The organism is Streptomyces sp. JLBG701 (assembly GCF_058544905.1).
Genome location: NZ_CM178588.1, coordinates 3,847,448 through 3,904,874, shown reverse-complemented (window position 1 = coordinate 3,904,874; position 57,427 = coordinate 3,847,448). Strand labels below are relative to the sequence as shown.

The 57,427-nt window shown below is 69.7% G+C and carries 53 protein-coding genes (2 of these 53 cut by a window edge); 34 read left to right on the top strand and 19 right to left on the bottom strand.

Annotated features, from left to right (window positions below; translation table 11 throughout):
• The 5 genes from AC5DRG_RS17925 to AC5DRG_RS17905 all read left to right on the top strand — a co-directional run.
• A protein-coding gene (locus AC5DRG_RS17925; protein WP_491811544.1) for a hypothetical protein crosses the window boundary here: on the top strand, positions 1–248 show its end. Its footprint begins 328 nt before the window's first position; the window shows 248 of its 576 coding nt (coding positions 329–576); its start codon lies off the left edge, out of view; the stop codon is at positions 246–248.
• A 16-nt stretch (positions 249–264) separates the two neighbouring features.
• On the top strand, positions 265–3,477 hold the full coding sequence (locus tag AC5DRG_RS17920; protein WP_491811543.1) for a S41 family peptidase: 3,213 nt from the start codon (positions 265–267) through the stop codon (positions 3,475–3,477).
• 90 nt (positions 3,478–3,567) lie between these two features.
• Positions 3,568–3,921, top strand: a complete 354-nt coding sequence (locus tag AC5DRG_RS17915) for a histidine triad nucleotide-binding protein (protein ID WP_491811542.1) — start codon at positions 3,568–3,570, stop codon at positions 3,919–3,921.
• A gap of 6 nt (positions 3,922–3,927) precedes the next feature.
• Positions 3,928–4,836, top strand: a complete 909-nt coding sequence (locus AC5DRG_RS17910) for a ribonuclease Z (protein WP_491811541.1) — start codon at positions 3,928–3,930, stop codon at positions 4,834–4,836.
• Positions 4,837–4,856: 20 nt separating this feature from the next.
• Positions 4,857–5,846 carry an adenosine deaminase gene (locus AC5DRG_RS17905; protein WP_491811540.1) on the top strand — a complete coding sequence of 330 codons (990 nt, stop codon included), beginning with the start codon at positions 4,857–4,859 and terminating at the stop codon, positions 5,844–5,846.
• Between the two features lie 120 nt (positions 5,847–5,966).
• On the opposite strand, the gene AC5DRG_RS17900 is transcribed toward AC5DRG_RS17905, so the two are convergent.
• A complete protein-coding gene (locus tag AC5DRG_RS17900) occupies positions 5,967–7,157 on the bottom strand; it encodes an MFS transporter (protein WP_491811539.1) in 1,191 nt (396 codons plus the stop codon).
• 391 nt (positions 7,158–7,548) lie between these two features.
• On the opposite strand from AC5DRG_RS17900, the gene AC5DRG_RS17895 reads away from it, so the two are divergent.
• From AC5DRG_RS17895 to AC5DRG_RS17850, 10 genes are all read left to right on the top strand, one after another.
• Positions 7,549–8,844, top strand: a complete 1,296-nt coding sequence (locus tag AC5DRG_RS17895; RefSeq protein ID WP_491811538.1) for a glucarate dehydratase family protein — start codon at positions 7,549–7,551, stop codon at positions 8,842–8,844.
• A 248-nt stretch (positions 8,845–9,092) separates the two neighbouring features.
• On the top strand, positions 9,093–10,214 hold the full coding sequence (locus AC5DRG_RS17890) for a carbohydrate kinase family protein (protein WP_491811537.1): 1,122 nt from the start codon (positions 9,093–9,095) through the stop codon (positions 10,212–10,214).
• Positions 10,215–10,343: 129 nt separating this feature from the next.
• The gene (locus AC5DRG_RS17885) at positions 10,344–11,399 is read left to right on the top strand and encodes a PhoH family protein (RefSeq protein WP_491811536.1); all 1,056 of its coding nucleotides are present in this window, start codon (positions 10,344–10,346) and stop codon (positions 11,397–11,399) included.
• Between the two features lie 12 nt (positions 11,400–11,411).
• Entirely contained in the window at positions 11,412–11,909 is a 498-nt protein-coding gene (gene ybeY / locus AC5DRG_RS17880; protein WP_491811535.1) for an rRNA maturation RNase YbeY, read from the top strand.
• On the top strand, positions 11,906–13,219 hold the full coding sequence (locus AC5DRG_RS17875; RefSeq protein ID WP_491811534.1) for a hemolysin family protein: 1,314 nt from the start codon (positions 11,906–11,908) through the stop codon (positions 13,217–13,219). The genes ybeY and AC5DRG_RS17875 overlap by 4 nt, the downstream gene beginning before the upstream one ends.
• Positions 13,216–13,575, top strand: a complete 360-nt coding sequence (locus AC5DRG_RS17870) for an MmcQ/YjbR family DNA-binding protein (RefSeq protein ID WP_491811533.1) — start codon at positions 13,216–13,218, stop codon at positions 13,573–13,575. The genes AC5DRG_RS17875 and AC5DRG_RS17870 overlap by 4 nt, the downstream gene beginning before the upstream one ends.
• 20 nt (positions 13,576–13,595) lie before the next feature.
• Positions 13,596–13,949, top strand: coding sequence for a cytidine deaminase (locus AC5DRG_RS17865; protein WP_491811532.1), 354 nt, complete (start codon positions 13,596–13,598; stop codon positions 13,947–13,949).
• 321 nt (positions 13,950–14,270) lie between these two features.
• Positions 14,271–14,747 (top strand): hypothetical protein, encoded by a 477-nt coding sequence (locus tag AC5DRG_RS17860; RefSeq protein WP_491811531.1) that lies wholly within the window; start codon positions 14,271–14,273, stop codon positions 14,745–14,747.
• A gap of 201 nt (positions 14,748–14,948) precedes the next feature.
• Entirely contained in the window at positions 14,949–16,265 is a 1,317-nt protein-coding gene (locus AC5DRG_RS17855; protein WP_491811530.1) for a beta-xylosidase, read from the top strand.
• A gap of 1 nt (position 16,266) precedes the next feature.
• The gene (locus AC5DRG_RS17850) at positions 16,267–17,235 is read left to right on the top strand and encodes a WxL protein peptidoglycan domain-containing protein (RefSeq protein WP_491811529.1); all 969 of its coding nucleotides are present in this window, start codon (positions 16,267–16,269) and stop codon (positions 17,233–17,235) included.
• Here the strand turns inward: AC5DRG_RS17850 and AC5DRG_RS17845 are convergent, their stop codons facing one another.
• Positions 17,236–17,595 (bottom strand): hypothetical protein, encoded by a 360-nt coding sequence (locus AC5DRG_RS17845; RefSeq protein WP_491811528.1) that lies wholly within the window; start codon positions 17,593–17,595, stop codon positions 17,236–17,238.
• Between the two features lie 13 nt (positions 17,596–17,608).
• Positions 17,609–17,947 (bottom strand): P-II family nitrogen regulator, encoded by a 339-nt coding sequence (locus AC5DRG_RS17840; protein WP_491811527.1) that lies wholly within the window; start codon positions 17,945–17,947, stop codon positions 17,609–17,611.
• A gap of 194 nt (positions 17,948–18,141) precedes the next feature.
• On the opposite strand from AC5DRG_RS17840, the gene era reads away from it, so the two are divergent.
• Positions 18,142–19,101, top strand: a complete 960-nt coding sequence (gene era, locus AC5DRG_RS17835) for a GTPase Era (RefSeq protein ID WP_491811526.1) — start codon at positions 18,142–18,144, stop codon at positions 19,099–19,101.
• 106 nt (positions 19,102–19,207) lie between these two features.
• Here era and AC5DRG_RS17830 read toward each other — a convergent pair whose 3' ends face one another.
• Entirely contained in the window at positions 19,208–20,056 is an 849-nt protein-coding gene (locus AC5DRG_RS17830) for a helix-turn-helix transcriptional regulator (RefSeq protein WP_491813067.1), read from the bottom strand.
• 124 nt (positions 20,057–20,180) lie between these two features.
• Here AC5DRG_RS17830 and AC5DRG_RS17825 point away from each other — a divergent pair, with 124 nt between their 5' ends.
• A complete protein-coding gene (locus AC5DRG_RS17825) occupies positions 20,181–21,035 on the top strand; it encodes an NAD-dependent epimerase/dehydratase family protein (protein ID WP_491811525.1) in 855 nt (284 codons plus the stop codon).
• 18 nt (positions 21,036–21,053) lie between these two features.
• Here AC5DRG_RS17825 and AC5DRG_RS17820 read toward each other — a convergent pair whose 3' ends face one another.
• From AC5DRG_RS17820 to AC5DRG_RS17805, 4 genes are read right to left on the bottom strand one after another with little or no spacing between them, the layout of a single operon-like run.
• The gene (locus AC5DRG_RS17820) at positions 21,054–22,307 is read right to left on the bottom strand and encodes an MFS transporter (protein ID WP_491811524.1); all 1,254 of its coding nucleotides are present in this window, start codon (positions 22,305–22,307) and stop codon (positions 21,054–21,056) included.
• On the bottom strand, positions 22,304–23,632 hold the full coding sequence (locus tag AC5DRG_RS17815) for a GH1 family beta-glucosidase (RefSeq protein WP_491811523.1): 1,329 nt from the start codon (positions 23,630–23,632) through the stop codon (positions 22,304–22,306). Before AC5DRG_RS17815 ends, AC5DRG_RS17820 begins: the two co-directional genes overlap by 4 nt.
• A 46-nt stretch (positions 23,633–23,678) precedes the next feature.
• On the bottom strand, positions 23,679–23,945 hold the full coding sequence (locus tag AC5DRG_RS17810; protein ID WP_491811522.1) for a protealysin inhibitor emfourin: 267 nt from the start codon (positions 23,943–23,945) through the stop codon (positions 23,679–23,681).
• A gap of 21 nt (positions 23,946–23,966) precedes the next feature.
• Positions 23,967–25,037, bottom strand: a complete 1,071-nt coding sequence (locus AC5DRG_RS17805) for a M4 family metallopeptidase (RefSeq protein ID WP_491811521.1) — start codon at positions 25,035–25,037, stop codon at positions 23,967–23,969.
• Between the two features lie 360 nt (positions 25,038–25,397).
• Here AC5DRG_RS17805 and leuA point away from each other — a divergent pair, with 360 nt between their 5' ends.
• From leuA to AC5DRG_RS17770, 7 genes are all read left to right on the top strand, one after another.
• Positions 25,398–27,128 carry a 2-isopropylmalate synthase gene (gene leuA, locus AC5DRG_RS17800; protein ID WP_491811520.1) on the top strand — a complete coding sequence of 577 codons (1,731 nt, stop codon included), beginning with the start codon at positions 25,398–25,400 and terminating at the stop codon, positions 27,126–27,128.
• 276 nt (positions 27,129–27,404) lie between these two features.
• On the top strand, positions 27,405–28,100 hold the full coding sequence (locus AC5DRG_RS17795) for a TerB family tellurite resistance protein (RefSeq protein WP_491811519.1): 696 nt from the start codon (positions 27,405–27,407) through the stop codon (positions 28,098–28,100).
• A gap of 85 nt (positions 28,101–28,185) precedes the next feature.
• A complete protein-coding gene (locus tag AC5DRG_RS17790) occupies positions 28,186–32,154 on the top strand; it encodes a tetratricopeptide repeat protein (RefSeq protein WP_491811518.1) in 3,969 nt (1,322 codons plus the stop codon).
• A gap of 123 nt (positions 32,155–32,277) precedes the next feature.
• Positions 32,278–34,356, top strand: a complete 2,079-nt coding sequence (locus AC5DRG_RS17785; protein WP_491811517.1) for an MMPL family transporter — start codon at positions 32,278–32,280, stop codon at positions 34,354–34,356.
• A 68-nt stretch (positions 34,357–34,424) separates the two neighbouring features.
• Complete coding sequence (locus tag AC5DRG_RS17780; protein WP_491811516.1) at positions 34,425–35,678, top strand: sensor histidine kinase; 1,254 nt, start codon at positions 34,425–34,427, stop codon at positions 35,676–35,678.
• Complete coding sequence (locus AC5DRG_RS17775) at positions 35,675–36,343, top strand: response regulator transcription factor (protein ID WP_491811515.1); 669 nt, start codon at positions 35,675–35,677, stop codon at positions 36,341–36,343. Before AC5DRG_RS17780 ends, AC5DRG_RS17775 begins: the two co-directional genes overlap by 4 nt.
• A gap of 62 nt (positions 36,344–36,405) precedes the next feature.
• Positions 36,406–37,602 (top strand): sialidase family protein, encoded by a 1,197-nt coding sequence (locus AC5DRG_RS17770; RefSeq protein ID WP_491811514.1) that lies wholly within the window; start codon positions 36,406–36,408, stop codon positions 37,600–37,602.
• Between the two features lie 32 nt (positions 37,603–37,634).
• Here AC5DRG_RS17770 and AC5DRG_RS17765 read toward each other — a convergent pair whose 3' ends face one another.
• From AC5DRG_RS17765 to AC5DRG_RS17735, 7 genes are all read right to left on the bottom strand, one after another.
• Positions 37,635–38,570 (bottom strand): dihydrodipicolinate synthase family protein, encoded by a 936-nt coding sequence (locus tag AC5DRG_RS17765; protein WP_491811513.1) that lies wholly within the window; start codon positions 38,568–38,570, stop codon positions 37,635–37,637.
• Complete coding sequence (locus tag AC5DRG_RS17760; RefSeq protein ID WP_491811512.1) at positions 38,567–39,586, bottom strand: oligopeptide/dipeptide ABC transporter ATP-binding protein; 1,020 nt, start codon at positions 39,584–39,586, stop codon at positions 38,567–38,569. Before AC5DRG_RS17760 ends, AC5DRG_RS17765 begins: the two co-directional genes overlap by 4 nt.
• Positions 39,583–41,577, bottom strand: a complete 1,995-nt coding sequence (locus AC5DRG_RS17755; protein ID WP_491811511.1) for a dipeptide/oligopeptide/nickel ABC transporter permease/ATP-binding protein — start codon at positions 41,575–41,577, stop codon at positions 39,583–39,585. Before AC5DRG_RS17755 ends, AC5DRG_RS17760 begins: the two co-directional genes overlap by 4 nt.
• Positions 41,577–42,536, bottom strand: a complete 960-nt coding sequence (locus AC5DRG_RS17750) for an ABC transporter permease (protein ID WP_491811510.1) — start codon at positions 42,534–42,536, stop codon at positions 41,577–41,579. Before AC5DRG_RS17750 ends, AC5DRG_RS17755 begins: the two co-directional genes overlap by 1 nt.
• Before the next feature lie 28 nt (positions 42,537–42,564).
• Positions 42,565–44,190: an ABC transporter substrate-binding protein gene (locus tag AC5DRG_RS17745; RefSeq protein ID WP_491811509.1), complete on the bottom strand. Its 1,626-nt coding sequence runs from the start codon at positions 44,188–44,190 to the stop codon at positions 42,565–42,567.
• Between the two features lie 243 nt (positions 44,191–44,433).
• The gene (locus AC5DRG_RS17740; RefSeq protein WP_491811508.1) at positions 44,434–45,369 is read right to left on the bottom strand and encodes a hypothetical protein; all 936 of its coding nucleotides are present in this window, start codon (positions 45,367–45,369) and stop codon (positions 44,434–44,436) included.
• A complete protein-coding gene (locus AC5DRG_RS17735; RefSeq protein ID WP_491811507.1) occupies positions 45,366–45,914 on the bottom strand; it encodes a SigE family RNA polymerase sigma factor in 549 nt (182 codons plus the stop codon). The genes AC5DRG_RS17740 and AC5DRG_RS17735 overlap by 4 nt, the downstream gene beginning before the upstream one ends.
• Positions 45,915–45,993: 79 nt before the next feature.
• On the opposite strand from AC5DRG_RS17735, the gene AC5DRG_RS17730 reads away from it, so the two are divergent.
• Positions 45,994–46,443, top strand: a complete 450-nt coding sequence (locus tag AC5DRG_RS17730) for a protein-tyrosine phosphatase family protein (protein ID WP_491811506.1) — start codon at positions 45,994–45,996, stop codon at positions 46,441–46,443.
• Between the two features lie 7 nt (positions 46,444–46,450).
• On the opposite strand, the gene AC5DRG_RS17725 is transcribed toward AC5DRG_RS17730, so the two are convergent.
• Entirely contained in the window at positions 46,451–46,978 is a 528-nt protein-coding gene (locus AC5DRG_RS17725; protein WP_491811505.1) for a GNAT family N-acetyltransferase, read from the bottom strand.
• A gap of 275 nt (positions 46,979–47,253) precedes the next feature.
• On the opposite strand from AC5DRG_RS17725, the gene AC5DRG_RS17720 reads away from it, so the two are divergent.
• From AC5DRG_RS17720 to AC5DRG_RS17695, 6 genes are all read left to right on the top strand, one after another.
• Positions 47,254–48,048, top strand: a complete 795-nt coding sequence (locus tag AC5DRG_RS17720; protein WP_491811504.1) for an SCO2525 family SAM-dependent methyltransferase — start codon at positions 47,254–47,256, stop codon at positions 48,046–48,048.
• A 73-nt stretch (positions 48,049–48,121) separates the two neighbouring features.
• Positions 48,122–49,969, top strand: coding sequence for an SCO2524 family protein (locus AC5DRG_RS17715; protein ID WP_491811503.1), 1,848 nt, complete (start codon positions 48,122–48,124; stop codon positions 49,967–49,969).
• 4 nt (positions 49,970–49,973) lie between these two features.
• Complete coding sequence (locus AC5DRG_RS17710; protein WP_491811502.1) at positions 49,974–50,891, top strand: SCO2523 family variant P-loop protein; 918 nt, start codon at positions 49,974–49,976, stop codon at positions 50,889–50,891.
• A complete protein-coding gene (locus tag AC5DRG_RS17705) occupies positions 50,888–51,904 on the top strand; it encodes an SCO2522 family protein (RefSeq protein WP_491811501.1) in 1,017 nt (338 codons plus the stop codon). The genes AC5DRG_RS17710 and AC5DRG_RS17705 overlap by 4 nt, the downstream gene beginning before the upstream one ends.
• 1 nt (position 51,905) lies before the next feature.
• Positions 51,906–52,874, top strand: a complete 969-nt coding sequence (locus AC5DRG_RS17700; protein WP_491811500.1) for an SCO2521 family protein — start codon at positions 51,906–51,908, stop codon at positions 52,872–52,874.
• 162 nt (positions 52,875–53,036) lie between these two features.
• Entirely contained in the window at positions 53,037–53,963 is a 927-nt protein-coding gene (locus AC5DRG_RS17695; RefSeq protein WP_491811499.1) for a DUF6879 family protein, read from the top strand.
• Between the two features lie 55 nt (positions 53,964–54,018).
• Here the strand turns inward: AC5DRG_RS17695 and AC5DRG_RS17690 are convergent, their stop codons facing one another.
• A complete protein-coding gene (locus AC5DRG_RS17690; RefSeq protein ID WP_491811497.1) occupies positions 54,019–54,705 on the bottom strand; it encodes a TetR/AcrR family transcriptional regulator in 687 nt (228 codons plus the stop codon).
• Between the two features lie 125 nt (positions 54,706–54,830).
• Here AC5DRG_RS17690 and AC5DRG_RS17685 point away from each other — a divergent pair, with 125 nt between their 5' ends.
• The gene (locus AC5DRG_RS17685) at positions 54,831–55,694 is read left to right on the top strand and encodes an NmrA family NAD(P)-binding protein (RefSeq protein WP_491811495.1); all 864 of its coding nucleotides are present in this window, start codon (positions 54,831–54,833) and stop codon (positions 55,692–55,694) included.
• A gap of 138 nt (positions 55,695–55,832) precedes the next feature.
• On the opposite strand, the gene AC5DRG_RS17680 is transcribed toward AC5DRG_RS17685, so the two are convergent.
• Both AC5DRG_RS17680 and AC5DRG_RS17675 read right to left on the bottom strand, forming a co-directional pair.
• On the bottom strand, positions 55,833–56,039 hold the full coding sequence (locus tag AC5DRG_RS17680; protein ID WP_491811493.1) for a DUF397 domain-containing protein: 207 nt from the start codon (positions 56,037–56,039) through the stop codon (positions 55,833–55,835).
• Positions 56,021–56,704 (bottom strand): DUF5753 domain-containing protein, encoded by a 684-nt coding sequence (locus tag AC5DRG_RS17675; RefSeq protein WP_491813066.1) that lies wholly within the window; start codon positions 56,702–56,704, stop codon positions 56,021–56,023. The genes AC5DRG_RS17680 and AC5DRG_RS17675 overlap by 19 nt, the downstream gene beginning before the upstream one ends.
• A gap of 359 nt (positions 56,705–57,063) precedes the next feature.
• On the opposite strand from AC5DRG_RS17675, the gene AC5DRG_RS17670 reads away from it, so the two are divergent.
• Together AC5DRG_RS17670 and recO are read left to right on the top strand one after the other, a co-directional pair.
• Positions 57,064–57,279, top strand: coding sequence for a hypothetical protein (locus AC5DRG_RS17670; RefSeq protein ID WP_491811491.1), 216 nt, complete (start codon positions 57,064–57,066; stop codon positions 57,277–57,279).
• A gap of 63 nt (positions 57,280–57,342) precedes the next feature.
• A protein-coding gene (gene recO, locus AC5DRG_RS17665; RefSeq protein WP_491811489.1) for a DNA repair protein RecO crosses the window boundary here: on the top strand, positions 57,343–57,427 show its 5' end (the start). 665 nt of this gene lie beyond the right edge of the window; 85 of the gene's 750 nt are visible here — the first part of the coding sequence; the start codon lies at positions 57,343–57,345; its stop codon lies off the right edge, out of view.

Here is a 57,427-nt window from a genome sequence, read left to right as displayed (position 1 = left end):
CCGGTAAGGTCACGCGCGCTGTCAACGGGGCCTGTGTGCGAGGGGACTTGACCGCCAAGGTCGACGGCAAGCAGTGGTTCCACGTGGACGGGCTGGGCAACTGCAACGCGACGACCAATCCGCCGGTGATCTCCACGACCAACGGCCAGCAGCCGGGCAACGGTCAGCAGCCCGGGCCCACGGTCACCGTCACCAAGACCATCTGGTGCCAGGGGGATCCGAAGTGCTGGCCCGTCGAGGGCAAGTGAGTCATAGGGTGACCGGGTGACTCAACCCGCGGCGTCCGCGTATCTCCGGTTTCCCCATCTGCGCGGTGAGTTGGTCGCCTTCACCGCCGAGGACGACGTGTGGCTCGCCCCGCTCGACGGCGGACGGGCCTGGCGGGTCAGTGCCGACAACGTGCCGGTGACCATGCCGCGTATCTCGCCCGACGGGACGACGGTCGCCTGGACCTCCACCCGCGACGGCGCCCCCGAGGTGCACATCGCCTCCGTGGAGGGCGGACCCGCCAAACGCCTGACGCACTGGGGCAGTTGGAAGACCCAGGTGCGCGGCTGGACCCCCGACGGCCAGGTCCTCGCGGTCAGCGCACAGGGCCAGGCGAGCCTGCGCCGCACCTGGGCCCGTACCGTCCCGCTCGACGGGGGACCGGCCGGCACCCTGCCGTACGGGCCCGTCGGCGACGTCGCGTACGGGCCGGGCACGGTGCTGCTCTCCGCGCCGATGAGCCGCGAGGCCGCCTGGTGGAAGCGGTACCGGGGCGGTACGGCGGGCAAGTTGTGGATCGACAGTGACGTCCGCGACGGGGAAGGGGCGGGGGAGTTCGTACGGCTGCATGCCGACCTCGACGGGAACATCGAGTGCCCCGTGTGGGCGGGGGAGCGGATCGCCTTCCTCTCCGATCACGAAGGCGTCGGCGCGCTCTACTCCTCCCTCGCCGACGGGTCCGACCTGCGCAGGCACACCCCGCTCGACGGCTTCTACGCCCGCCACGCCGCCGGTGACGGCAGCCGCGTCGTCTACTCCTCCGCCGGTGAACTGTGGCTGCTCGACGACCTCGACGGGGCCGAGCCGCGCAGGCTCGACGTGCGGCTCGGCGGGCAGCACACGGACCGGCAGCCGTTCCCGGTGAACGCCACCCGTTGGCTCGACTCGGCCGCCCCGGACCACACCGCGCGCGGCAGCGCGGTCTCCGTGCGCGGGGCCGTCCACTGGGTCACCCACCGCTCGGGCCCGGCCCGTGCGCTCGCCGCCCAGCCCGGCGTACGGGCCCGGCTGCCGGAGACCTTCCGCGTGGAGGGCGAGGAGTGGGTGGTGTGGGTGACGGACGCCGAGGGTGACGACGCCCTGGAGTTCGCGCCGGCCACCGGTGTCGCCCCGGGCGCCACCCCGCGCCGGCTCGCCGCGGGGCAGCTCGGGCGCGTCCTGGGGTTCGCCATGGCGCCCGACGGCAGCCGGGCCGCCGTAGCCTCGCACGACGGACGTGTGCTGCTCGTCGAGCGGGAGACCGGCGAGGTCCGCGAGGTCGACCGCAGCGCCGACGGGGACGTACGCGGGCTGGTCTTCTCGCCCGACTCCGCCTGGCTCGCCTGGGCGCACCCCGGCCCGCGCCCGCTGTCCCAGCTCAGGCTCGCCAACACCACCGACCTGTCGGTCACCGAGGCGACCCCGCTCCGATTCCGGGACTACGCACCGGCGTTCACCCTCGACGGCAAACACCTCGCCTTCCTTTCCACCCGTTCCTTCGACCCGGTCTACGACGAACACGTCCTCGACCTGGCCTTCGTGGACGGCTCCCGCCCGCACCTGATCACCCTCGCCGCCACGACGCCCTCGCCGTTCGGCCCGCAGCGGCACGGCCGGCCCTTCGAGGTGCCGGACAAGGACGAGACGCCCGACAGCGAGGGCACCCCGGCCACCCGTATCGACCTCGAAGGGCTCGCCGACCGCATCGTGCCCTTCCCGGTCGAGGCCGCCCGCTACACCGGCCTGCGCGCCGCGAAGGACGGTGTGCTGTGGCTGCGCCACCCCGTACGGGGCGTGCTCGGCGCGTCCCGGGCCACCCCGGACGACCCCGACCCCAAGACCAGCCTGGAGCGCTACGACCTCGCCCAGCAGCGAATCGAGTACCTCGCGGCCGACGCCGACGACTTCGAGGTCAGCGGCGACGGCAAACGCGTCCTGCTGTGGACCGACGGCCGACTGAAGGTCGTACCGAGCGATAGGCGCGCCTCCAACGACGAGGACAGCGACACCAACGTCACCGTCGACCTGACCCGCGTACGGCAGACCGTCGACCCGGCCGCCGAGTGGCGCCAGATGTACGAGGAGACCGGCCGCATCATGCGGGACCACTTCTGGCGGCCCGACCTGGGTGGCGTCGACTGGGACGGCGTACTCGACCGCTACCGGCCCCTGTTGGAACGCGTCGCCACCAAGGACGACCTCGTCGACCTGCTCTGGGAGGTGCACGGCGAACTGGGCACCTCGCACGCGTACGTCGTCCCGCGCGGCGGATACGGCAACGGGGCCCGGCAGGGGCTGCTCGGCGCCGACATCTCCCGGCACGGGGACGGCAGTTGGGTGATCGACCGCATCCTGCCCTCCGAGACCTCCGACCCCGACGCCCACGCCCCGCTCGCCGCGCCCGGGGTCGCGGTGCGGGCCGGGGACGCGATCGTCGCGGTCGCCGGGCAGCCGGTCGATCCGGTGACCGGGCCGGGGCCGCTCCTTGTCGGTACGGCGGGCAAGGCGATCGAGCTGACCATCTCGCCCTCGGGCGGCGGCGAGGTACGGCACGCGGTCGTCGTTCCGATCGCCGACGAGGAGCCGCTGCGGTACCACGCGTGGGTCGCGGACCGGCGGGCGTACGTCCACGAACGGTCCGGGGGCCGGCTCGGCTACCTCCACGTGCCGGACATGCAGGCGCCCGGCTGGGCCCAGATCCATCGTGACCTGCGCGTCGAGGTGGTCCGCGAGGGGCTCGTCGTGGACGTACGGGAGAACGGCGGCGGCCACACCTCCCAACTGGTCGTCGAGAAACTGGCCCGGCGAATCGTCGGCTGGGCGCTGCCGCGCGGGAAGCGGCCGTACAGCTATCCCCGGGACGCGCCCCGCGGGCCCGTCGTCGCCGTCGCCAACGAGTTCTCCGGCTCCGACGGCGACATCGTCAACGCGGTGATCAAGGCGCTCGGGATCGGACCGGTGGTCGGCACGCGCACGTGGGGCGGCGTCATCGGCATCGACAACCGCTACCACCTCGTCGACGGCACGCTGATCACCCAGCCCAAGTACGCGTACTGGCTTGAGGGTTACGAGTGGGGCGTGGAGAACCACGGGGTGGATCCGGACGTGGAGGTGGTGCAGAGGCCGCAGGATTACGCGGCGGGCCGCGACACCCAGCTCGACGAGGCGATCCGGATCGCATTGGCGGAGTTGGAGGAGCGGCCGGCGAAGGTTCCTCCTTCGTTGCCGTGATCTCCGGCTGGATGGTGCTGACCGGCGCTCACAGCACCCGCCCTCGATACGATGCCCCAGTCAGAGATCACCCGCGCGAGGAGGCCACGGATGGCAGGGGAACCGCAGGACGACTGCCTGTTCTGCAAGATCGTCGAGGGACACATCCCGGCGACGATCGTCCGCGAGACGGAGACGACCGTCGCGTTCCGGGACATCAACCCCCAGGCGCCGACCCACATCCTGGTGATCCCGCGCGTCCACCACCCGGACGCCGCGTCCCTCGCCGTCGCCGAACCGGCCATCGCCGCGGACATGCTGCGCGAGGCCGGCGAGGTCGCGGCCGAGGAGAAGCTGGAGAGCTACCGGATCGTCTTCAACACCGGCACCGGCGCCGGCCAGACCGTGTTCCACGCGCACGCCCACCTCCTGGGCGGCCGCGGCATGCAGTGGCCCCCCGGGTAAGTCGCCGTGTCCGTACGCGAACTCGTGGTCCTCGGCACCGCCAGCCAGGTCCCGACCCGGCACCGCAACCACAACGGCTACCTGCTGCGCTGGGACGGCGAGGGCATCCTGTTCGACCCCGGCGAGGGCACGCAGCGCCAGATGCTGCGCGCCGGGGTCGCCGCCCACGACCTCAACCGGGTCTGCGTCACGCACTTCCACGGCGACCACTCACTCGGCCTCGCCGGCGTCATCCAGCGCATCAACCTCGACCGCGTACCCCACGAGATCACCGCCCACTACCCGGCATCCGGCCAGCGCTTCTTCGACCGCCTGCGCTACGCCACCGCCTACCGCGAGACCGTCGACCTCACCACCGCCCCGGTGTCCGAGGACGGAACGATCGCGGACACGCGCGCGTACAGGTTTGAGGCCCGCAAGCTCTCCCACCCCGTCGAGTCCTACGGCTACCGGCTCGTCGAGCCCGACGGACCGCGGATGCTGCCGGAGCGGCTCGCCGCGCACGGCATCAAAGGCCCGGACGTGGGCCGCATCCAGCGCGAGGGCGCCCTCGGGGACGTAACCCTCGACGACGTGAGCGAGACGCGCCCCGGGCAGCGGTTCGCGTTCGTCATGGACACCCGGCTGTGTGACGGCGTGTACGCGCTGGCGGACGGTTGCGACATGCTCGTCATCGAGTCGACCTTCCTCGACGAGGACATCCAACTGGCCGTTGAACACGGCCATCTGACTGCCGGTCAGGCCGCCGCTGTCGCGCGCGACGCCGGCGTACGGCATCTCGTCCTCACCCACTTCAGTCAGCGCTACTCCGAGCCTGGGGGAGAGTTCGAGCGGCAGGCTCGGGCCGCCGGGTTCGAGGGGGAGCTGACCGTGGCGCACGATCTACTGAGAGTGCCGGTTCCGAAACGTCGATAAAGCGCCCGTACGATACTTCGATGCCCCTCCCCAAAGCAGAACTGCACCTCCACATCGAAGGCACCCTGGAGCCCGAGCTGGCCTTCGCGCTGGCCGCCCGCAACGGCGTCGAGCTGCCGTACGCCACCACCGAAGAGCTCCGTAAGGCGTACCTCTTCGACGACCTCCAGTCCTTCCTGAACCTGTACTACGAGCTCATGGCCGCACTGCGGACCGAGCAGGACTTCGAGGACCTCGCGGGCGCCTACCTCGCCCGCGCCGCCGCGCAGGGCGTGCGGCACGCGGAGATCTTCTTCGACCCGCAGGCCCACATCGCGCGGGGCGTGGACATGGGGACGGTCGTCGAGGGGCTGTGGCGGGCGCTGGGGAGCAGCGAGGCGAACCACGGCGTCTCCACCCAGCTGATCATGTGCTTCCTGCGCGACGAGTCCGCCGAGTCGGCGATGCAGACGCTGGAGGCGGCCAGGCCCTACCTCGACCGGATCATCGGCATCGGCCTCGACTCCGCCGAGGTCGGCCACCCGCCGGTCAAGTTCCGCGAGGTCTACGAGGCCGCCGCCGCGCTCGGCCTGCGGCGCGTGGCGCACGCGGGTGAGGAGGGGCCGCCGGCGTACATCACCGAGGCCCTCGACGTGCTTGGCGTGGAGCGCATCGACCACGGGTTGCGGTGCATGGAGGATCCGGAGCTTGTGGAGAGGCTTGTGCGTGAGCGCGTGCCGCTGACGCTGTGCCCCCTGTCCAACGTGCGGCTGCGTGCCGTCGATGTTCTGGCTGAGCATCCGTTGCCCGCGATGCTTGATGCCGGGCTGCTGTGCACGGTCAACTCCGATGACCCGGCCTACTTCGGTGGGTACGTCGGGGACAACTTCGATGCGGTGCGCTTGGCGCTGGGCTTGAGTGAGGACCGCTTGCGCGAGCTGGCCCGCAACTCCTTCGTCGCGTCCTTCTTGGAGCATGACGAGGAGCGGCGGGCCGGGTATCTCGCTGAGGTCGATGCGTACGAGTTCTAGGCAGGCTCGTCGGTTGTCTGCGGGTGCATCGTGGCCGGTCGCGCCCCGCGGCGGAGCCGCAAATCGATACAGCCCCGCGCCCCTCAGGTGGGTGCGGCTGCCGTCAGTTGTATGGCGCCCTCAGGCCGCTGTCGCCTTGTCGTAGGCCGGCGCCTCCACCGGGATCTCCACGACCGGCAGGGAGCGCCGCCCCACACCCAGCGCGACCGCCGTCATCGGTACGGCGATCACCAGCAGGCCTGCCGCCAGCAGCAGGCCCATCACCGGGAACCCGGCCTGCGAAGCCAATACGCTGCCCGCCAGCGGGCCCGCCGCCGTGCCCAGGGAGGACGCCGAGCCGACCAGGACCGCCCAACGGCCGCGCTGGTCAAGGGAGGCGGCGAGGCCGATGACGTAGGACAGGACGATCGGGTAGAGGGCGTTCCAGGCGATCTCGCCGGTCGCGAAGGTGGTCAGGTCGGTCGCGGCCGCGCTGAGTGCGATGCAGGCGGCGATGACGGCCGTACCGGCGCCGATCGGCAGGGCGAGCCCGAGACGGGGGCCCAGCGCGCTCGCCCCGACGACACCGACCAGCCCCGCGCCGAGCGCGATGGCGAACACCGCGCCGACGGTGACCTCGCTCAGGTGCGCCTGGGTCAGACCGATGCGGCCGCTGACGCCCCAGAGGGAGTTCTGGGCGAGGGACCAGCAGAGAAGGGTGGCGGCCAGGACGAGACCGGGGCGCAGGTGGGGGAGGCGGGGGCGTTCCGCGGGGCGGGTCCGGTCGGTGGCCAGCTGGGTGGGGAGGCGGGCGGTCAGGGGCCAGACGGTGAGTGCGGTCAGGGCGATCGCGGCGAGCGGGAGGCCGTGGCCCGGGCCCAGGTGCGGGACCGTCAGATAGACGGCGCCCGCGAGCGCGGAGACGCAGAGCAGCCCGAGCGTGGTCGTGCGGTGCGGATCCTGTCGGCCGGCGATTCCGGTGGCGGCGACCGTGGTGGCCATGCCGGAGCCGAATCCGCCGACCAGTGCGCCTACGACGACTGCCGGGACGGAGGTGGTGAGCGCCGCCCCGCCGTAGCCGACGACGCCAAGCGCGAGGCCGAGGCGGGCCAGGGTCCGCGGGCCGAACCGATCGACGCGCGAGGCGAGCAGAAAGCCCGCCGACGCCGAACTCAGCAGCAGCGCACTGCCGATGGCACCGGCCTCGGTGGCGGACAGGGGGAGCCCCGAGTCCAGCCGGCCGACGGTGGTGGGCAGGAGGTAGGGGGCGAGGTACCCGGCCGTGAAAAGGGCGACGAGGGGCCAGGGTGCGGTGGTGGTGCGGGCGAACACGGGCGTTCCCAGGGCATGCGAAAGAAGCGGCTCAAAAAAAAGGGGGTTGGGCGACGACCGTCGACGGACAGGAACGCGCGGGCAATTTGTATCAAGCACGTGGTTGTGGAAAGAAGGGCGGGGGGTGTGATGTGGCGCACGTTCTGTTTGGGGTGGGGGAGTGCGGGTAGGCGAGGGCGATTTCCCGGGTGAACGAAGGTGAATTCGTGGCGTAGGTCGGCGTTGGCTTTCAGCGCCGGGCCAGGTGTCTCAGCCGGTCTGGCGTTGGCTTTCCAGAGCGGGACCAGGTCACTCCAGCCCCCAGCGAGGCCGACACCAACACCGGTACGGTTCGCGTATCTAACCTCCATCTCCATACATAGATGGCGTCTATATGGGTAGGAGCCGCCCTGTGACCCGCGATCTCACCATTACGGACGTGCGGCTGACGCCGATCCTGGTCGCCGACCCGCCCCTCCTCAACACCCAGGGTGTCCACCAGCCGTACACCCCCCGCCTGATCGTGGAGGTCGTCACCGCCGACGGGCTCACCGGGCTCGGCGAGACTTACGGCGACACCAAATACCTGGAGCTGGCACGCCCCTTCGCCGACCAGCTGATCGGCCGTCAAGTCAGTGACCTGAACGGCCTGTTCACCGTCGCCGACGAAGTCACCGTCGACAGCTCCCGCGTCTCCGGACAGGTCGACGTCGGCGGACTGCGCGGCGTCCAGACCGCCGACAAGCTGCGTCTGTCGATCGTCTCCGCCTTCGAGGTGGCGTGTCTGGACGCGCTGGGCAAAGCCCTCGACCTGCCCGTACACGCCCTGCTCGGCGGCAAGTTGCGGGACGAGGTCGAGTACAGCGCGTACCTCTTCTACAAGTGGGCCGACCACCCCGAGGGCGTCGCGGCCGAGAAGGACGACTGGGGTGCCGCCGTCGACCCGGCCGGAGTCGTCGAGCAGGCCCGCAAGTTCAAGGAGCGGTACGGCTTCACCTCCTTCAAGCTGAAGGGCGGAGTCTTCCCGCCCGACGAGGAGATCGCCGCCGTACGTGCACTGGCCGAGGCCTTCCCCGGACACCCGCTCCGCCTCGACCCCAACGGCGCCTGGTCCGTGGCGACTTCACTGAACGTGGCGAAGGAACTCGGCGACGTCCTCGAATACCTGGAGGATCCGGCCCTTGGCACCCCCGCCATGGCCGAGGTCTCCGCCGGGACCGACGTGCCGCTCGCGACCAACATGTGCGTGACGACGTTCGCCGAGATCAAGGAGGCGTTCACGCGCGACGCCGTGCAGGTCGTCCTCTCCGACCACCACTACTGGGGCGGACTGCGCAACACACAGCAACTCGCCGCCATCTGCCGCACCTTCGGCGTCGGAATCTCCATGCACTCCAACACCCACCTGGGGATCAGCCTCGCCGCGATGACTCACGTCGCGTCGACCGTCCCCAACCTCCACCATGCCTGCGACTCCCACTATCCCTGGCAGTCGGAGGACGTACTCACCGAGCGGCTCACCTTCGAGAACGGGGCTGTGACCGTCTCCGACGCCCCCGGTCTCGGTGTCGAACTCGACCGGGACAAGCTGCGGTTCCTGCACGAGCGGTGGCTCGACGACGATGGTTCGCTGCGCGACCGTGACGACGCGGCGGCGATGCGGGTCGCGGAACCGGCGTGGGTGACGCCGACCGTGCCCCGCTGGTAGCGACACAGGTTCGCCCCGCCGCCCTTACCCGTCCCATCCCCAGGGGCTGCCGCCCCTTCGACCCCGCCCCCAGGGGGCTCTGCCCCCTGGACCCCCGCTCCTCAAACGCCGGAGGGGCTGATTTTTTCCGGCCTGGGCTGAATCCATGGCCTGACGCGCCGAGCGGCTCCTGAGGCGTGAGCGGCGGCGTGTTGTCGGTGGCTTGGTGCAGACTGGCCTGAATCCGCACCATCGTCAGGGAGCGCACCGTGATCGCGTCCGCCGCGTCCGCCGGAGAGGGACGGTTCCGCCAGGCCCAGGTCGACCCCTTGGCCGGTCTGCGCGCGCCGGACGACCCGGCCTGGGACGTCTATCTCACGGGCACCGTCTTCCTCGACATCATCTTCACCGGGCTCGACTCCGCCCCGGTGCGCGGGACCGAGTCCTGGGCGCGCGGCATGGGGTCGAGCCCCGGCGGCGTCGCCAACATGGCGACCGCGCTGGCCAGGCTCGGCCTGAAAACCTCCCTCGCGGCGGCCTTCGGCGACGACCACTACGGCGAGTACTGCTGGGACGCGCTCGCGCACGGCGAGGGCATCGACCTCACCCCGTCACGCACCGTCCCCGGCTGGCACTCCCCGGTCACCGTCTCGATGGCGTACGAGGGCGAGCGCACGATGGTCTCCCACGGCCACGAGCCGCCCCCGGAGGAACCCGCCCCGGACTGCCCCCCACGCGCGCGTGCCGCCATCGCGTCCCTGACCCCGGGCATGCGCGCCCCGTGGATCGAGCAGGCGGCCCACAAGAACACCCGCATCTTCGCCGACGTCGGCTGGGACGACACCGGCCGCTGGGACCTGGCAGGCCTCGCCGACCTGGAGCACTGCGAGGCGTTCCTGCCCAACGCCGAAGAGGCGATGCGCTACACCCGGTCCGACTGCCCCCGCGCGGCGGCCCACGCGCTCACCGAACACGTACCGCTCGCGGTGGTCACCCTCGGCGCCGACGGCGCGTACGCGGTGGACGGCCGGACCGGCGAGACCGCCGAAGTACCGGCCATCGCGGTCGAGGCCCTCGACCCGACCGGCGCCGGTGACGTGTTCGTGGCCGGCTTCGTCACGGGCACCCTGGCCGACTGGCCGCTCGCGGACCGCCTCGCCTTCGCGGGCCTGACCGCCGCCCTGTCCGTCCAGGAGTTCGGCGGCTCCCTCTCCGCCCCCGGCTGGTCCGAGATCGCGGCCTGGTGGCGCAAGATCCAGTCGTACGACGACCAGGACCCGGCGGCGCTGAGACGGTACGCGTTCCTGGAGGACCTGCTCCCCGACGAGGAGGCCAGACCGTGGCCACTGAGGCGGGCGGTACCGACGATCGGCTTCCGACAGTCGGCCTGATGCACCGTGACGGCCTCCGAAAAGGCCTACGACGTTGTCAGTCCCCCGGCGTACGCTTGAAACCGCCAGGCTGCCCTTGGGGCAGGCGAGTCGTTTCGAGGAGGACGAGCAAGGCCTACGAGCCGGCCCATGACTCAGACACCCACAGCTCATACCCCCGCGCAGGGACAGGCACGAGCACAGTTCACCGTCCCCGCCCAGCACCCGATGGTCACCGTGCTGGGTTCCGGCGACTCCCTCCTGCGTGTGATCGAGAAGGCTTTCCCGGCGGCCGACATCCACGTCCGGGGCAATGAGATCAGCGCGGTCGGCGACGCCGGTGAAGTCGCCCTCGTCCAGCGCCTGTTCGACGAGATGATGCTGGTGCTCCGCACCGGACAGCCGATGACGGAGGACGCAGTGGAACGCTCGATCGCCATGCTCAGGGCGAGTGACAACGGCGAGGGGTCCGACGAGACCCCGGCCGAGGTCCTCACCCAGAACATCCTCTCCTCCCGCGGCCGCACGATCCGCCCCAAGACGCTCAACCAGAAGCGGTACGTCGACGCGATCGACAAGCACACGATCGTCTTCGGCATCGGCCCCGCGGGCACCGGCAAGACCTACCTCGCCATGGCGAAGGCGGTCCAGGCCCTCCAGTCCAAGCAGGTCAACCGCATCATCCTGACCCGCCCGGCGGTGGAGGCGGGAGAGCGGCTCGGCTTCCTCCCGGGCACCCTGTACGAGAAGATCGACCCCTACCTGCGCCCGCTGTACGACGCGCTGCACGACATGCTGGACCCGGACTCGATCCCGAAGCTGATGGCTTCGGGGACGATCGAGGTCGCGCCACTGGCATACATGCGTGGTCGCACGCTCAATGACGCCTTCATCATCCTGGACGAGGCCCAGAACACGAGCCCCGAGCAGATGAAGATGTTCCTCACCCGGCTCGGCTTCGAGTCGAAGATCGTGATCACGGGTGACGTGACGCAGGTCGACCTTCCCAACGGGACCAAGTCGGGTCTGCGTCAGGTTCAGGACATCCTGGAGGGGCTCGACGACGTGCACTTCTCCCGCCTGTCGTCCCAGGACGTCGTACGACACAAGCTGGTCGGCCGTATCGTCGACGCGTACGAGAAGTACGACAGCGAGAACGGTACGGAGAACGGCTCCCACAAGGGCGGCCGCAACAAGCGGAAGTAGAACAGCACGACCATGTCGATCGACGTCAACAACGAGTCCGGAACCGAGGTCGACGAGCAGGCGATCCTCGACATCGCCCGCTACGCGCTCGCGCGGATGCGCATCCACCCGCTCTCCGAGCTCTCGGTGATCGTCGTGGACGAAGACGCCATGGAGCAGCTGCACATCCAGTGGATGGACCTGCCCGGGCCGACCGATGTCATGTCCTTCCCGATGGACGAGCTGCGTCCGCCGTCGAAGGACGAGGAGGAGCCCCCGCAGGGGCTCCTCGGCGACATCGTGCTGTGTCCCGAGGTCGCGGAGAAGCAGGGCAAGGAAGCGCCTACGCGGCACTCCATGGACGAGGAGCTCCAGCTGCTCACCGTCCATGGAGTGCTGCACCTGCTCGGGTACGACCACGAGGAGGCCGACGAGAAGGCCGAGATGTTCGGCCTCCAGGCGGCCATCGTGGACGGCTGGCGCGCGGAGAAGGGCCACACCGGCCCGTCCCCGGCCCCGACCGTGTCATGAGCCCGCAAATCGTCATAGGGGCCGTGGCCCTGGTCGTCGTGGCCTGGCTCGCCGCCTGCGCGGAGGCGGGCCTCGCGCGCGTCTCCAGCTTCCGCGCCGAGGAGGCCGTGCGCAGCGGCCGGCGCGGCAGCGCGAAGCTCGCCCAGATCGCGGCCGACCCGACCCGCTATCTCAACGTGGCGCTCCTGGTGCGCGTCGCCTGCGAGATGGCCGCCGCGGCGCTCGTCACCTACGCCTGCCTCCAGGAGTTCGACGGCACCGCCGAGGCTCTCCTGGTCGCGATCGCGGTCATGGTCCTCGTGTCGTACGTCGCCGTCGGCGTCTCCCCGCGCACCATCGGCCGCCAGCACCCGCTGAACACCGCGACGGCGGCGGCGTACATCCTGCTGCCCCTCGCGCGGATCATGGGCCCGATCCCGTCGCTCCTCATCCTCATCGGCAACGCGCTGACCCCCGGCAAGGGCTTCCGCCGCGGCCCGTTCGCCTCCGAGGCGGAGCTGCGGGCGCTGGTCGACCTCGCCGAGAAGGAGTCCCTTATCGAGGACGAGGAGCGCCGCATGGTGCACTCGGTCTTCGAGCTGGGCGACACCCTCGTACGGGAGGTCATGGTCCCGCGGACCGACCTCGTCGTCATCGAGCGCTACAAGACCATCCGCCAGGCACTCACCCTCGCGCTGCGGTCCGGTTTCTCGCGGATCCCGGTCACCGGTGAGAGCGAGGACGACGTCGTCGGGATCGTTTATCTGAAGGACCTGGTCCGCAAGACGCACATCAGCCGGGACGCGGAGAGCGAGCTGGTGTCGACGGCCATGCGGCCCGCCGCGTTCGTGCCCGACACCAAGAACGCCGGTGACCTGCTGCGTGAGATGCAGCAGGAGCGCAACCACGTCGCCGTCGTCATCGACGAGTACGGCGGCACGGCCGGCATCGTCACCATCGAGGACATCCTTGAGGAGATCGTCGGCGAGATCACCGACGAGTACGACCGTGAGCTGCCGCCGGTCGAGGAGCTGGGCGACGACCGCTACCGGGTCACCGCCCGCCTCGACATCGGCGACCTCGGCGAGCTCTACGGCTTCGAGGCCTACGACGACGAGGACGTGGAGACCGTCGGCGGACTGCTCGCGAAGGCCCTGGGCCGGGTGCCCATCGCCGGGGCGTCCTCCGTGGTCGAGCTGCCGGACGGCCGGGAGCTGCGGCTGACGGCGGAGGCGGCCGCGGGGCGGCGGAACAAGATCGTGACGGTGCTGGTGGAGCCGCTGGGCCTCGCGGACCCGGACAAGGACGAGGAGGAGAGGAAACCGGAATGACCCCCCAGGAGCTGCGCGCCTTCTGCCTGTCCTTCAACGAGGCCGTGGAGGACTTCCCGTTCAACCCGGAGACCTCGGTCTTCAAGGTCCTGGGCAAGCTCTTCGCCCTGACGAACCTGGACGCACGGCCCCTGACGGTCAACCTCAAGTGCGACCCGGACGACGCGATCCGACTGCGCGGCGAGCACGAGGGCCTGATCATCCCCGGCTATCACATGAACAAGCGCCACTGGAACACGGTGACGGCGGACGGCTCGCTGCCGGATCGGCTGCTCCGGGAGCTCATCGAGGACTCGTACGACCTTGTTGTGGCCGGTCTGCCGCGTGCGGAGCGCCTCCGGCTCGACCGGCCCTGACGCCCTCGTATGCTCAGCGTATGACCGACAGCAACGCGCTTGATCCCGAGGACCGCAAGATCGTCACCCTGGCCCGTTCGGCTCGGGCCCGTAATGGTGTGCCCGAGGGGGCCGCCGTGCGGGACGAGACCGGGCGTACGTATGTCGCCGGGACCGTGGAGCTGGAATCGCTGAAGTTGAGTGCGTTGCGTACTGCCGTGGCGATGGCGGTGGCTTCGGGGGCGGAGTCCTTGGAGGCGGCTGCGGTGGTGACTGGGGCGGAGGCTGTTTCGGCTGAGGATCGGGCGGCTGTACGGGATCTTGGTGGGCCGGAGACGCCTGTGTTGGTTGCCGGGCTCGATGGGGTTGTCCGGCTGACTGTTTTGGCTGGCTGAGGCCTTCTGGGGGCTCCGCCCCCAGATCCCCGTTCGGCCCTGAAGGGGCCTCGTCCTCAAACTCCCCCAGAGGGGGGACCCCCAGACGGGCTGAGGTACCTGGACCGGTGCTGAGGGGTGACGCTCCCCGGCCTGAATTCGCCCTTGCCCTCCCCCGTCTCTCGCGTATCAATGGAACCGACAGTTCCGACGGACCGTCAGATCCGCAAGCCGTGCGCAGCGTGTCCGCATCCACCCTGTGTTCGTGTTCGGTTCGTCGGTTCGCGTCTCCCATCCATCCCCACATGGCTTTCCCACTCATGGGAAGGGAGCCGGATTCAGATGACAGGCAAGCGAATCGGAACAGGTGCGGCACTGGCGGTCGGGGCCCTCGCGGTCGCCGGGCTCGTCTTCGCGCCCACTGCCGTCGCCGTCACCCCCGAGACGGCGACGATCACCGCCGACTGCGGAACCTTCGGCGGCGGCGAGGCAACCCTCACGGCAACCCAGGACGGCACGGCGGCCACGGTCACCCTGACGTCGTCCGCGATCACCGCGCCGATCGCGCTGGCGGAGGACTCGATCGCGTCCACCCTCACCTTTGTGAAGGCGAGCGGTGGCACCACGGCCTTCACCGGCACGGAGAACCCGGCCATGGCGGCCGGCGACAGCGTCACGGTCGGTCCGCTCTCCGGGACCGTCGCCTCCGGGGACAGTCTGGAGGCGTACGGGGGTTCGCTGCAGATGACCGTCTTCGGCATCACCATCACGTGCACGGCGACCGGGCCGCAGGCGCCGGGTCCGTTCGTGTTCGACTGATCCTCCCGCCCCACCCAACCCCCCACCAACTGGACTGTCGGTTCCCGGTGTTGGCTTCAGCAACGGGAGCTGACGGTCCATCAGTTCTTTTCATCGCGTCCATTGACTTCTCACGCAATCCCCACATCAATGCCCCCTGTCAGCGCAGACGAGCCGCTGTGCCCGCATCCCTCAGGAGGGGGCAACACATTCATGGGACGTATGAGATCGACAAGTCGAAGACGCCGCTGGGCGGCGCTGATCGGGGCCACCGCGCTCGCGGTCACCGTGGGCGGTGCGCTGGCCGTCCCGGCCGCCGCGTCCGTCGACGTGGACTTCGCCACGCACTGCATCCCGCCGGCCATCGCCGGAATTCCGCCGATCGACGGGACCACCACCGCGAACATCTCGGTGGACAACGCCAGTCCCCAGGTCGGCGACACGGTCACCGTGACCTACACGGTGGTCAAGCCCGCCGCCAGCAACCCCACCGCCATCGCCCTGCCGGCCGACATCATGACGCCCACCGGCAAGGTCGTCCTTGGCGGTGCGCAGACCGGGGACGTCACGGTCGCGGGACCCAAGAAGAACGACCCGGTGCCGGGCAACGGCGCCTTCCCGTCGTTCTCCATGACCGGCACCTTCACGGTCACCACGGCCGGCGCGATCACGCTCTCGCCCGGCGACTACAACATCCACACCAGCTACATCCTGGAGCTGGACACCCCGTGCACGGTGACCAACCCGCCCGCTCCGGTGTCCGAGACGGTCACCGCCACGGACGGCGGCTCGGTCAACACCCGTGCCATCAGCCTGGGTTCGGCCTCCGGGAGCCCCGGTGACAGCGTCACCGTGACCGGCAGCGACTTCACGCCGGGCGCGAGTGTGACGTTGGCCGGACGGTCCGGGAGCAACCAGACCGCGGACACCGCGACCGTCACGGCGGACGCACAGGGCGCCTTCAGCGGGGCCCTCGTCGTCAACGACCTGACGACGACCGGTGTCGTGGCATACGAGGGCGACGCGTGGAACGCTGACACCGGCGCCGGGCCCGCCGCCTACGTAGTCATCGACGACACACCCGTCCCCGAGGGCAGCCAGAAGATCACCACCACGGTCACGGCGGGGACGCTCTCCATGTCCCAGGCCGGGGACAGCGTCCAGCTGTCGTCGGTCGACTTCGGCAGTGGCGGTGCCTCGGACGGCGCTCTCCAGACCGTGACCGTCAAGGACTTCCGTGGCGGGCCCGCGGGCTGGTCCCTGACCGGCAAGGTCACCGACTTCGCCGGTCCCGGCGCCAAGATCGGGGCGGAGAAGCTGAGTTGGACGCCTTCCTGTGACACCAAGGCGGGCAGCCCGAGCACCTGCCAGGCCGGTTCGGCGGGCACGGTGGGCAGTTCGGGAGCGACCCTCGCGTCGACCCCCGACGCCACGCTCACCGGCGGTGAGTTCACGGTCGACGCCGGACTGTCCCTGAACGTACCGGCGTTCACGCCTCCGGGCTCGTACTCCGGCGTACTCACCCTCACGCTCAGCTGACATGCGCAAGCCTTCCGCACCCCTTCTGGGCTTGCTGAGCCTGGGCCTGTTTCTGTTCTCGGCGGTGCTGGGTGCCGTACCCGCCCACGCCGCCGACAACGGCAGCTGGTCCGTCTATCCCGTCTCCTCGCAGGTTGCCGCCCGGCCCTACTTCTACCTCTCCGCCGACCCCGGTCAGACGATCGAGGACGAGGTCACCGTCGCCAACAAGACGGGCGAGCCGCTGACCTTCCGGCTGTACGCCGCCGACGCCTACAACACCGAGCGCGACGGCGGGTTCGCCGTGCGGACGCCGGCGGAGCGGCAGCGGGGTGTGGGTGCGTGGGGCAAGCCCGCGAAGTCGAAGGTCACCGTCCCCGCCCACGGCACCGTCACCGTGCCGTTCACGCTGCGGGTGCCCCAGGACGCCGAACCGGGCGATCATCCGGGCGCGTTGGTGGCGCTCGACGAACGGATCGACGCCGGCCAGGGCTCGGTCGCGCTCGGCGTACGGCGAGCCGTCGCGGCCCGTGTCTATCTCCGGGTGAGCGGGCCCACCGTCCCCGCGATCTCCGTCGAGAACGTCCGCCTCACCCGCCACCAGCCGCTGGTGCCGGGACTGGGCGACAGCGGCGCGACCATCTCGTACACCCTCCACAACACCGGCAACGTCACCCTCGATCCCAAGGTGGAGCTGAGAGCGCGGGGCCTTTTCGGCCGTACGCTCCTGGCGCGCGACGTGACCAAGCTGCCCGCGGAGCTGCTGCCGGGGGAGCGGGTACGGCTCAGCGAACCGTGGCACGACTCCCCTCAACTCGACTGGGGAGACGTCACGTTGACGGCGAGCGCACAGGACACGCGCGAGTCGGCGAGCGTGTCGTTCCTCGCGCTGCCGTGGCTGCTGGCGGGGGTGGTGCTCGTGGGGGTGATCGTCGGGGTGGTGCTGCTGATCAGGGCGCGACGGGCACGGGTACGGGCGCGGGCCGGTTAGTCACTCACGGCCCAGGGTGCGGCGCAGTTTGCCCTGTCTCGGCGGGATCTCCTTCGAGGCGACGAGTTCCGCGACGGATATGCGGACGAACTCCGTGTTGCCGAGGAACTCGAACGCGGACGACTTCGTGATCTCCAGGAGCCAGCTCGTCTCGGAGATCCGGAACACCTGGTAGCCGTACCTGGACTCGCCGCCCGGGAGTGACGTCGTATAGGAGACGCTCAACTCCTCGGCGCGCCGCAGGGCTTGCTCCCTGCCGCCTTCCACATGCAGCTTCTCCTTGAGGCGCCAGCTGGACTCGCCGTCGAGCGCCTTCATCGCCTCGACGAGCACGTACCACTCGCCCGAGCCCCAACCCATGACGCTCCCGCCGTCAGAGCGCGTCCAGGCCGCGTTCGCCCGTCCGCACCCGTACGACCGACTCGACGGGCAGCGCCCACACCTTGCCGTCGCCGATCTTGCCGGTGCGGGCGGCCTCGACGATCGCGTCGATCACGGCGTCCGAGTCGGCGTCGTCGACGACGACCTCGATGCGGACCTTGGGGACGAGGTCGACCTGGTACTCGGCGCCGCGGTACACCTCGGTGTGGCCGCGCTGGCGGCCGTAGCCGCTGGTCTCGGTGACGGTCAGACCGTGTACGCCGAGCTCCTGGAGCGCCGTCTTGACCTCGTCGAGACGGTACGGCTTGACGATCGCGGTGATGAGCTTCATGCCTTGGCCTTCTGCGCGGAGTGGACTGCGGAGTGGACTACGGAAGAAGAAGGAGACCGGGGCGCTGTGGCCCAGGACGCCGTGATCGTATGTCGTCTCGGCGTGCACCGTAAGGTCCAGGCCGGTGTACTCCTCGTCCGTACGTCACCGCGAAGGCGTACGTCCGTGCGGCGGGGGCTTGTGGATCAGGGACAATGGGCGCCATGAGCGTTCGTACCCCGTCATCCGAGCCGTCCGAGGCCCCCCATCGCGCCGGCTTCGCCTGCTTCGTGGGCCGCCCCAACGCGGGCAAGTCCACCCTCACGAACGCTTTGGTCGGCCAGAAGGTGGCGATCACCGCGAACCAGCCGCAGACCACGCGGCACACGGTACGGGGCATCGTGCACCGGCCCGACGCCCAGCTGATCCTGGTCGACACCCCTGGGCTGCACAAGCCGCGCACCCTGCTGGGGGAGCGGCTCAACGACATCGTGCGTACGACGTGGGCCGAGGTCGATGTGATCGGCTTCTGTCTGCCGGCGAACGAGAAGCTCGGGCCCGGTGACCGGTTCATCGCGAAGGAACTGGCGTCCATCAAGAAGACGCCGAAGATCGCGATCGTCACGAAGACCGACCTGGTGGACTCGAAGACCCTCGCCGAGCAGCTCATCGCTATCGACCAGCTCGGCAAGGAGCTCGGGTTCGAGTGGGCCGAGATCGTGCCGGTGTCTGCGGTCGGCGACCAGCAGATCGACCTGCTGGCCGACCTGATCGTGCCGCTGCTTCCGGAGGGGCCGGCTCTGTATCCGGAGGGTGACCTCACGGACGAGCCCGAGCAGGTCATGATCGCGGAGTTGATCCGGGAGGCGGCGCTGGAGGGTGTTCGCGACGAGCTGCCGCACTCCATCGCGGTCGTGGTGGAGGAGATGCTCCCGCGTGAGGACCGGCCCGCCGACAAGCCGTTGCTGGACATCCACGCGTTCGTCTACATCGAGCGACCCAGCCAGAAGGGCATCATCATCGGGCCGAAGGGGCAGCGGCTGAAGCAGGTCGGGATCAAGTCGCGTAAGCAGATCGAGGCGTTGCTGGGTACGCCGGTGTTCCTGGACCTGCATGTGAAGGTGGCGAAGGACTGGCAGCGGGATCCTCGGCAGTTGCGGAAGCTGGGCTTCTAAGACCTTTTTTCGCCCCCGCCACCCCTACCCGTCCCATCCCTGGGGCTCCGCCCCAGACCCCGCTCCTCAAACGCCGGAGGGGCTGGATTGTGCCGGCCTGGGCGACTCAGCGTTCGCTCACGGACAGGTCCTGCAACCCCACCACCCGCAGCAACTGCAGCCGTTCGTACGACTCCGTGCCCGGGCGGGCCGTGTGGACGATCAGGCGGTGGTGGTCCTGGTCGTTGAGGAGGATCTCGCAGTCGAGTTCCAGGAGGCCTACCAACGGGTGTTTGAAGCGTTTTGTCGTGGCTCGGCGTACCGCCACCTCGTGCTCGGACCATAGGCCCGCGAACTCCGCACTCGACGCCCGTAGTTCGGCCACCAGCGCCGCCGGTTCCGGGTCGGACGGACGCGCCGCGGCCACCGCCCGCAGGTTCGCCACATGCCCGCGCGCGTGTTCCGCACGGTCCTCCGGCGGGAACAGATCACGCGCCGAGGGGTCGAGGAAGTAGCGGCGGAGCAGGTTGCGGTCGCGCGGCGGGAGGCCGGCGATGTCTCCGCTGAGGGCCTTCGACAGGGCATTCTGGGCGAGGACCACGCCGAGATCCGTGACCACCATGGCCGGGGCGTCGTGCAGCCGGTCCAGGACCAGGAGGAGTCCGGGGCGGACGTGGCCGGACGGGGTCTCGTTGCGTGGGGGCTCCTCGTCGGCCAGGTGGAAGAGGTGGTCGTGCTCGTCGTCGGTGAGGCGTAGCGCGCGGGCCAGTGCCGTCAGCATCTGGCGGGACGGCCGCGGGCCCCGGGCCTGCTCCAGGCGCGTGTAGTAGTCCACGGACATACCGGTCAGCTGAGCCACCTCCTCACGGCGCAGCCCCGGCGTGCGGCGCCGGGCGCCGGCCGTGAGGCCCACGTCGGACGGGTCCAGGCGGGCGCGGCCGCGGCGCAGGAAGTCGGCGAGTTCGGAGCGGTTCAGGGGCACGTCTCCAGGCTGCGGCATCCCGCCCGGCTTATCCAGGGACTGCCGGTCCCCTGATCGGGAGGTCTCTCCCGGTGTCCGCGCCGCCGTTCCAGGCTGGTCGGGACGAGAGGAACAGAACATGTTGACACTGGTGACAGGTACGACAGGACAGGTCGGCCGGCGCTTCGTCCCGAGGCTGCTGGCCCAGAAGCGGCCCGGCGAGGACGTACGGGTCCTGGTGCGCGACCCGGCCCGGGGCGAGCCCCTCGCGGAGCTGGGCGCGCAGGTCGTGGTCGGTGATCTGCTGGACGCGGAGGCGCTCGGCAAGGCGGTCGCCGGAGTGGACGCGGTCGTGAACATCGCGGCGTCCTTCCGCGGGGTGCCGGACGAGGAGGCGTGGGCCGTCAACCGGGACGCGGCCGTGGAACTGGGCCGCGCCTCGCTGGCCGCCGGTGTGCGGCGCTTCGTACAGATCAGTACGGGGCTCGTGTACGGAACCGGGCGGGGCCGCCCGGTGACCGAGGAGGACGAGATCCGGCCCGGCGGCGAGATGTGGGGCGCCTACACCGAGTCCAAGGCCGAGGCCGAGCGGGAGCTGTTCGCGCTCGACGGCATGGACGTACGCGTCGGCCGCCTCCCCTTCGTCTACGGCGAGGGCGACCCGCACCTGGCCCAGTCCCTGATGTGGGCCGAGAGCTGGGCGCCGGCCCGGCGGCTGCAGATGGTCCACCACGCGGACGTCGCCCAGGGACTGCTGCGTCTCCTGTACGCGCCTGGTGTCGCCGGCCGTCTTTACAACATCGCCGACAGCGCCCCCGTCACCGCCGTCGAGCTGCATCAGCTCAACGGGGTCGAGATGCCCGCCGACGCCCACACCCGCACGGACCCCGACCCGTGGTTCGGGATCATGTCCACCGAGCGGATCCGCCGGGACCTCGGCTTCCGCCCCCTCTTCCCGACCGTCTGGTCGGCCCGGGACGCCGGAGCCCTGTGACACGGGCCTTGACCGCGCTCAGTCCACGCCCCTGATCCGCCTCACCAGCACCGCCCCCGCCAGCCCGACCACCGCCGCCACCAGATAGAGCACCCGGTACCCGCCCAGGTACGTCACGATCGGCGCGGCCAGGGCGGGTGCCGCGACCTGGGGGAGGGCGTTGGCCACGTTGATGACGCCGAGGTCCTTGCCGCGGTCCCCGGCCTTCGGCAGTACGTCCGTCATCAGGGCGAAGTCGACCGACGTGAAGACGCCGAAGCCCACGCCAAGGACCGCCGCCGCGACGATCGCGCCCGGCCACGTCTGCCAGCACGCCAGCCCCGCCGTCGCCACCGCCATCAGCACGCCCGACCAGGTCACGAACGGCTTGCGGCGGCCCACCCGGTCCGACCAGACGCCGCCCACGACGACCGTGGCGAGGAGGGTCACGGCGTTCACCGCGGTGAGGATGAGGACGCCCTCGTCGGGATCGTCGTAGTGCAGACGGTCGCGCAGGTAGTAGAGGAGGTACAGCAGCACCAGCGCGTTGCTGAGGTTGATCAGGAAGCGGGTCAGCCAGGCCCAGCCCAGGTCCGGATAGCGGCGCGGGCTCAGCCAGAAGCCCGCGAGGAATCCGCGCCAGGACCACGCCGGGCGGTCCGCCGCCGACAGCCGCAGGTCCGGGTGGCGCAGGACGTACGGCAGCACGCCCACGACGACGAACACCGCGCACGCCGCATAGCCCGCCCCGGTCCCGCCCGCCGCCGTCGCCAGCCCCGTGCCGCCGACCACGCCCAGGATCTGCGCCGCTCCCAACCAGCCGCCCACGGAGCCCCGTTGGAGCCGCGGCACCCGGTCCGGCACCGCGGCTGTCACCGCCGCGAACGCCGCGTTCAGCGTCAGCTGGACCAGGCACCAGCCGGCCAGCATCATCCACAGCCCGCCCGCCCCCGCGAGCAGCAGCAGGGAGAGCGCCCCGCCCGCCGCACCGCCCACGATCCACGGCGTACGGCGGCCGAAGCGGGCCGCCGTCCGGTCCGACAGGGCGCCGAAGAACGGGTTCGCGGCCAGCGACACGAGCGCGCCCACGCCCGTGACCCAGGCCAGCATCGTCTCCTTCGACATGCCGGAGCCAGGCGCGAAGTCCTCGGCCTGGGAGGCGAGCAGGATCTGCAGCGGGCCGAACCAGCCCACCCAGATCGCCCCGTTGGCCAGCGACAGGGCGGCCGTCCAGCCCCGGCCGACCCGTTCGACGGGCTCGGCGAGGGCCTCCGGCGGCAGGGCCGTGGTCACCTCTGGGCCCGGAGGAGCTCCTGGAACCAGCCGTACGAGGCTTTCGGCGTCCTCTTCTGCGTCTCGAAGTCCACATGCACGAGCCCGAACCTACGCGCGTACCCCTCGGCCCACTCGAAGTTGTCCAGAAGCGACCACACGAAGTACCCGCGCACGTCCACGCCCGCCTCCAACGCGCCGTGCAGCGCCCGGACATGACCGTCGAGGTAGGCGATCCGGTCCTGGTCGTCGACGCCCTCGTACGCGCAGCCGTTCTCGGTGATGACGACGGGCGGGAGCCGGTCGCCGTAGCGCTCGTGGAAGGTGGTGAGCAACTCGGTCAGCCCCTCCGGGACCACCGGCCAGCCGAAGTCCGTCACCGGGACGTCCTCGATCTCCCTTACGGAGAAGGGGAGTTCGGCCGGGATCGTGAGGCCGCCGAACTCGATGTCCTCGCCCTGAGGCGCGCCCACCCGGGTCGGCGCGTAGTAGTTGACGCCGTAGAAGTCGAGCGGCTCACCGATGATCTTCAGGTCGCCCGCGACGTCCCCGGGCATCAACTCGCCGAGGCCTTCCGGGTATTCGCCCAGCAGGATCGGATCGGCGAACAGGCGGTTCAGGAGCAGGTCGTAGAAACCGGCCGCCTCCAGGTCCGCCTGTTCCTCCGATGCCGGCCACGTCGGACCGTGCGAGTTGGCGATCCCGATGTCCGTGGCGCCGGACGCGCGCAGCGCCCGCACCCCCAGACCGTGGGCCAGAAGCTGGTGGTGGGCGGCCGGCAGCGCGTCGAACATCAGCTGCTTGCCCGGTGCGTGCGCGCCCAACGCGTGCCCGAACATGGTGTGTTCGGCCGGCTCGTTGATCGTGATCCACTTCTTCACGCGGTCGCCCAGCCGGTCGGCGACCAGCGTCACGTACTCCGCGAACCGCGACGCCGTGTCCCGCTCCAGCCAGCCGCCCTTCTTCTCCAGGGCGACCGGCAGGTCCCAGTGGAAGAGGGTCGGGACGGGACGTACGCCCGCCGCGCTCAGCTCGTCCACGAGACGGTCGTAGAAGTCGAGGCCGCCGGGGGAGTTCACCCGGGGCCAGGAGATCGAGAAGCGGTACGCGTCCACGCCGAGGCCGGCCAGGAGTGCCACGTCCTCCGGGTAGCGGTGGTAGTGGTCGCAGGCCACCGCCGCCGTCGAGCCGTCCTTGACCCGCCCGGGCTCGGCCGTGAAGGTGTCCCAGACGGACGCCTCGCGCTTGTCCACCGCCCCCTCGATCTGATGAGCCGAGGTCGAGACGCCCCAGAGGAAGCCGGCCGGGAACTGAGGTATCGGGTTCGTCGCCATGCGCCGGATCATCGGTACCGCTGGTAACGGAAGTCAACGGGCAGGCGTGAACAACCAGTTACGCGCCTTCCTTCAACACCTTTGTGATGAGTTTTCGCTGCTCCTCCGTGAGTCGGGGATCGGTCGCGTACACCGTCTTCCCGTCCACCGTGATCTGGTAGCTGAAGCCGTCCGGGACCCCGATCGGGGGCACGCCCCGGCCGGCGGCGACCGCCTTCTCGGCCAGGGCGTGCCACTCGTGCGCGTCGGGGCGCCCCGAGGTGTCCACCTCGGCGTGCCGCTCGATGCCCGCGAATCCGCCCGTGCGCCTCACCTGAATACGCATGGGACTCTTCCTAGTACGGAACTAGGCCGTTTGCACCCCGACCTGCTCCCAGGCCTTCAGGACGGCCTGCAGTTCCTCCCCGTCGTTGAAGCGGGCCCGGGCCGCCGCGACCGTCAGCTTCGCGAAGTCCGCGAACAGCGCCTGCTGGCCCAGCTCGCCGCCGGTCAGCACGTCGTACCAGATCTGTCCGGCGCGCTCCCAGGCGTGGCCGCCGAGGGCGGTGGCGGCGAGGTAGAAGGCGTGGTTGGGGATGCCGGAGTTGATGTGGACGCCGCCGTTGTCGCGGCCGGTGCGGACGAAGTCGTCCATCGTCGCGGGCTGCGGGTCCTTGCCGAGGACGTCGTCGTCGTACGCCGTGCCCGGGGCCTTCATCGAGCGCAGGGCCTCGCCCGTGACGCGCGGGGCGAGCAGTCCCGCGCCGATCAGCCAGTCGGCCTCGGCGGCGGTCTGGCCGAGCGTGTACTGCTTGATGAGGGAGCCGAAGACGTCCGACATGGACTCGTTGAGGGCGCCGGGCTGGCCGAAGTAGGTCAGGTTCGCCGTGTACTGCGTGACGCCGTGGGTGAGTTCGTGGCCGATGACGTCGATCGGGATGGTGAAGTCGAGGAAGATCTCGCCGTCGCCGTCGCCGAACACCATCTGCTCGCCGTTCCAGAAGGCGTTGTTGTAGTCCCGGTCGTAATGGACGGTCGCGTCGAGCGGGAGGCCGTCGCCGTCGATCGAGTAGCGCTCGTACGCCTTGAGGAACAGCTCGAAGGTGGCGCCCAGGCCCGCGTAGGCGCGGTTGACGGTGGCGTCCCTGCCGGGTTCCGAGCCCTCGGCGCGCACCTCGGTTCCGGGCAGCTCGGTGGCGTGCAGGGCGTCGTAGATCGTGCGGTGCGGTTTGTCGGGCTCCGCGCCGGCCGGCGGGGCGATCGTCGGGGCGCCGATGACCGTGGTCAGACGGCGGTGGGTGCGCTCGAAGGCGTCGCGCTCCAGGGTCCGGCGGGCGGGACCGGCGAGCGTGGGGTCCTCGTTGCGGGCCACCTTGTCGAGGACGTGCGGCGGGATGATGGTGCAGAAGACGGGCTCATAGCCCCCGTTGGTCGTCATACCCGAAACCATTGCACTGAGTTACGTGAGTGTCACTAGCGGCAACCATGATTGGTGAAATGCGGGGATATGGAGCGCGACGTTCAGTGACACAGTGGTATGAGGCGGCCGAGGCGTAGTGGCATGGCGCACTTTTTGTCCCATTCATCCCCTCGACCCCGCATACTGGCAGTCCCGCATATTGATACAGGCCCGCGCATCCGGCGCGGCTCGGCTAGGCTGCGCAGCATCATGCGTTTCGGGCTGCTCCTCCTTAGCTGCCGCGGCGAGGGCCTGTAAGTCGAGGCCGACCCCCTCCCCGCGGAGTCTGGCGTTGCGCCGTCGGCCGTCCTTCAGGACACCACGAGGAGCCCACGCATCATGGCCCAGAGCGCCAATCGCCAGCAGCCCAGTTCCATGCCGATCCACAAGTACGGCCGGTACGAGCAGGTCGACATCACCGACCGCACCTGGCCGAACAACCGGATCACCGTCGCCCCCCGCTGGCTCTCCACCGACCTGCGCGACGGCAACCAGGCCCTGATCGACCCCATGTCACCCGCCCGCAAGCGCGCGATGTTCGACCTGCTGGTGAAGATGGGCTACAAGGAGATCGAGGTCGGCTTCCCGGCCTCGGGCCAGACCGACTTCGACTTCGTACGTTCCATCGTCGAGGAGCCGGGCGCGATCCCGGACGACGTGACGATCTCGGTCCTGACGCAGGCCCGCGAGGACCTGATCGAGCGCACGGTGGAGTCCCTGAAGGGCGCCAAGCGCGCCACGGTCCACCTCTACAACGCCACCGCCCCCGTCTTCCGCCGGGTCGTCTTCCGCGGCTCCAAGGACCAGATCAAGCAGATCGCGGTCGACGGCACGCGCCTGGTCATGGAGTACGCGGAGAAGCTGCTGGGTCCGGAGACGGAGTTCGGCTACCAGTACAGCCCCGAGATCTTCACGGACACCGAGCTGGACTTCGCGCTGGAGGTCTGCGAGGCGGTCATGGACGTATGGCAGCCCGGCCCGGGCCGCGAGATCATCCTCAACCTGCCCGCCACGGTGGAGCGTTCGACCCCCTCGACGCACGCGGACCGTTTCGAGTGGATGGGCCGCAACCTGACCCGCCGCGAGCACGTCGTCCTGTCGATCCACCCGCACAACGACCGCGGTACGGCCGTCGCCGCCGCCGAGCTGGCGCTGATGGCCGGCGCCGACCGCGTCGAGGGCTGCCTGTTCGGCCAGGGCGAGCGCACCGGCAACGTCGACCTGGTCACCCTGGGCATGAACCTCTTCTCCCAGGGCGTCGACCCGCAGATCGACTTCTCGAACATCGACGAGATCCGTCGTACGTGGGAGTACTGCAACCAGATGGAGGTCCACCCGCGCCACCCGTACGTGGGCGACCTGGTCTACACGTCCTTCTCCGGCTCCCACCAGGACGCCATCAAGAAGGGCTTCGACGCGTTGGAGGCCGACGCGGCCGCCAAGGGCGTCACCGTCGACGACATCGAGTGGGCGGTGCCGTACCTGCCGATCGACCCGAAGGACGTGGGCCGCTCCTACGAGGCCGTCATCCGCGTCAACTCGCAGTCGGGCAAGGGCGGAATCGCGTACGTTCTGAAGAACGACCACAAGCTGGACCTGCCGCGCCGGATGCAGATCGAGTTCTCGAAGATCATCCAGGCCAAGACGGACGCCGAGGGCGGCGAGGTCACGCCGAAGGACATCTGGGCGGTCTTCCAGGACGAGTACCTGCCGAACCCGGACAACGCGTGGGGTCGTATCCAGGTGCGCAACGGTCAGTCGACGACCGACAAGGACGGCGTGGACACGCTCACCGTCGAGGCGGAGGTGGACGGCGTCGAGACGGTCCTGTCCGGTTCCGGCAACGGCCCGATCTCGGCCTTCTTCGACGCGATGACGTCCCTGGGTATCGACGCCCGGCTCCTGGACTACCAGGAGCACACGATGAGCGAGGGTGCGTCCGCGCAGGCCGCCTCCTATATCGAGGTCGCCATCGAGGACAAGGTCATGTGGGGGATCGGCATCGACGCGAACACGACACGTGCGTCGCTGAAGGCGGTCGTGTCGGCCGTCAACAGGGCGGGTCGCTGACGGTTCGCTCCGCTAGGGGGGCGGCCGGGTCCGTTGTTGACTGCGGCGCCGTCGTGGCTGGTCGCGCAGTTCCCCGCGCCCCTTAGGGGGTTGCCGCGCCCGGTGTTTTTTGGGCCCCGTCCGCCGAATTTTGGCGGGCGGGGTTCGTCGCTTTCCGGCCATTGAGCTGTGTGGGTCACGGAAAGGTCTCGTCCTGGGTACTGACTCAGCCTCAACAATGTGGCTAACATCACGCAAGCGCGGCGATGTTGCCGCGGGGTTACGCGGAGGTGCGACGTGCTGCCAGGACGGGGACAAAACGACCGTGCTGCCCGGCGACCGCGCGTCCTGGGCACCCGAACCTCGTGGACCGGCGTCGGCGACGGCGAGTTCTTCTGCCCCAGCTGCGGGGGCGACCGCAACTACCAGCGGCTGGCCGGACGCCGCCGCTTCACCCTGCTCGGCATGCCCGTACTGCCGCGCGGCGAGACCGCCCCGGTCGTCGAATGCGCCGCCTGCCGCTTCCACTACGGCACGGACGTCCTCGACCACCCCACCACCACCCGCTTCTCCGCGATGCTCCGCGACGCCGTCCACACCGTCGCCCTCGCCGTGCTGGCCGCGGGCGGCACCTGCGCCCGTACGTCCCTGGAGGCCGCCGCGAGCACGGTCCGCGCGGCCGGCTTCGACGACTGCACGGAGGACCAGCTCAACGCCCTCGTCGAGGCCCTGGCAGCAGACGCCGGCCGCGTCTTCGGCGAACCCTGCGGGGCGAGCCTGGCCATAGAACTCCACGAGGCCCTGGACCCCCTGGCCCCCCATCTCGCCCCCACCGGCCGCGAGTCCATCCTCCTCCAGGGCGCCCGCATCGCCCTCGCCGACGGCCCCTACACCCCGGCCGAACGCGACGCCCTCACCACGGTGGGCGCGGCCCTCACGATCTGCGCGGACGACGTGACGCGGCTACTGGAGGCGGCGCGCACGCCGTCGTGACAACCCTCGGCTGACAGGCCTCACGCGAGCGCGGTGAGGGGCACAATCGTCTTGCCGGAATGTGCCGGGGGACGAGGGGGAGCGCATGAGGCACGGCATGCGCTGGGCGCTGGTGGTGGCACTGAACGTCCTGGCCTTCGCGGGCGTTTTCCTGCTGTTCTACGCGGCCGAGGTGCCGTTGCTGCCGGCGTCCGACGACAGCCGGGTGGCCGTGGGAGTGGCGGCGGCGACCGTGGCCGCGACGGTGGGCGGCACCTGGGGAGCGTGGTGGGCGCCGCGGGTCGCCCGGGCCGAGCCACAGCAGCCGGGGACCGGCGTACGCCTTGAACTGCCGCACGCGACGGTCACGGTGAACGGGACCCCGCCGGAAGCACCGCCCCAACTCCTTGTCCGTATGGGCGACCTACCGCGAGAACCCGTCGGCTTCCAGCCCCGCGAGGACCTGCTCGCCGACCTTGCCGGAGCCGCCGAACGGCACAGCCTGACCGTGGTCCACGCGGTCACCGGGGCGCGGGGCGTCGGGAAGACGCAGTTGGCCGCCGCGTACGCCAGGCGCCGCATCGAGGAGGGCTGGCCCGTCGTCGCGTGGATCACCGCGGAGAACAGCGGCCAGCTCACCTCCGGACTCGCCGAACTGGCCGACCAGTTGGGGGTGCGCGACGCGGCGGACGACGCGGCGACGGCCGCGCGGGCCGCTCTCACCTGGATCGGCCGCAATCCGGATCCGTGCCTGGTGGTGCTGGACAACGCGACGGATCCGGACGAGGTGGCCCGCTGGCTGCCCACCGCCGGCCGTGCCCAGGTCGTGGTGACGACCACGTCGCACGCCTTCGAGAACCTGGCGGGCGCGCGGGTGGACGTCGCCGTCTTCACGGAGGAGGAGGCGCTGGACTTCCTGCGCAGGCGCGCCGCGATCGCCTCCGACGACGGCGCGCGTGCGGTGGCCGACGAACTGGGGCGGCTGCCGCTGGCACTGGCACAGGCCGCTCACGTCATCCGCGCCCGGGGCACGGGGTACCAGGCGTATCTGGAGCGGCTGCGGAGCTATCCACTCCGCTCGGTGCTTGAGAAGGTGCCGGGCGAGCGCTATCCGCACCGGGTCGCGGAGGCCGTGCTCATCGCCGTGGAGCAGGCGGAGCAGCAGGCGCCGGGCAACGCGGTGCGGATCCTGCTGGACACACTCGCCGTGCTGTCGGCGGCCGGCGTGCCACGGGAACTGCTGCACAGGGTGGCCAAAGAGGCCGGGATCGACGACGAGGTCGCCGTCGAGGACGCTCTGGGCGCACTGACCCAGGCATCACTGGCCACGAACGCCGGAGCGGATGCGGTGAGCGTGCACCGACTGGTGCAGCGGGTGGTGCGCGAACGGGCGGGCGAGACACTGAGGCCGGTCGTCGGGGCGGTGACCCGGGGACTGGACGCCTTCCTGATACCCGTCGGCGCCGTGTGGGAGCACAGGGAGGTCGGCGGGCAACTCGTCGATCAGATCGACGCGTTGTGGTCCGTGGTCCGGGCCGACCTGGCTTCGTACGACGAGGAGGAACAGACGGCTCTGGTACGGCTGCGGTGCTGGGCGGCGTACGACCATCTGCGCCATGTGGGCGCGATGGCACGGGCGTTGGAATGGGCGGTGGGCACTCGGGCGGACTGCCTGGCCGTACTGGACGAGGAGGCGCCGGCCTCGTTGCTCGCGCTGGAGTGTGAAGGCGACGTCTACCTGGCGTCCCGCCGCAGCGAACAAGCCATCGTGCCGTACCGGAGGCGGCTGGAGATCGTCGAGCGGTTGAAGGGGCCCGAGCACGAGGACACCAGGGACGCCCGCTGGGACCTCGCCGACGCCTACCAGAGGGCAGGGCGGTTCGACCTGTCCGTGCCGACGTACCAAGAGGTGGAACGGGCGACCCGGCTGATCCAGGGCCCGGACCACGAGGACACCCGTCGTGCGCTCGACGACCTGGCGAACGCGTATGCGGCGGCGGGCCGGCGTGCCGAAGCCGTCCGCATCGTGGAGCGGATGCGGTCGGATCTCCCGCAGAGTTCGGGGCCGTCGCTGTCGGGGCTCGCCTCGCTGCGCAGCCTCGCCGACACCTACGGCGCGGTGGGGCAGGCGGAGGAGGGGGTGACGCTGCTGCGCCGCCATGTGGAGGACTGCGTGACGGCGCACGGGCCGGACGCTCCCGAGACGATCTGGGCCCGCAACAGCCTCGCCCATCAGTGCGTGGACGCCCATCTGTACAGCGAGGGGCTCGCCGCCGCCGAGGCCGCGCTGGAGAGTGCGGTGCGCGTGTTCGGTCCGGAGGACGGGGACACGCTGACCGTCCGCGACACTCTCGCCACATGTCTGCAGTGGAACAACCGGGACGACGAGGCCGTCGCCGCGTTCCGCGGCCTGGTCGACGAGAACACCGACGTGCACGGGCCCGACCACCAGCTCGTGCTGCGCGCTCGCCGCCAACTCGTCTGGTCGCTCACCGAGTCGAGCCGCATCCTTGAGGCGTACGAGGCGCAGTCGGCGCTGATCGCCGACCACACGCGGGTGTTGGGCGCCGAGGACCCGATCACCCTGGACACGCGTTTCTTCCACATCCGCGTCTGCACCCGACACGGCCGTTACCAGCAGGCGATCGAGTGCGCACGCGCTCTCCTCGTCGACTTCGAGCGGCTGTGCGGCCTCTCCGACCCGCAGACCCTCGAAGTCCGGCTCACCCTCGCCGACGCCCTGACGGCGGCAGACGAGTACACGGAAGCGGAGACGCTGCTCAGGCACACACTGCGGGACGCCGAGCAGACGCTCGGCTCCGGTCATCCGAAGGCGTTCTCCGCACGCGCGCACCTCGCCCGTCTGCTGCTCGAACAGGGGAGGGCCACTGCCGCCCGAGAGCTGCGTGAAAAGGACCTGGACGAGTACATCCGCCGCTACGGCGACGACCACATCAGCGTGGTCTGGGCCCGCAGCGATCTCGCCGACGTGCTCACCTGGTGCCAGGAGCACGACGAGGCACTCGCCCTGCACCGCGCGGTCGTCGACGAGGTGACCCGGCGCTGGGGCCCCGACCACCCGGCCGTCCTGCTGGCCCGCCGCTGGCTGGCGAACGCCTGCGGTGAGGCCGGACTGTACCGGGAACGGCTCCGACTGGCCGCGCGGGCGGTCGCGGACAGCGAACAGCTGTACGGCGTCGACAGCGCGCTGACCCTGGCCGCGCGAGTCGAACACGTGGCGGCACTCGCGGCGACCGGGCGCCGCCGTGAAGCCCGCCGACGGACCCGGGAGTTGTACGAGCAGACCCGGCGTCTGCTGGGAGACGACGACCCGAGCACGATCGTTCGGCTCGACCGGGTGGCCGACGGACACCGCGCGGTGCAGCGGCGCTTGAAGGCCCTCCGCATCCGGCGGCGCTCGCTCGACGCCTACGAGGCCATGTCCGGCCCCTGGAGCTGGAACTCCGTCGCGGCCCGCCGGATGCTGGGTTCCGCCTACTGCTCCGTCGGTCTGGTGTGGCGTGCCGCCGCGCTGCAGAAGCGTCTTCTGGACGATCTGACCGAGCACTTCGGCCCCGACCACACCGCCGTGCTGGTGCAGCGAAGCTGGTGGTGCGAAGCCCTCCGGCACTCCGGCCGGTGGCGCAAGGCGCTGGAGGCGGCCCGTGATCGCAGCGCCGACTACGAGCGGCTCTACGGCCCCGACCACCCCTGGACCCTCAACGCCCGCTGGTTCGTCGCGGCCACGGCCCGTCGGACCGGTCGAGTCCGCACGGCGCTGACCGCGTACACGACCCTGGCCGCCGACCGCGCCCGCGTGCACGGCCCTGATCATCTGCTGGCCTGGAACGCGCGTGCGGGCCACGCCTACGCCACGCTCTGGGCCCTTCACCCGCACCGCTCCGTGGCCCTCTACGACGTGCTTCTCCACGAGGGCGTCGCCCTCTTCGGCGCCGACAGCCGGCAGGTCGAACAGCTCGGACGGCGCTATGCCCTCCTCTGCCTCGGCACCGGCCACTGGCGCCGTATGTACACCGCCCTCCGCCTGCGCCGCCCCGTACTCCCCAGGGAGTAATCCGCCCTCTTCGCCACCCCCGGCAGTACCCCCGAACTCGCCCTCCCGCGCGACGATTCCGCCCTCCCGCGCCGGAAGTCTGGAGAGCGCAACCAGACGTCCACGCCGGAGGGAGGCCCACCCATGGGGGCCACAAGGACAACCGCTACACGGGGGCGGCGACGAGCTGTGCCCTGGCTCGTGCTCGCCTTGTGGATCGGGGTGCTGGCGGTCGCGGCGCCGTTCGCGTCGAAGCTCGCCGATGTGCAGCACGACCGGATCACCGACTATCTGCCCGCCAGTGCCGACTCCACCCAAGTGGCCAAGATTCAGAACCAGTTGCCCGGAGGGGAGAGCACCGAGCTCGTGCTCGTCTATCACCGGGACAGTGGACTGACCGCCGGTGACAAGGACTTGGCGGCCGGACAGGTCGCCGAGGTCGCCGGGCGGCACGCGCTGACCGGGACGCCGCAAGGGGTGCCGTCCGCGGACGGTACGACCCTGATGTATCCGGTCGTCAGCAATGAACCCGGCACCGACGAGGACAAGCGGGACGCACTCGTCGACGACGTACGCCAAGTCGCCCAGGGGGAGGGCGGGTTGAGCGTCGACGTCGGCGGCACCGGGGCGCTTGCCACCGACGCCTCCGAGGTCTACAACTCGCTCGGCGGACCGCTGCTCTACACGACCGTCGCCGTCGTGGCCCTCCTGCTCATCCTGATCTACCGCAGTCCGGTGCTGTGGCTGGTGCCGCTCGTCGTCGCGGGGATGGCCGACTTCCTGGCCATGGGCGTCGCCTACGGCCTCAACCAGGCCTTCGGCACGACCGTCTCCGGACAGAGCTCGGGCGTCATGACCATCCTCGTCTTCGGCGCCGGTACCGACTACGCACTGCTGCTCATCGCCCGGTACCGGGAGGAACTGCGGCGCATCGAGCGGCCGTACGACGCGATGCGCGCCGCCCTGCGCGGCTGCGGGCCCGCCGTACTCGCCTCCTCCGGGACCGTCGCCGCCGGGCTGCTGTGTCTGCTCGCCGCCGATCTCAACTCCAGCCGGAGCATGGGACCGCTCGGCACGGTGGGCGTCCTGTGTGCGCTGGTCGCCATGCTGACGCTGCTGCCCGCCATCCTGGTGCTGGTCGGGCGCCGGGTGTTCTGGCCGCTCGTCCCCGCCTTCGGCAGCACGCCCAAGGCCCGCCGGTCCCTGTTCACCGCGATGGGCACCTCCGCCGGGCGACGCCCGCTCACCGTGCTGGCCGCCGGCGCCGTCCTGCTCGGCGCGCTCGCCCTGGGCGCCTTCAGCCTGCCCGGCTCGATCAAGCAGGGCGACTCCTTCGTCGACAAGCCCGAGTCGGTCACCGCGATGGAGACACTGGCGAAGGCCTACCCCGATCGCGGCAGCCAGCCCATCGACGTGATCACCCCGGCCGGCCGCGCCGACGCGACGCTCGCGACCATCAAGGGCACAGCGGGGGTCGCCGACGCGCAGTTGGGTCGTACCGGAAGCGGCTGGAGCGAGATCACCGTCCTCGCCCAGAGCGCGCCCCAGTCGGCCGGCGAGACCCGGACCATCGAGGCGCTGCGGGACGGGCTGAGCGGCTCCTACGTCGGCGGGACCAGCGCCCAGCAGATCGACCTGGAGGACACCAACGCGCGGGACCGGCTCATCGTCGTACCGATCGTTCTCGTGTCCGTGCTGCTGATCCTGATCGTGCTGCTGCGCTCGCTCGTCGCGCCGCTGATGCTGGTGGCCGCCGTGGTCGCGGTGTGGGGCGCGGCGCTCGGCATCGGCGGGCTGGTGTTCGGGCCGGTGTTCGGATTCGAGGGCACGGATCCGGGGCTCGGGCTGTTGTCCTTCGTCTTCCTTGTCGCGCTGGGCGTGGACTACGGCATCTTCCTCATGCACCGGATGCGGGAGGAGTCCGTGCGGGGCGCGGATCCGGTCGCCGCCGCGCTCACCGCGCTGCGGACCACGGGCGGGGTCATCGCCTCCGCCGGGCTGGTGCTGGCCGCCACCTTCGCCGTGCTGACCAACATGGGGCTGGTGCCGCTCGTCGAGATGGGCTTCGTCATCTCGGTCGGCGTGCTGCTGGACACCTTCCTCGTCCGGACGTACCTGGTGACGAGTGCGAGCGTCGCGCTGGGCCGGCGGGTGTGGTGGCCGGGCCGGCTGTCCAAGGCGCCGGACGCGTCCGGTTCGGTGCGGGAGCCGGAACCCGTGTGAGCCGTCCGGCAATTCGTGTGATCCCGTGGGCGCCCCTCCCTCCCCGGAGGGGCGCCCCCTGTCGGAGGATGAACCCCGTGCAGAACCCCGTGCAGCCAACGACGACAGCACCGCGGCCCCGCCCGGGCGAGCGGATCATGGCGGCGATCAACCGCGACCCCCGAACCGCCCCGCACGCCACCCGCAACGACGCGCTGCTGGCGCTCGCGCTCGCCGTAGTCGCCGTATCGCTGGCCCTGTTCACCAACGACGCCCGCCGCCCGGACGCCCTCGGCTGGACGCTGCTGCTCGCCGCCCACGTGCCCCTGGTGTGGCGCCGGCGCCACCCGCTGCTCGTGCTGGCCGCGCTGGTGGCGCTGGTCGTCCCCTACCACGCCCTCGACAACAACCACGGGGCGCCGACCCCGGCCGCGTACGTCGCGCTCTACACGGTCGCCGTCACCGGCCGCCCCCTGCGCACGATCCTGACGGGCGTCACCGCCATCGCGTTCGCCGTGACCGTGATGCTCACCGTCAACACCCACGAGGCCGTCGAACTGCTCCGCATCTCCGGCTGGATCATCGCCGTGCTCTTCCTCGGCATCGACGTCCGCTACTACCGCCAGTACGTCGCCTCCATCGTCGACCGCGCCGTACGCGCCGAACGCACCCGCGAGGAGGAGGCCCGCCGCCGCGTCGCCGAGGAACGCCTGCGCATCGCCCGCGACCTGCACGACCTGCTCGCCCACAGCATCACCCTCATCGGCGTCCAGACCTCCGTCGCCGCCCACGTCCTGGCCGCTGACCCCGAACGCCTGGACCGGACGGCGGTAGCGACCGCCCTCGACGACATCGCGGACACCTGCCGCACGGCACGCGGCGAACTCCGTACGACCCTGGAGGTGCTGCGCGAACACGGCACCCCGGACGCCCGCGGCCCCCTCCCCGGCCTGTACGGCCTGCCCGACCTCGCCGAGGCCGCACGGCTGGCCGGCGCGAAGGTCGACCTGTCCGTGCGGGCGGACGAAATCCCGGCCGCCGTGGGCGCGGCCGCCTACCGGATCGTCCAGGAGGCGCTCACCAACGCCGTACGGCACGGCGGGCGCGACGATCTGACGGTGCGGGTGAGGGTCTACGACGGTGACGGCGCCCTCCGTGTCCAGGTCACCGACGACGGGGTGGGCGGCGGGGACGCCCCGCCCGGCTTCGGGCTCGTCGGCATGCGGGAGAGGGCGCGGAGCGTGGGCGGCACACTGGACGCCGGGCCGGGTCCCGGGGAGGGGTTCGAGGTGAGCGCCGTACTGCCGGTGAGAGCCCGGAGAGACGGGGAGGGGGAGGCATGAGTGCCGCCATTCGGGTACTGCTCGCCGACGATCAGACCCTCGTACGGGCCGCGTTCGCGATGCTCGTCGAGTCGGCGCCGGACATGGAGGTCGTTGGGCAGGCGGGAACGGGCCGGGAAGCCGTGGAACTGGCCCGCAGCCGGCGTGCCGACCTCGTGGTGATGGACATCCGCATGCCCGACGTGGACGGCATCGAGGCGACCCGGCTCATCGCCGCCGACGAGGATCTCGCGGGGGTGAAGGTGCTCGTCCTGACCACCTACGACACCGACGAGTACATCGTGGACGCGCTGCGCGCCGGCGCCTCCGGATTCCTGGTCAAAGACACCCGTCCGGCCGAACTCCTTGACGCCATCCGGACGGTGACCGCCGGCGAGGCGCTGCTGTCGCCGGGACCGACGGCACGGCTCATCTCCCGTTTCCTGCGCACCCCTTCGGCGCCGACGACCGGCGGACCCGAATGTCTGTCCGAACGGGAACGCGGGGTCCTCACCCTGGTCGCGCGCGGCCTCAACAACACCGAGATCGCTGACACGTTGGGGCTCAGTCCGCTCACGGCGAAGACCCACGTCAGCCGGATCATGGGGAAACTGGGGGCGAGGGACCGGGCGCAACTGGTCATCGTCGCGTATGAGTCACGGTTGGTGACACCGGGAAACATGTGACGAACCGGCACCTGCCGGTCATCCCGTGAGGGATGACACCCGCAAAGAACAAAGGGAGAGCGATGACCCTCCTGAGCCGCACGATCATCACCACAGCAGTACTCCTGAGCCCGCTCACGGTCCCCACGACCGCCTCGGCCGCTTCCGCCGCCGCGACCTGCACGTCCTCGGTCCCCTACGTCTCCGGGCAGGGCGGCTACGACACCTACCGCATCCCCGCGACCGTCAGCACCCGGTACGGCACCCTCCTCGCCTTCGCCGAAGGCCGCCGTACCGGCGGCGGCGACACCGGCAACATCGACGTCGTCCTGCGTCGGTCCACCGACGGCGGCTGCACCTGGGGTCCGCTGGCCGTCGTCGCCGCGGGGAAGGGCGACACGCGCGGCAACCCGGCTCCCGTCGTCGACCCGCGCACCGGGGCCATCGTGCTCCTTACCTCCTACAACAGCGGCACCGTGACCGAGGCGCAGATCATGCGCGGTGAGGTCACGCGGGCGCAGAGCCGTCGGGTGTTCGTGCAGCGGAGCTGGGACGACGGCCGTAGCTTCTCGACTCCGTCCGACATCACCGACTCGGTGAAGCCGGCCTGCTGGCGTTGGTACGCGACGGGACCCGGTCACGCCCTCGCGCTCACGAGCGGCCCGCATGCCGGACGGCTGGTCGTCCCCGCCAACCACTCGTCGGCCCCGCCCGCTGGTTCGTCGGACACCGGTCAGGAGCCCAGGTACTACGGCGCCCACGTCCTCTACAGCGACGACTCCGGGCGCAGCTGGCAGCTCGGCTTCGTGGACGCCTCGTACAACGGCTACAACAACTCCAACGAGAGCGCTGTCGCTCAACTCCCCGACGGCAGGCTGTACTTCAGCTCTCGCGACGAGAACGGCACGAGTGTCGGCAACCGGCTGGACAGCTATTCGTCCGACGGAGGAGGAAGCCTGGATCGCCCGTACGAAATCCAGTCCATCCTCAACGACGTCCCGGCGGTGAGTTGCAGTGTCCTCCAACTCCGCTACCCCGGAGAGCCACTGCTCTTCTCCGGCCCGTCCGTCCCCACGGCCCGGCGAGCGATGGCGATCTGGCGCAGCGTGGATGGTGGCCGCACCTTCAAAAAGGCCCTGACCCTGTCCCAGCAGCGGGCCGCGTACTCGGACCTGGTCCGGGTGAACTACAGCACGGTCGGCATCCTGTACGAGACGGGAGTGAACGGGACGTACGAGACGATCGAGTTCCGGAGGGTGGGGGTGGCCGAGCTCGGCTAGACCTTTCTGCGGCGGGGGCGAGGAAAGCTCGGTTACAGCAAACCCGCACCCGCCAGAAACTTCCCCACCCGCTCCACCTCGTCCACCGACAACGGCACCTGCGGCTCAGCCGTCACCGGACAGTCGATGACCCCCCGCAGATGCAGCGCCGCCTTGAACGCCCCCAACGCCGACGAGCTACCCCCCATCCGTGCCGCATCCCCCACACTCACCATCCCGAACAGCTCACACAACCGCTCCTGCTCACCCCGAGCCCGAGTCCAGTCACCCGCCCGGCAGAACCGGTCGAGACGGACGTACCCGTCGGGATCGACGTTGGCCAGCCCGGGCACCGCCCCGTCCGCCCCCAACGCCATCGCCGCGTCGACGATCACCTCGGACCCGGTCAGCACGCTGAAGCCACTGATGGTGGGGTGCGAACGAGCCCCGGTGACGACCTGACGGAAACCGCCCAGGTCACCGCTGGAGTCCTTCAGACCGGCCAGGACACCGTCAGCCGCCAGCTCCAGGACGAGATCCGCGGCGAGCTTGGTGTGCACGGCGACAGGGAGGTCGTAGGCGAGGACGGGGACGGGTGAGGCGTCCGCGGCGAGGCGGTAGTGGCGGGCGATCTCCGCCGGATGGGTACGGGTGTAGAACGGCGAGATCACGACCACGGCGTCAGCCCCCGCCGCCGTCACGGCCGCGACATGATCCAGCACCCGAGGCGTGGTCATGTCGATCGCCCCGGCCAGCACCGGGAGTTGACCGCCGACATGGGCCACGACCGACTCCACGACCACCCTGCGCTGATGATCCGTCAGAAACGCCGCCTCCGACGTCGAACCGAGCACGAACAGCCCGTCCACCCCGCCCTCCACCAAATGGTCCACCAGCTTGTAGAGCGAGTGGACGTCCACCTCACGTTCCGGCGTCAGGGGCGTACAGACGGGCGGAACGACTCCGGTCAGCGGGGTGGGGAAGTTCATGAGGGCTCCCTGGGATGGTTCTGGCGCACGAGGTCGGCGGTCGACTGGTCCTCCTCAACAGGATGGTGGCACCGGAACCGATGCCCAGGCGTGGATGAAACGGTAAATTCGGGCATAAATTCAGCGCATACCCCGTCCGCCTTCCAGCACCGCGTCCGGAACGGACACCCACTCGGCGGCCGAGTCGCCGACGGCACCGGCCCCACGAGCGGAATCGGATCGATCGGGTCCAGAAGGCCCGGCGTCGCCGAGAACAGGGCGCGGGTGTACGGGTGCCGGGACCCGTCCGTCACCCGGTCCGCCGGAGCCTGCTCCACGATCCGGCCCAGGTACATCGTGATCACCCGGTCGCTCATCCGCCGTACCGTCTGGATGTCGTGCGAGACGAACACGAGGGCCAGGCCGAGGCGTTCCTTGAGGTCGAGGAGGAGGTTGAGGATCTGGGCGCGGACGGAGACGTCGAGCGCGCTGGTGGGTTCGTCCGCGACGACCAGAGCCGGGTCAAGGGCCAACGCCCGTGCGATGGCGACGCGTTGGCGTTGCCCGCCGGAGAGCTGGCCGGGCAGGGCGTCGGTCAGCGCCTTCGGCAGGCCGACCAGCGACATCAACTCCCTTACCCGCTCCTCCCGTTCGGTCGGCGTGCCGCGTCGGTGCACGTCCAGCGGGTCGCGCAGGATACGGCGAACCGGCAGGCGACGGTTCAGTGCCGTCGACGGATCCTGGAAGATCATGCCGGTGCTGCCGCCGACGGCCGCCCTGCGCTCCCCGGGCGGCATCGACCACAGGTCACGGCCCCGGAACGACACCGTCCCGGACGTCGGCCGTTCCACCCCCACCAGCACCTTCGCCAGCGTCGACTTCCCGCACCCCGACTCCCCGACCACGCCCACCGTCTCACCGGGCGCGACGGCGAGATCGGCGCCGGTCAGGGCGTACACCCTGTCCCGCGTGAACAGGCCGCCGCTGCGGGCCTTGTGGACGACGTGCGTCCCGGACAGCTCGACAATCGCGTTCATGTGACGACCTCGCTCTCCGAACTGCCCTCCGCCACCAGGTCGATCGCCGGGTGATGGCAGGCCGCCGTGTGCGACCGCGAGCCCAGCGGATCGGGGAGCGTCGTACGACACACCTCGCTCGCCGGCGGACACCGGTCCGCGAAACGGCAGCCCGCCGGGAAGTCCGCGGGGGAGGGGACGACACCCTTGATCTGCGTCATCCGCTCGGCCGCCGACTCCAGCGACAGCACGCTGCCCAGCAGGCCGCGCGTGTAGTGGTGGGTCGGCGACTCGACCACGTCGGCCGTCACGCCCGTCTCGACGATCTGCCCGCCGTACATCACCACCACCCGGTCGGTGACGGCCGCGACCAGAGCCAGGTCGTGCGAGACGAGGATGAGCGCGAAGTCCAGCTCCTCCCGCAGCCTGAGCAGCAGCTCTATGATCTGCGCCTGCACCGTTACATCCAGCGCGGTCGTCGGCTCGTCGGCGACGATCAGTTTCGGGTCGCGGGACAGGGCCATGGCGATCAGCACGCGCTGGCGCTGGCCGCCGGAGAGCTCGTGTGGGTAGCTGCGCAGGGTGCGTTCGGGGTCGAGGCCGACCATCGTCAGCAGTTCCTGCGGTGTACGCCGGCCTCCGCGTCGTACGAGCTGTTTGAGCTGGGCGCGGATCGTCATCGCCGGGTTCAGGGACGACAGCGCGTCCTGGTAGACCATCGCCATCTCGTGGCCGAGCAACTTGCGGCGCACGCGCGGCGGTTCGGCCAGCAGGTCCCGCTGGTTGAAGCGGACCTGGCCGCGCACCCGGGCGCCCTTCGGCTCCAGGCCCATCACCGTCAGCGCGGTCAGCGACTTGCCACAGCCCGACTCGCCCACCAGGCCCAGGACTTCACCGGGCCGCACCTCGAAACTGATGCCGTCGACGATGTCCACACCGTGGTGGCGGCTGGCGAAGCCGATCGCGAGGTTCTCGACCGCCAGCACCGGTAGACCTTCGGCGGGAAGGGGCCGGGCCAGTGAGCGCAGCCGCAGCGCCGCCTCGGTCAGGCCGGGCAGCGCGAGCACCTCTCCACCACCCGGCTCGGGCGCCTCCAACTCGTCGTCCTCGTCCCGCGTTTCCACATCACGCGCCGCCGGGGCCGCCCACGCGTCCGAGACCCCCTCGGACAGCACGTTCAGCGACAGCACGGTGACCAGCATCAGCAGCCCGGGGAAGACCGTGGCCCACCAACCCCCGGTCAGCACCATGTTCTTGCCGTCCGCGATGACACTGCCCCACGACGGGTCCGGCGGCCGTACGCCCGCCCCGATGAAGGACAGCGACGCCTCGAACACGATCGCCTCGGCGACCTGCACCGTGCAGAACACCAGTACCGGGGCAGCGCAGTTGATGGCCACGTGCAGGGTCACGATGTGCGGGGTGCGCGCGCCGATGACCCGCTCGGCGGTCACATAGTCCTCGCCGTACTGGTCAAGGACGTTGGCCCGTACGACCCTTGCCACCGGCGGCGTGAACAGGAACGCGATCGCGCAGATCAGCACCGCGATCCCACCGCCGAACACGGCCACCAGGACGGCCGCGAGCGCGATCCCCGGAAACGCCATCACCACGTCCAGACACCGCATCAGCGTCTCGTCGACCCCTTTGCGGGAGGTCGCGGCCACAGCACCGATCACCGCGCCCACGACGAGCGCGAGCGCGGTCGCCCCGAGCCCGATGGCGAGCGACCAGCGGGCCCCGTACATCAGGCGGCTGAGGATGTCCCGGCCGAGGCTGTCCTGGCCCATCCAGTGCGCGGCGGACGGGTGTCCGGTGCCGTCGACGGGCGGCTGCTGGTCGAGCGGGTCGTCCGGTGCGAGCAGTGGTGCGAATACGGCGGTGAGGACCACGACGGCCAGGAAGCAGACGGCGATCTTCGACGGCAGCGGCAGCCGGCGCCAGCCGCGCAGCCGGATGCCGGGACGCGAGAGGGCCTCGGTGAGGCCGGTGCGCGTGAACAGGGTGACCATCAGGTCGCATCCCTCAGTCGCGGGTTGACCAGTAGATACAGGATGTCGATGACTAGGTTCACGACGACGAAGCCGATCGCGGTTGTCAGGACGACGCCTTGGACGACGGCCGGGTCGCCGTTCTTCACGGCGTCGATCATCAGCTTGCCCATCCCGGGCAGGGAGAAGATCGTCTCGATGACGACGGCGCCGCCGAGGAGGTAGCCGACGCGCAGCCCCAGCACGGTGAGCGGGTTGATCAGCGCGTTGCGCAGGACGTTCCGGCCGACCACGACCCGGGGCGGCAGACCGCTGCCGATCGCTGTACGGACGTAGTCCTTGTCCAACTCCTCCACCACCGACGTCCGTACGACGCGCGTGAGTTGGGCCGCCACCGGCAGGGAGAGCGCGAGCGCCGGGAGCGTCATCGTCTTCAGCCAGCCGGTGAAGGAGTCCGCCGGGTTGATGTAGCCGCCGGCCGGGAACCAGCCCAGGTCGACCGCCAGGTACTGGATCATCAGCAGCGCCAGCCAGAAGCCGGGCGCCGCGACCCCGGTCAGCGACACGACGCGGATGATCTGGTCGGGCAGCCGGTCCCGGTAGATCGCGGCCGTCACGCCACCGAGGAGCGACAGTACGACCGCGACACCCAGGCCCAGGAAGGTGAGCTGGAGCGTGAGTGGCAGCGCGGTCATGACCTGGTCGACGACCGGCGCCCGGGTCAGCGCGCTGGTGCCCATGTCGCCGTGGAGGAGCGAGCCCACGAAGCCGAAGTAGCGGACCGGGAGCGGGTCGAGGAGGCCGTTCTGCTCGCGGAAGTCGTGCAGCTGCCCGGGCGTCGGGTTGGCGCCCTGGAAGAACGCGGACGCCGGATCGACGTCCGAGAAGCGCATCACCAGGAACACGAACAGCACGATGCCGAGCATCAGCGGGACGAGCAGGGCGATACGGCGGGCCAGGATCCTGGCGATGGCGACCACGGGTCAACTCCTGTGCAACGAAAAGGGATTAGACCCACTTGGCCTGGAGGAGGTTGATGCCGGGATACGGCTGTGCCCTTATCCCCGTCAGCTCGGCCGGGTCCCAGGCCGTCATCAGCTCGTTGTGGACGACCGGGTAGAGCACGGCCTGTTCGGCGACCACGTCGACGTAGTCCTGGATCATCGTCTTCTTCTTCGCAGGGTCCGGCTCCCGCGTCGCCTGGTCCATGTCCTTGAAGAGCTTCTTCGCGACAGCGTTGTCGGCCCAGCGGGCGTAGCCCATCCACAGGTTCTGCGGGCCGTAGTTGTAGTGCATGATCAGGTCGGCGTCGAGGCCGAACTGGTTGGGGTTCGAGGCGGCGGCGACGACCTGGTAGTCCTGCTTCTGGTCCATCTTGGTGAAGACGGCCGTGGTCTCCTGCGGCGACAGCGTCGTCCTCACGCCGATCGCGTCCCAGGACGCCTTGATGGTCGGCAGACAGTCGACGATCCAACTCACGTTCACGGCAAGGATGTCGATACTCAGCCCGCTGACCCCGGCCGCCTTCAGCAGCGCCTTCGCCTTCTGGGGGTCGTAGCCGTAGACCGTCTTCGCGCGCCGGTAGGCCGGGTTGGCCGTGTTGAGGAAGGACGTCGACGGGGTGCCGTGTCCCTTGAGCGCCACCTCGACCATCTTCTCGCTGTCGATGGCGTAGTGCAGGGCCTGTCGCACCCGTACGTCGTCGAAGGGTTTGTGCCGGGTGTTGAACATCAGGAACAGGTTGTTCATCCCGGCCCCGCCGACGACCCTCATGCCGCCCTCGGTGAGCTGCCCGATGTTGGCGTAGGGGATGTTGTCGGCGATCTGCGCGCCCGCGCTGGCGCCGGAGATCCGGGCGACCCGGGGGGCCGCGTCGACGATCGTCAGCCAGTTCATCTTCTTGAAGGCGGGCGGGCGCGGGCCGTTGTAGTCGGCGAAGGCGGCGAACGTGGTGTTGGACTTCGGGTGGTGCGCGGTCTGCCGGTACGGCCCCGAGCCCACCGCCTTGCCACGGATCGCGTCGTCCCACGCGCCGGGCTGCGAGAAGACGTGCTTCGGCATGATCTTCGCGAGGGTGAGCCGCGAAATCCCGTCCGGGAAGGGGAACTTCAGCACCAGCTCGACGTTCCGCGCGTCGATCTTCCGGACCTCCTTCAGCCAGCCCGCGAAGAAGCCCTTGGCGAGGGTCTGGGTGTCCGGGTCGAGGATGCGGTCGAAGACGAAGACGACATCGTCGGCGGTGACGGGCTCGCCGTCGTGGAACTTCGCCCCCGCCCGCAGCGTGAACTTCCAGGACGTGCTGTCCGGGTCGGCCGGGACCTGCGTGGCGAGCGCCGCGTACGGCTCGCGCGTGATCGGGTCGGTGTCGAGCAGGCCCTCGTAGATGTGGTTGTTGCCTGCCATCGCGAAGGCGGACGCCGTCTGCGTCGGATCCCAGCTGCCGTCGTTGCCGTATCCGATGACTGCGGTGACGGCGCGATTCCTGCCGCCTCCGCCGGTGTCGTTGGTGGACTCCGGTCCCGCCGAGCAGGCCGCCAGCGCCGAGGAGACGGTGGCGGCCGCGCCCAGCGCGCCGGAGTGCTTCAGGAAGGACCGGCGGTGCAACGCCGGCACGTCGTGGGTCACGTCGCGCACGGTTCCTCCAGCAAAGGGGTCAGCGTGACCTTAGGAGGGGCCGTGAGGGCGGTCAAGGATACGTACACGAATGGCCCACTTGCCGCAGGTTGGACCAATGATGCTATGAAATGGTGCAGTTGGGCCGGTGTTAGGCGGGCGCGGTACTGGAGCGGGAGCTGCGGGAAGCGGGGGCCGGGCACGGAAGAGGGGGATGCCGACCCCACGTGCGGCACCCTCCTCTCCTCACTCGCGGCTCCCGCTCTACGGAATCGTCGGCGCGTAGTACGAGTCCTCGTCGGAGTCGTAGATCAGCTTGCCGTCGGCGTCGTAGCCCTTGATGTGCGGGTTCTTGGTGACCTGCTCGTTGAGGATCCCGGAGGCGACGAAGTAGCCGTCGTCCAGGACCGCCTGGCTGGTGCTGTCGCCGTAGGAGACGGTCACCTTGGCGACCTCCGAGTCGACCAAGCCGATGCTGCCCCAGCGGAAGGGGAGCTTCCAGTTGCCCTTGTCGAGGAAGGACTGCTGGTAGAGCTTGTAGTCGTTGGGGTCGGTCTGTACATGGCCGGCGTCGGGCTGCTCATCGATGCTGCCCGACGAGATCCCGGACACCTCGTCGTCCTTGATGTGGCAGAGCATCTTGAATGACGAGTCCTCCCGCACGGCGTAGACGTAGAAGCCGTCGCCCGGCGAGTTGGTGTCCCCGGTGCTCCTCATCCCGAGGAGGATCTTGTAGTCGGCGGCGTCGCCCATGTCCTGGTCGTCCAAGGTGCTGTAGCGCCCGGAGTAGGCGAGGCAGTCCTCCAGCCAGGCGGCGGCCTTGTCGTACGTGACCCCGTCGAGCAACTGCCCTGCTGTGGCCGGAGCTTCGGGCCCGCTCGGCGACGCGGACGGCGTCGGTGTCGGTGTCGGCGTGGTCAGTCGAGTGGTGGTGGCGGAGGGAGTCGGTGTCGCCGTGTCGCCCCTCGCGGGCCCGCTGGTCAGCGCGATGGCCCCCGCCGGCACCGCGGCCAGCATCACCATCGCCGCCCCGGCCACCGTCATCCGGCGCCGGTACTCGACCACGCCCTGGCGACGGATCGCCGGATAAGGCGCCGACGACGGCAGGATTCTGTACGCGTCTTCGGCGAGCAGCTCGCGCAGCCGCTCCTCGAAGTCACCGTCATCGCCGCCCTGTTCCTGCCTCTGCTCCTCGTTCACCTGCTGTCTCCTTGCCTGGACGGTGTGCGACTGCGCTCGGGCCCGTCCATGACCTGCGCGAGCCCCGGATACGCACGCAACTTCGCGAGCCCCTTGGACGCCTGGCTCTTGACCGTGCCGTTGGAGCAGCCGAGCGTGTCGGCGACCTCCGCCTCGGACAGGTCCTCCCAGTAGCGCAGGACGACCACCGCCCGCTGTTTGGGCGGCAGTTGGGCCAGCGCGCCGAGCAGGGCGCTGCGCTCGTCGGCCCACGACACGGCCACGTCGAGCCCCGCCGTCTCCGGCGGTGCGTCGGTCAGCGCCTCCTTGACGCGCCGCTTGCGGAACCGGTCACTGTTGCAGGTGACCAGCATCCGCCGGACGTAGGCCTCCGGGTTGTCGGTCCGCGCGACCCGACGCCAGGAGCGGTACGCCTTCGCCAGCGCCGTCTGCGTCAGGTCCTCGGCGTGGTGGGCGTCGCCCGTGAGCAGATACGCGGTGCGTACGAGATGGGACCACCGCGCTCTGACGAATTCCTGGAACTGGGCCTCTTGTTCGGCCTGCATCAAGCACCCCCTCGCCCACCAGACCACCGTTTCCGCGGATCCGGTTGCCCGGAGTCCGGGGCCGGGTTCGAATGAGACCATGGGTGAACTGTGGGACGCGCGGCATCCCGGTGTCCTCCGGCTGCCGTCCGGACGCCTGATCCGGGGCCGGGGCCTGCGCCGCCCCCTCGACCCGACGGCGCCGACCCCGTCGTACGGCCTCTACCTCCTGGCCCGACAACCACCCGAAGTCCCCTGGGAATCCCGCTGGTTGCGCTGGCCCGACTTCCGGCTTCCGACCGACCGCACGGCCGCCCGCGAGGCGCTGACCGAGGCCTGGGAGCGGGCGGCGAGCGAGCGCGTCGAGATCGCCTGCGGAGGCGGCCGGGGGCGCACCGGGACGGCACTGGCCTGTCTGGCGGTATTGGACGGCGTACCGGCCGGGGAGGCGGTGGCCTTCGTCCGCCGTGACTACGACCGGCATGCGGTGGAGACACCTTGGCAGAAGCGGTATGTGCGGGGATTCGGCGGCCTGGAACCGGAGTTGTGACGTCGTTTCACAACCCCAGCGTCATGATGAGCCGGTCCTCCCCGGCGCCGAAGTAGTCCTTGTGCACCCCTTCCTCGGACGAGAAGCCCAGTGAGCGGTACAGCATGATCGCGGCGGCGTTCGTCGGTTCCACCGTCAGGCGGACCTGGTGGACACGCTCCGTGCGCAGCCGGCGCAGGACCTCGACCATCAGACGCCGGCCCAGGCCGCGGCCCCGCTGGCCGGGGGTGACGGCGAGGCTCATGACCCAACTCACGTAGCGGTCCCAGGTGTTGACGAACAGGACGTAGCCGAGCAGGCATTCGCCGTCGTCGAGGACGAGGATGCGGTCGCCGTGGATGTCGTACAGCTGACGGAGGACGAAGTGGGGGTAGGGCTCCTCGGGGAAGGCCTCCCTGTCCACGCGGAGGAGTTCGGGCAGATCGGCCAGGGTGACGCCCCGCATGGTCAGGGGACGGTCGGTGCGGTCGGCGAAGAATGCCTGGTCAGCGCGGCCGCCAACATAAGGGAAACGTTCCTCCGGAAAAGCCGTCATACTGCCTCCTGCGGGTGGGAAGTCATGTTCACGTTGACACTCGTACGGGTGGTACGGGTGAGACGCGTGCTCTCTGCCTTTCTGGTGTGTTCGGCAGAGTTCCGACCATCTTGGGTGGGGCAATCCGGCAGTTCAAGGCCTAAACAGGTCGCATGAATGCATTCGCCGCGATGCGCCCCTGGTGCGCCCCGGCGGCTGCCCCGCCATGGCGTAATAGCTCTGCAACATTGACGAGAGGGGATCCCCCGTGCCTCCGATGTTGGTACCGTGATTGAATGACCTTGAGAACTTCGGGGGGTGCCCAGGTGAAGAATGCAGATGTCTCCTGGAGCGCATTCGACCCGATCGCCTACGTTGATCACAACTACCGCGCCTTACAGCCTGAGGACGCGGAGATCCTGCACATCATTCGGGATCACTTTGGCGATCATTTCCGGAAGCAGGGCGTCGGCCCGGTTTCGGGTATCGACGTAGGTGCGGGTGCCAACCTTTACCCCGCACTCTCCATGATGCCGTGGTGCGACGAGGTCACGCTCTTCGAGCGCTCGCCCGCGAACGTGGAGTACCTGGAGAGCCAGCTCCACTCGTACGACCCGAACTGGGACCAGTTCTGGAAGGCCCTGTGCGAGAACGAGGCCTACCACTCGTTCCCCCGCGACCCGCGTGAGCAATTCCGCGAGGTCGCCAAGGTCGAACAGGGCGACATCTTCGACCTGGAGAAGTTCGGCGGACGGTGGTCCGTGGGGACCATGTTCTTCGTCGCCGAGTCGATGACCGCCTCCCACCAGGAGTTCACCCTGGGCGTGGAGCGCTTCATGCGCGCCCTGGCCCCCGGCGCCCCGTTCGCCGCCGCCTTCATGGAACATTCGAAGGGTTATTACACGGGCGAGCAGTTCTTCCCGGCCTGCGACGTGGGAGAATCCGATGTGCGCGCGAGCCTTGAACCATTCGCGGGCGACTTCGAGGTGCACCGGCTCGAAACCGAGGCCGGCCTGCGCGACGGTTATTCGGGAATGATCCTTTCCTATGGCTGGCGGCGGAATTCGGATTTGGATATTCCGATCCGCTGACCGGTAAGTCTTCACAACAGAAGAGGGATAATTCCTCAAGTGATGGCACTGCGATCTGTGTGAGGGGCATGGGATGCAGATCAAGCCACGCCAGCATCTGCTGGACATCTGGCAGGCGGTTGCCCGCCACTCCTTCAGCGACGGGGAGTGGGCGTGGGGCAAATGGGGCGGAGAGAGCAGCGTCGCCGACGCGGAGCGCCTGCTCTGCCTGCTCTATCCGGCCACCGAGCTGCCGTCGTTCCGGCTGGACGACCCCGACACCACTCAGGGTGACGTCCAGCAGGCGCTGAAGAAGGCGGGCGGACGGCTGGACATCCCGGCCAACCTCGTCACGGCCGCCATCGAGTTCATGCGCACCCACACGGACGACAAGACACCCACGTTCTCGGGCGGCTACTACTTCGTGTCCCGGGACAAGGAGAAGGGCCTCACCGAGGACCAGCGTCAACTCGGCGTCGTCGACTCCTACTCGATGTCCATCACCCTGTGCCTGGCCGTGCTCGGCTTCCTCAAGGTCTACGAGAACAAGACCCGCCGCGGCGACATGCAGGAGACGATCAAAGAGCTGAAGGCCGCCACCAGCAACCGGCTCACCGCCGCCATGGTGAGCCTGCTGCGCTCGTTCACCGTCAACGTCTACGACATCGAGTCCTCCCAGGGGCAGACGCTCACCGAACTCCTCGGCCAGGGACGGCTGTCGCAGCGTCAGGTGCTGGAGAAGTTCCAGAGGCGGTTCCGGCCCTCGCGCGCCGCGATCATCGAGAGCTTCATCCTCGGCGTCGACGTCCATGAGGCGCTCAAGGACGAGAGCCAGCTCTTCGAGTGCGGCTGGGCCTGGAGCCTGGTGCGGGACGCGCCCGAGGTCGAGACCGCCGAGGACATCGGGACGCAGCCCGACGGCATCGCCAACCCGGTGCCGTACCTGTACTTCACGGTGGTCGCGCTCGACGGCATCCAGGACCTGTTCTCCGACCGCACCCTTACCCTGGGCCTGCTCAATCCCGAACAGCAGCGGCTCGCCGAGGCGTTGCGACTGCGCTGGGAGATCACCCAGCAGTACTGGTCGCGCATCGCCCGCTTCGACCGCGACCGCTGGCCCCTGGAGGACATTCCCTGGCGTACGACGGGACAGAAGCTGGAGTCCGAGTACTTCTCCCTCTCCGTCGCCGCCATCCTCGTCCACGACCTGATGCGGCGCCGGGCCACCGACGACGACCTGACCCGCACCGTCCGCGTCATGGAGCGCCTCGCCGAACGCGGCCGCATCACCAGCCGGATGACGCGCGACGACCCCATGATCATGCTGCACAACCCCGGCGTCACCCTGCCGCTCCAGGGCGGCGGGACCATCGGTCCGCCGATGGACTGGACGATGAGCGACTTCTCCGCGCAGCTGCTCAAGCGAACCGTCCAGCTGTGCACGCTCTCCCGCAACCTCACCGCGCACGACCGGCTGCTCAGGCTGGCCGAGGACATCTTCGGCCATGTGTGGCGGCGCCGTATGGGCGAGGGCGAGGGCAACGGCCTGTGGGACAACGTGCATGCCGCCTACCCCGATTCGCCCCTCCCCTTCACCGAGGGACCGGTGTCCTGGAGCGTGACCGAGCGCGTCACCGAGGTCATGGTCCAGGTCCACAACATGTACTCGCAGCCACCGATCCGCAGCCTCGAACTGACCGAGCTGGCAAAGGCGTTGCTCAGCGAGTCCACCCACCTTCTCGGCAACGAACAGATGGCACCCGCCCCCAACTCCGACGGGAAACGCGGGATGCAACTCCGAAGCATCGAGGTCAAGTTGCGCCGCGCCCGCGCCCTGGTCGACGAACAGCCCGGCACCGCCTACTCGTTGACGCTCGACGTGCTAGGACAGCTCGACGCACTCGCCCGGGCCCGCGAAGCCGCCGCGGTCCAGGGAGTGTGACACCGTGCTGATCTTCGCGGCCTCCGACAAGGGAGGCACGGGCCGCTCCGTGACCAGCGCCAACCTCGCCTACCAGCGGGCGCTGCTGGGAGACGACGTCTGCTACCTGGACTTCGACTTCGGCTCGCCGACCGCGTCGGCCGTCTTCGACGTGCCCGACGCCCGCGAGGCCGCCGAGGACCGCGGACTGCACTCCTACCTGATAGGCGAAGTCAGTGAACCCGTCCGGATCGACGTCTGGGCGGACACCGAACACCGGGTGCTGCGCAACCGGCCGCCCGGAGCGGGCCGGCTGATCCTGATGCCCGGTGACCTCAGCGGCGGCGAGTTCGCCACCACCGGGGACAACCTGCGCCGCTGCGTGGACCTCCTGCTGCGGCTCAACGGCGAGTTCGACCTGATCGTCGTAGACCTCAGCGCGGGCCGCAGCTACGCCGTCGACATGGTCCTGGCGGCCACCTCGCAGCGGGAGATGAGCGGCGTCGACGCCCGCTGGCTGGTCTTCCACCGCTGGACCCGCCAGCATGTGGAGGCCGCGGCGAGCCTGGTCTTCGGCAAGCGCGGCATCGTCGCCGGCGGCGTCGCCCGCGGACACGACGAGGACGCGCTGCGCGGTGCCATCCGCTTCGTGCGGGCCGCCGTACCCGATCCCGACTCGGCGCTGTGGTCGCAGGCCTCGCCCACCCAGTCGGCGTGGATGGAGCAGTGCGACACCGAGCTCAAGCAGCTCGCCTCCCACAACGGCATCGGCTACAGCCAGGTTCTCGGCTCCGTGCCGCTCGAGCCGGTCCTGCAGTGGCGTGAGCAGCTCATCACCGACGAGGACGTGCTCGACAGCCAGATCGCCAACATGGAGACCTGGCAGGCGCTGAACACCCTGGCCGGGCGGCTGACCGACGACAAGTACTGGGAGCAGGCGTGAGCGAAGCCGTGTTCCAGGAGACCACCGCCGAGCTGCGCACCCAGTCCGTGCCGCTCGCCCACCTCTCGCTGGAGCTGGGCCACCTCTACATGGAGGACTTCGAGGCGGGCCCCGAGCGACTGCGCGAGCACTTCGCCGAGGTACGGATCTGGGTGGACGCCGCGCGCGCCTCCGCCGCCCGCCGCGCCGGCGGCAAGCGCCCCCGTATCAGCACCTGCTTCATGATCGACGACTACTTCAGCCGCTTCTCCACCCCCGCCGAACTCATCCCGATGATCCTCGCGGAGGCCGAGAAGGCCGGGCTGGTCATCGACTACCTGGCCCGCGAGTCGGGCTGCGCGGTCGCCGACCGGATCGAGCTGGCCGAGTCCGTCATGCACCGCCTCGTCGAGTCCCCGGCGGCGGGCAGCTACGGCTCCCGCCCGCCCGTCAACCAGACCGGCTGGCTCGCCAACGGCAAGCGCACCACCTCCACACAGAGCGCCCTGGCCGACATCACCGTCTGGCAGCCGCCCCAGGAGACCGCGGCCCGCAACCACTCGGTCTTCATGGACGTAGAGCTGTGGTCCGAGACGGACAAGGGGCGCCTGTGGTCCTGCCCGTTCCTGGCCGCCGTATGGCAGCTGGCCCGGCTCGGTCTGCTACGACACCTCGGCGAGCCCGTGCTGGAACCGCGCGCCTGGACCGGCGGGGACTTCCCGCAGGACTGGGACCGGCTGCCGCCGCTGCTCAAGCTCAACGACTCCGCGGCGCCCTTCAGCGCGTACCGCACCTGCACCCTGATGGCGAACCGGTTCATCGCCGTCGAGGACGCCGTACGACTCATCCTCGACCAGATAGACGTCGACTCCGGAGCGCTCGAACAGGTCGCCGTGCGGTCCGCCCGCGAAGGGGTCGCGGTACCGGAGGCGGTGGCACAGCGCGCCACGTACGTCTTCTACGAGGAGCCAGGTGTGGAGTCCATCAGCGCTGTAGGAGTGTCGGCCAATCCGCCTTCTCCCCGGGGGACTTGAGATGACGGCCACCGGACAGCCCGCGCGTTTGGTCCTCGCCTGCGGTGAGGTGCGAACCGGTCTGCTGCCGTCCTTCCAGCCACTGGACGGCCGGGCCGCCGCCCAACTGCTGAGGCTGCGCGCCGACGAACACGTCCGGGTCTCCGAGCGGCCCAATCTGTACGCCCTTTCGCCCGAGGTCCTCACAGGCGTGGACTGCCGGCTGCCCACCTCGAACGGCGCCAAGGTCCGGGGCGTCGGTACGGTGGCCGCCCGCGCGGCGCTCACCGAGGGCCGTGTCCTGCAGGCCACCGCCTACTTCACCGTCCCGGCCGACGGTCCCGACACGCGCCGTCCTTGGGGGCACTATCTTGCCCGGCCTGGGGTGGTCGAGCCGTTCGGGAAACTGCCCGAAAAGGCCACCGCGGAAGGCGTGTTGAGGGGTGCCGGGCGCGGTGAACTGGACCTGGGGATGACCGCCGAGGGGCTGCTGGCGCAGTTGGTGCGCCATCCGCTCCTCGACCACAAGGCTCCCTTCAAGTCCCGCCGTACGCAGCTGCGTTGGGCCGCGCGACGGGCGCCCGAGGGCGAGGGGCCGTCCCTTGACCGCTTCACGCTGGCCGAGGACGGGCTGCGGACCGTCGAACTGCGGGTGCCGGAGACCGTTCCGGCCGCCTCCGTCGCGGGTCTGTGCGAAGACCTCGCGCTGCACGACTGGCTTTTGACGACCGTGGTGCACATGCTGGAGAACAGCAGGCTCGGTGCGGCGGACGGGCCCTCGGCGGTCCTGGCGCTGCGCCCGGCCGTCGACCATCTGCTGCATCTGTGGATGCCGCGCGCGCACGTGGACCGCACGCTGGGTCACCTGTGGGACGTACTGGAGCGCGAACCAGGCTTCAGCCGCCAGTGGGAGAACCTTCGCCAGCGGATCCGCGACCAACTGGCCATACAGGCCATTCCGTTGCTGCACCAGGCACTGAGCACGCGCTGAGGGGCGGCACGACTCACATATCCGACGGGGGAGGCTCACATGAACGGAGCGACGACAACAACAGGGGCAGGGGACGTCCGGACTGCACCACAACAGCCGGACCAGACCCAGCAGAGCAAGTCGAAGCTGTTCCTCAGGACGCTCTTCGCGATCTTAGCGGGGGTGGCCGCGTTCTTCGTGACCAGCGTCCTCAACGAGGACGACGGCGACCTGTGGCAGTGGACCATGTCCATAGTCCTCGGCTGTGCGGCGCTGATCGTGCAGCTCCTGGTGGACTTCGGTGAGCGGCTGGAGGCCGTTCAGGAGAGCCAGAAGAAGCGCATCCGGGACATGAAGGACAGCCTGTCCAACCATCAGGCGGAGATGCGCGCGGAGGTCGTGGAGAGCTTCGCCAAGATCAACGCCGCGACGGAGCTGTACGGCAAGGTGGACGGCTCGGTACTGCGCTCCGACGAGGTGACCCAGCTGGTGCTGGGCTACACGAAAGTCGGCGAGCAAGGGGCGAACGTCGTCAAGGCCTTCGCCGAGGAGGAGTTGGCCCGCCTGGCCAAGCTGATGGAGAACCTCGGCAACGGCACGGCGGACTGCCCCGGCGAGAACCACGAGTGGCTCATCGACCTCACCAAGTGCGTCAAGATGACGCTCTACGCCACCAGCACCTCGGTGGACCGGGACTTCTGGTCGAGCGAGCCGGCGAAACGCTACCTCGCCCAGCAGGAGAAGGCGATCAAGACGCGGGGCGTCGAGATCCGGCGCGTGTTCCTCGTCGAGGAGGAGTCCGAGGTCACCGCCAGCCTCCAGCAACTCTGCGCAAGACAACGCAAGTTCGGCATTGACGCGCGTATAGCGGTCCAGGCCCTCCTGGAGCCGAACGCTCAGGTGAACCCGCTGAACGACTTCATCATCTTCGACGGGGAGCTCTGCTACGAAACGGAGCCGGACATCCGCGTCATGCCGGCGAAGACGACGCTGAAGATGACCCGCGACCATGTCGAGGAACGCATCGCCCGCTTCAACGTGCTGTGGGAGGCGACGGAGCCGGAGACGGAGCCTCAGCAGGGGGCGGCGCCTTCGGTTGCTTCGGGGTGAGGGGCTGAGGGGGCGAACGCCCGAGCGGTGGCCAGGGCCGTAGGGCGGTGCTGGATCAGCGTTGCAGCCACTCGTCGAGAAGCGCGGCCTCGGTTTTGCTGAGAGTGGGCAGTTCGGGCAGGAGGGTGCGGAAGGCCGCGACGACGGCCGCCGGGTCCTGGGTGGGGACAGCGGGCTCATCCGTGAGGATGGCGCGAGCGATCGCGTCGAAGGCGGCGTCGGCCAAGTGCGGGTCGCTCTGCTCTGACGGCAGGGTCAGCAGGGTGTGGACGGTCCCGATCCCCGCCGAGCGGATGAGGTTGACGGCGCGTTCCTCGCTCACCCGAAGCCGCCCGGCGGCGGCGATTCTGTGTACACGCTCGGCCAGGATCAGCACGCCCTTGACCTGTGCCGGGGTGTCGCGTGCGCGGACCGGGTCGAGCAACAGGCCGTAGACGTACGGGTTGGCCAGGCCGAAGCTGATCTGCGTGTTCCACCCGGCGCGGAGGTCCTCCACGGGGTCGTCCGAAGGCTCGGCGGTCTTTTTGCTCGCCACATGTTCGGCGAAGACACGCTCCGCGGCGGCATCCAGCAGCTCGTCCTTGTCCTGGAACAAGCGGTAGAGAGCAGGAGGCTGCAGCCCGGCCTCCTGAGCCACGCGGCGCGTGGTCACCGCGGCCGGCCCTTGGTCGCGCAGCAGGCCGGCCGCGGCCGTCACGATGCGGTCCCGGGTGATGTCTCGCCGCTGCGTGGTGGGTGCCATGGGAACGATGGTATCGCCGATGCGTGACCGGAGATGTTATCGCTGATATCGAAAACCCTCAGTAGTCGAAGTATCGGTGTTAACGTTATTTGCGTTCCGCTGGAAACAACATCCTGGAGCCACCGATGCTGATCGTCACAGGAGCCACCGGCCACCTCGGGTCGCTGATCGTCAACCGCCTGCTGGAGCGGGTACCGGCCGACAGGATCGGCGTCAGTGTGCGCGACGTGAGCAAGGCCGCCGATCTCGCCGAGCGCGGTGTCCGAGTCCGGGCGGGAGACTTCACCGAACCCGACAGTCTGAAGTACGCCTTCGAAGGTGCCGAGCGTGTCCTGGTCGTCTCCGCGTCCATCCGAGGCGGCGGCGCGTTGACCGCCAACAGCGCCGCCATCGACGCGGCACGGGAAGCGGGGGCCCGGCGCATCCTCTACACCAGCCACCAGGCTGCCTCTCCCGTGTCGCTCTTCCCGCCGCAGAAGGTCCATGCGGCTACCGAGGAGCACCTCAAGCAGCAAGGAGTCCCCTACACCGCTCTTCGCAACGGGTTCTACGCCTCCACCCTGGGCTACTACATCGGCGCGGCGCTCAAGACCGGCACGCTCGCCGTGCCGCAGGACGGCCCGGTGTCCTGGACGGCCCACGAGGACCTGGCAGAAGCCGCGGCCCTCGCCCTCACCGAAGACGGTGCACTCGAAGGGGTCACGCCGCCGTTGACGGCCCCCCACACGCTCGACTTCGCCGACGTTGCCGACATCCTCAGCCGCATCACCGGCCGGACCATCACCCGAGTCGTCATGGACGACAACGAGTGGATATCCGCAGCAGTCGTCGGCGGGATGCCGCGGCCGGCTGCGGAGTTCTCCTTGACGATGTTCGCGGCATCGCGCAACGGCGAGTTCAACGCCATCACCCCGACTCTGGAAGCCACCATCGGTCACCCCGCGAAGACCGTCCACGAGGTCTTGGAGACCACCTTGCGCTCCCGCTAAACCGACCAGCCCTGGTGGTGCTGGCGAGGCGGTGGCGCGTCCCCTCCGCCGGGGACTGGGTCAAGGGTGGCCCGTAGGGCCATCGCCGTAGGCGACGCGTAGCGCCCTTGAGGCTGGCCGTGGAAGCGCGACACTGGCCTAGAAGCGGGCGGTCCCCACGGTGCCGATGAACTCCGTCCAGGCAGCCGAGCCGATCAGGAGGACGGGGCTGGTGTCTCGGATCTTGCTGTCGCGGACCGGGACGATGCCGGGGACTCCGTCGGCTATCTCGACGCAGCTGCCGCCGTTGCCATCGCTGTAGCTGCTTTTGCGCCAGCAGGCGTTGCTCAGGTCGTACTCGCGCATCGTCCGGCCCTGAGCTGATCGTATGCCGACTGTGCCCGCTTCACCACGGCCGGATCGTCAAGGAGGTTCCCCGAATACACGGCTTCTGTATAGGCCGTTGGCGGTGCGTCCTCGAACTCCATGAGTGTCACCATCCCGCTCAAGGCGTACGCCCCAACCGAGTACGGCAGCACCTGCACCAGCACTGTTCGCTCCCGCGCCAGTGCGGCGACATGCTCCAGCTGCGTTGCCATCACCGCCTCCCCACCTACCGGAATCCGCAGCACGTTCTCGTGCAGGATCACCCAATACACGGGCCGTGTAGCGTCCTTGAGGATCTTGGCGCGGTCCAGGCGGCCTGAGACCCTCTCCTCGATGTACTCGTCCGATGCGAACGGGTTCATCGCGAGTGTGACCGCACGCGCATACTCCGCCGTCTGCAACAGCCCCGGCACCAGCGTGGGCGCGAACTCGCAGATCTTCGTCGCCAGCGCTTCCAGCTCCGCCGCCCGCGCGAAGTAATCCGCATACCTCGGATCATCAATCAGCTTCCGGCACAGCCGCTCGAAAATACCGTCGGTTTGCAGTACCGCGTCAATCCGCTTCGCCACATCAAGTTGCGGTTTCCGAATAGCCTGTTCGAACTGGCCGATGTATCCGCCGGAGACAAAAACGAGCGCACCCAGGCCTGTCGTGAACCATTGGCCACAGCCAACCCCCTCCCACTGACCAGCACTTGTAGTGCGCAGACTCCTGCCGAGTGTAGGCGGAGAAGGGCACTGTAGAGATGCGAAGAGTGAAACCCGAAAAGGAAGGGGAGCACGGTGGAGGTACAACACTCGGCGCTCTGCGTCGAAGAAGCGGAGGGCATTGTGAAGGAATTGCGGACGGCCCTGGCGAACGCCGGAATTACGTTGCCGACACTCCGGCTGGACCCGGTGAGTCTCGCGCGGGAGGCGCCCTGCCCGCTCGTTGAATTGGGCGGTTGTTCCGCCGAGACGGCCGCCCGGCTCGCGGCGGCGCTGCGCGGAACGCGAGGAACGCCATGAAGCAACCCGTTGGCTCGTACGTCGTCGACACCCGGACCGGGAAGGTGGGAATCGTCATGGGGCACGAAGGGCCTTACGTCCAGCTGAGACCGTATGGAGGCGGGCGGGAGTGGGACGTCGAGCCCTGCGTCGTCCGGCGCGCGACCCCGGCCGAGCGGCTCAGCGCCGCCACGGCGTACGCCAACGCACGCAGCCGGGGCGAGGCCCCTTGAAGCGCGGGGGCAACCATGGCCTCTTTGCCCACACCGCGTCCGCCGTAGGCGAGAATGGGCCGCATGAGTCTGTTCCGCGACGACGGCATCGTGCTGCGCACCCAGAAGCTGGGTGAGGCGGACCGGATCATCACGCTGCTCACGCGCG

Excerpts from the sequence above, each read along its gene's own strand:
- AC5DRG_RS17915 (WP_491811542.1), top strand. The coding sequence starts at position 3,568 with ATGGCAGGGGAACCGCAGGACGACTGCCTGTTCTGCAAGATCGTCGAG.
- AC5DRG_RS17905 (WP_491811540.1), top strand. The coding sequence starts at position 4,857 with ATGCCCCTCCCCAAAGCAGAACTGCACCTCCACATCGAAGGCACCCTG.
- AC5DRG_RS17885 (WP_491811536.1), top strand. The coding sequence starts at position 10,344 with ATGACTCAGACACCCACAGCTCATACCCCCGCGCAGGGACAGGCACGA.
- ybeY (WP_491811535.1), top strand. The coding sequence starts at position 11,412 with ATGTCGATCGACGTCAACAACGAGTCCGGAACCGAGGTCGACGAGCAG.
- AC5DRG_RS17875 (WP_491811534.1), top strand. The coding sequence starts at position 11,906 with ATGAGCCCGCAAATCGTCATAGGGGCCGTGGCCCTGGTCGTCGTGGCC.
- AC5DRG_RS17870 (WP_491811533.1), top strand. The coding sequence starts at position 13,216 with ATGACCCCCCAGGAGCTGCGCGCCTTCTGCCTGTCCTTCAACGAGGCC.
- AC5DRG_RS17865 (WP_491811532.1), top strand. The coding sequence starts at position 13,596 with ATGACCGACAGCAACGCGCTTGATCCCGAGGACCGCAAGATCGTCACC.
- AC5DRG_RS17860 (WP_491811531.1), top strand. The coding sequence starts at position 14,271 with ATGACAGGCAAGCGAATCGGAACAGGTGCGGCACTGGCGGTCGGGGCC.
- AC5DRG_RS17855 (WP_491811530.1), top strand. The coding sequence starts at position 14,949 with ATGAGATCGACAAGTCGAAGACGCCGCTGGGCGGCGCTGATCGGGGCC.
- AC5DRG_RS17850 (WP_491811529.1), top strand. The coding sequence starts at position 16,267 with ATGCGCAAGCCTTCCGCACCCCTTCTGGGCTTGCTGAGCCTGGGCCTG.
- AC5DRG_RS17845 (WP_491811528.1), bottom strand. The coding sequence starts at position 17,595 with ATGGGTTGGGGCTCGGGCGAGTGGTACGTGCTCGTCGAGGCGATGAAG.
- AC5DRG_RS17840 (WP_491811527.1), bottom strand. The coding sequence starts at position 17,947 with ATGAAGCTCATCACCGCGATCGTCAAGCCGTACCGTCTCGACGAGGTC.
- era (WP_491811526.1), top strand. The coding sequence starts at position 18,142 with ATGGGCGCCATGAGCGTTCGTACCCCGTCATCCGAGCCGTCCGAGGCC.
- AC5DRG_RS17825 (WP_491811525.1), top strand. The coding sequence starts at position 20,181 with ATGTTGACACTGGTGACAGGTACGACAGGACAGGTCGGCCGGCGCTTC.
- AC5DRG_RS17815 (WP_491811523.1), bottom strand. The coding sequence starts at position 23,632 with ATGATCCGGCGCATGGCGACGAACCCGATACCTCAGTTCCCGGCCGGC.
- AC5DRG_RS17810 (WP_491811522.1), bottom strand. The coding sequence starts at position 23,945 with ATGCGTATTCAGGTGAGGCGCACGGGCGGATTCGCGGGCATCGAGCGG.
- AC5DRG_RS17805 (WP_491811521.1), bottom strand. The coding sequence starts at position 25,037 with ATGACGACCAACGGGGGCTATGAGCCCGTCTTCTGCACCATCATCCCG.
- leuA (WP_491811520.1), top strand. The coding sequence starts at position 25,398 with ATGGCCCAGAGCGCCAATCGCCAGCAGCCCAGTTCCATGCCGATCCAC.
- AC5DRG_RS17790 (WP_491811518.1), top strand. The coding sequence starts at position 28,186 with ATGAGGCACGGCATGCGCTGGGCGCTGGTGGTGGCACTGAACGTCCTG.
- AC5DRG_RS17785 (WP_491811517.1), top strand. The coding sequence starts at position 32,278 with ATGGGGGCCACAAGGACAACCGCTACACGGGGGCGGCGACGAGCTGTG.
- AC5DRG_RS17780 (WP_491811516.1), top strand. The coding sequence starts at position 34,425 with ATGAACCCCGTGCAGAACCCCGTGCAGCCAACGACGACAGCACCGCGG.
- AC5DRG_RS17775 (WP_491811515.1), top strand. The coding sequence starts at position 35,675 with ATGAGTGCCGCCATTCGGGTACTGCTCGCCGACGATCAGACCCTCGTA.
- AC5DRG_RS17770 (WP_491811514.1), top strand. The coding sequence starts at position 36,406 with ATGACCCTCCTGAGCCGCACGATCATCACCACAGCAGTACTCCTGAGC.
- AC5DRG_RS17765 (WP_491811513.1), bottom strand. The coding sequence starts at position 38,570 with ATGAACTTCCCCACCCCGCTGACCGGAGTCGTTCCGCCCGTCTGTACG.
- AC5DRG_RS17760 (WP_491811512.1), bottom strand. The coding sequence starts at position 39,586 with ATGAACGCGATTGTCGAGCTGTCCGGGACGCACGTCGTCCACAAGGCC.
- AC5DRG_RS17755 (WP_491811511.1), bottom strand. The coding sequence starts at position 41,577 with ATGGTCACCCTGTTCACGCGCACCGGCCTCACCGAGGCCCTCTCGCGT.
- AC5DRG_RS17735 (WP_491811507.1), bottom strand. The coding sequence starts at position 45,914 with ATGCAGGCCGAACAAGAGGCCCAGTTCCAGGAATTCGTCAGAGCGCGG.
- AC5DRG_RS17730 (WP_491811506.1), top strand. The coding sequence starts at position 45,994 with ATGGGTGAACTGTGGGACGCGCGGCATCCCGGTGTCCTCCGGCTGCCG.
- AC5DRG_RS17725 (WP_491811505.1), bottom strand. The coding sequence starts at position 46,978 with ATGACGGCTTTTCCGGAGGAACGTTTCCCTTATGTTGGCGGCCGCGCT.
- AC5DRG_RS17720 (WP_491811504.1), top strand. The coding sequence starts at position 47,254 with ATGACCTTGAGAACTTCGGGGGGTGCCCAGGTGAAGAATGCAGATGTC.
- AC5DRG_RS17715 (WP_491811503.1), top strand. The coding sequence starts at position 48,122 with ATGCAGATCAAGCCACGCCAGCATCTGCTGGACATCTGGCAGGCGGTT.
- AC5DRG_RS17700 (WP_491811500.1), top strand. The coding sequence starts at position 51,906 with ATGACGGCCACCGGACAGCCCGCGCGTTTGGTCCTCGCCTGCGGTGAG.
- AC5DRG_RS17690 (WP_491811497.1), bottom strand. The coding sequence starts at position 54,705 with ATGGCACCCACCACGCAGCGGCGAGACATCACCCGGGACCGCATCGTG.
- AC5DRG_RS17685 (WP_491811495.1), top strand. The coding sequence starts at position 54,831 with ATGCTGATCGTCACAGGAGCCACCGGCCACCTCGGGTCGCTGATCGTC.
- AC5DRG_RS17680 (WP_491811493.1), bottom strand. The coding sequence starts at position 56,039 with ATGCGCGAGTACGACCTGAGCAACGCCTGCTGGCGCAAAAGCAGCTAC.
- AC5DRG_RS17670 (WP_491811491.1), top strand. The coding sequence starts at position 57,064 with ATGAAGCAACCCGTTGGCTCGTACGTCGTCGACACCCGGACCGGGAAG.